This is a genomic window from Candidatus Schekmanbacteria bacterium, assembly GCA_016219965.1.
Taxonomy (GTDB): Bacteria; Schekmanbacteria; GWA2-38-11; order GWA2-38-11; family J061; genus JACRJM01.
Map to the genome: position 1 here is coordinate 519043 of JACRJM010000015.1, position 57671 is coordinate 576713.

Annotated in this window: 51 protein-coding genes and 2 tRNA genes (2 of these 53 only partly in view); 22 read left to right on the forward strand and 31 right to left on the reverse strand. The window is 37.3% G+C overall.

Annotation, left to right across the window (positions count from 1 at the left end):
- The 12 genes from infB to surE form a co-directional block, all read left to right on the forward strand.
- On the forward strand, positions 1-107 hold the final stretch of the coding sequence (gene infB / locus HZA77_15610) for a translation initiation factor IF-2 (GenBank protein ID MBI5376860.1). 2131 nt of this gene lie to the left of the window's left edge; only the last 107 of its 2238 coding nucleotides appear in the window; its start codon lies off the left edge, out of view; its stop codon occupies positions 105-107.
- 19 nt (positions 108-126) lie between these two features.
- Entirely contained in the window at positions 127-408 is a 282-nt protein-coding gene (locus HZA77_15615) for a DUF503 domain-containing protein (GenBank protein MBI5376861.1), read from the forward strand.
- A 69-nt stretch (positions 409-477) separates the two neighbouring features.
- Complete coding sequence (gene rbfA / locus HZA77_15620) at positions 478-834, forward strand: 30S ribosome-binding factor RbfA (GenBank protein ID MBI5376862.1); 357 nt, start codon at positions 478-480, stop codon at positions 832-834.
- The gene (locus tag HZA77_15625; GenBank protein ID MBI5376863.1) at positions 824-1777 is read left to right on the forward strand and encodes a bifunctional oligoribonuclease/PAP phosphatase NrnA; all 954 of its coding nucleotides are present in this window, start codon (positions 824-826) and stop codon (positions 1775-1777) included. The genes rbfA and HZA77_15625 overlap by 11 nt, the downstream gene beginning before the upstream one ends.
- 7 nt (positions 1778-1784) lie before the next feature.
- Complete coding sequence (gene uvrB / locus HZA77_15630; GenBank protein ID MBI5376864.1) at positions 1785-3767, forward strand: excinuclease ABC subunit UvrB; 1983 nt, start codon at positions 1785-1787, stop codon at positions 3765-3767.
- Positions 3768-3859: 92 nt separating this feature from the next.
- The gene (locus HZA77_15635) at positions 3860-5173 is read left to right on the forward strand and encodes an HlyC/CorC family transporter (GenBank protein MBI5376865.1); all 1314 of its coding nucleotides are present in this window, start codon (positions 3860-3862) and stop codon (positions 5171-5173) included.
- A 76-nt stretch (positions 5174-5249) separates the two neighbouring features.
- Positions 5250-5729, forward strand: a complete 480-nt coding sequence (locus tag HZA77_15640; protein MBI5376866.1) for a bifunctional nuclease family protein — start codon at positions 5250-5252, stop codon at positions 5727-5729.
- An 86-nt stretch (positions 5730-5815) separates the two neighbouring features.
- Entirely contained in the window at positions 5816-7663 is a 1848-nt protein-coding gene (uvrC, locus tag HZA77_15645; protein ID MBI5376867.1) for an excinuclease ABC subunit UvrC, read from the forward strand.
- A 210-nt stretch (positions 7664-7873) separates the two neighbouring features.
- Positions 7874-9964 (forward strand): elongation factor G, encoded by a 2091-nt coding sequence (fusA, locus tag HZA77_15650; GenBank protein MBI5376868.1) that lies wholly within the window; start codon positions 7874-7876, stop codon positions 9962-9964.
- Between the two features lie 46 nt (positions 9965-10010).
- Positions 10011-10400, forward strand: coding sequence for a MerR family transcriptional regulator (locus tag HZA77_15655; protein ID MBI5376869.1), 390 nt, complete (start codon positions 10011-10013; stop codon positions 10398-10400).
- 1 nt (position 10401) lies between these two features.
- Positions 10402-10475, forward strand: a tRNA-Pro gene (locus HZA77_15660).
- Between the two features lie 62 nt (positions 10476-10537).
- A complete protein-coding gene (gene surE / locus HZA77_15665; GenBank protein ID MBI5376870.1) occupies positions 10538-11287 on the forward strand; it encodes a 5'/3'-nucleotidase SurE in 750 nt (249 codons plus the stop codon).
- Here the strand turns inward: surE and HZA77_15670 are convergent.
- From HZA77_15670 to HZA77_15685, 4 genes are all read right to left on the reverse strand, one after another.
- A complete protein-coding gene (locus HZA77_15670; protein ID MBI5376871.1) occupies positions 11284-12513 on the reverse strand; it encodes a hypothetical protein in 1230 nt (409 codons plus the stop codon). The genes surE and HZA77_15670 overlap by 4 nt on opposite strands.
- A 30-nt stretch (positions 12514-12543) precedes the next feature.
- A complete protein-coding gene (locus HZA77_15675; GenBank protein MBI5376872.1) occupies positions 12544-13359 on the reverse strand; it encodes a prepilin-type N-terminal cleavage/methylation domain-containing protein in 816 nt (271 codons plus the stop codon).
- Positions 13359-13790, reverse strand: a complete 432-nt coding sequence (locus HZA77_15680) for a prepilin-type N-terminal cleavage/methylation domain-containing protein (protein ID MBI5376873.1) — start codon at positions 13788-13790, stop codon at positions 13359-13361. Before HZA77_15680 ends, HZA77_15675 begins: the two co-directional genes overlap by 1 nt.
- 95 nt (positions 13791-13885) lie before the next feature.
- Entirely contained in the window at positions 13886-15124 is a 1239-nt protein-coding gene (locus tag HZA77_15685; protein MBI5376874.1) for a hypothetical protein, read from the reverse strand.
- A 230-nt stretch (positions 15125-15354) separates the two neighbouring features.
- On the opposite strand from HZA77_15685, the gene HZA77_15690 reads away from it, so the two are divergent.
- The 4 genes from HZA77_15690 (at position 15355) to rlmD (ending at position 17917) form a co-directional block, all read left to right on the forward strand.
- Complete coding sequence (locus HZA77_15690) at positions 15355-16008, forward strand: protein-L-isoaspartate(D-aspartate) O-methyltransferase (protein MBI5376875.1); 654 nt, start codon at positions 15355-15357, stop codon at positions 16006-16008.
- Positions 16009-16033: 25 nt separating this feature from the next.
- Positions 16034-16107 (forward strand) — tRNA-Pro (locus HZA77_15695).
- Between the two features lie 18 nt (positions 16108-16125).
- Positions 16126-16596, forward strand: a complete 471-nt coding sequence (locus HZA77_15700; GenBank protein MBI5376876.1) for a TIGR00725 family protein — start codon at positions 16126-16128, stop codon at positions 16594-16596.
- Between the two features lie 103 nt (positions 16597-16699).
- A complete protein-coding gene (gene rlmD / locus HZA77_15705; GenBank protein MBI5376877.1) occupies positions 16700-17917 on the forward strand; it encodes a 23S rRNA (uracil(1939)-C(5))-methyltransferase RlmD in 1218 nt (405 codons plus the stop codon).
- Positions 17918-18071: 154 nt separating this feature from the next.
- Here rlmD and HZA77_15710 read toward each other — a convergent pair whose 3' ends face one another.
- From HZA77_15710 to HZA77_15735, 6 genes are all read right to left on the reverse strand, one after another.
- Entirely contained in the window at positions 18072-18548 is a 477-nt protein-coding gene (locus HZA77_15710; GenBank protein ID MBI5376878.1) for a hypothetical protein, read from the reverse strand.
- A gap of 106 nt (positions 18549-18654) precedes the next feature.
- The gene (locus HZA77_15715; protein ID MBI5376879.1) at positions 18655-19221 is read right to left on the reverse strand and encodes a hypothetical protein; all 567 of its coding nucleotides are present in this window, start codon (positions 19219-19221) and stop codon (positions 18655-18657) included.
- Positions 19222-19242: 21 nt separating this feature from the next.
- Entirely contained in the window at positions 19243-19632 is a 390-nt protein-coding gene (locus HZA77_15720) for a hypothetical protein (GenBank protein ID MBI5376880.1), read from the reverse strand.
- A gap of 16 nt (positions 19633-19648) precedes the next feature.
- On the reverse strand, positions 19649-22930 hold the full coding sequence (locus HZA77_15725) for an efflux RND transporter permease subunit (protein ID MBI5376881.1): 3282 nt from the start codon (positions 22928-22930) through the stop codon (positions 19649-19651).
- Between the two features lie 52 nt (positions 22931-22982).
- Positions 22983-24455 carry an efflux RND transporter periplasmic adaptor subunit gene (locus HZA77_15730; protein MBI5376882.1) on the reverse strand — a complete coding sequence of 491 codons (1473 nt, stop codon included), beginning with the start codon at positions 24453-24455 and terminating at the stop codon, positions 22983-22985.
- Between the two features lie 17 nt (positions 24456-24472).
- The gene (locus HZA77_15735; protein MBI5376883.1) at positions 24473-25669 is read right to left on the reverse strand and encodes a TolC family protein; all 1197 of its coding nucleotides are present in this window, start codon (positions 25667-25669) and stop codon (positions 24473-24475) included.
- A gap of 432 nt (positions 25670-26101) precedes the next feature.
- On the opposite strand from HZA77_15735, the gene HZA77_15740 reads away from it, so the two are divergent.
- The gene (locus tag HZA77_15740; GenBank protein MBI5376884.1) at positions 26102-27127 is read left to right on the forward strand and encodes an N-acetyl-gamma-glutamyl-phosphate reductase; all 1026 of its coding nucleotides are present in this window, start codon (positions 26102-26104) and stop codon (positions 27125-27127) included.
- A 53-nt stretch (positions 27128-27180) separates the two neighbouring features.
- Here HZA77_15740 and HZA77_15745 read toward each other — a convergent pair whose 3' ends face one another.
- Positions 27181-27360, reverse strand: a complete 180-nt coding sequence (locus HZA77_15745; GenBank protein MBI5376885.1) for a hypothetical protein — start codon at positions 27358-27360, stop codon at positions 27181-27183.
- A 114-nt stretch (positions 27361-27474) separates the two neighbouring features.
- On the opposite strand from HZA77_15745, the gene HZA77_15750 reads away from it, so the two are divergent.
- Positions 27475-28050, forward strand: a complete 576-nt coding sequence (locus HZA77_15750; GenBank protein MBI5376886.1) for a flavodoxin family protein — start codon at positions 27475-27477, stop codon at positions 28048-28050.
- Position 28051: 1 nt separating this feature from the next.
- Here the strand turns inward: HZA77_15750 and HZA77_15755 are convergent, their stop codons facing one another.
- Entirely contained in the window at positions 28052-28813 is a 762-nt protein-coding gene (locus tag HZA77_15755; GenBank protein MBI5376887.1) for a DNA-binding protein, read from the reverse strand.
- A gap of 319 nt (positions 28814-29132) precedes the next feature.
- On the opposite strand from HZA77_15755, the gene HZA77_15760 reads away from it, so the two are divergent.
- Entirely contained in the window at positions 29133-30110 is a 978-nt protein-coding gene (locus HZA77_15760; protein MBI5376888.1) for a hypothetical protein, read from the forward strand.
- A gap of 49 nt (positions 30111-30159) precedes the next feature.
- On the opposite strand, the gene HZA77_15765 is transcribed toward HZA77_15760, so the two are convergent.
- The 14 genes from HZA77_15765 to HZA77_15830 form a co-directional block, all read right to left on the reverse strand.
- Positions 30160-30987, reverse strand: a complete 828-nt coding sequence (locus HZA77_15765; GenBank protein MBI5376889.1) for a response regulator — start codon at positions 30985-30987, stop codon at positions 30160-30162.
- Between the two features lie 141 nt (positions 30988-31128).
- On the reverse strand, positions 31129-32172 hold the full coding sequence (locus HZA77_15770; GenBank protein MBI5376890.1) for a PD40 domain-containing protein: 1044 nt from the start codon (positions 32170-32172) through the stop codon (positions 31129-31131).
- A 171-nt stretch (positions 32173-32343) separates the two neighbouring features.
- Positions 32344-33258, reverse strand: coding sequence for a Ppx/GppA family phosphatase (locus tag HZA77_15775; GenBank protein MBI5376891.1), 915 nt, complete (start codon positions 33256-33258; stop codon positions 32344-32346).
- Between the two features lie 28 nt (positions 33259-33286).
- Entirely contained in the window at positions 33287-34471 is a 1185-nt protein-coding gene (locus tag HZA77_15780; protein ID MBI5376892.1) for an HD domain-containing protein, read from the reverse strand.
- Between the two features lie 269 nt (positions 34472-34740).
- Positions 34741-36729 carry an ATP-dependent helicase gene (locus HZA77_15785; GenBank protein ID MBI5376893.1) on the reverse strand — a complete coding sequence of 663 codons (1989 nt, stop codon included), beginning with the start codon at positions 36727-36729 and terminating at the stop codon, positions 34741-34743.
- Between the two features lie 55 nt (positions 36730-36784).
- Positions 36785-37231 (reverse strand): hypothetical protein, encoded by a 447-nt coding sequence (locus HZA77_15790; protein MBI5376894.1) that lies wholly within the window; start codon positions 37229-37231, stop codon positions 36785-36787.
- Positions 37232-37324: 93 nt separating this feature from the next.
- Entirely contained in the window at positions 37325-37636 is a 312-nt protein-coding gene (locus HZA77_15795; GenBank protein ID MBI5376895.1) for a hypothetical protein, read from the reverse strand.
- Between the two features lie 170 nt (positions 37637-37806).
- Entirely contained in the window at positions 37807-38775 is a 969-nt protein-coding gene (locus tag HZA77_15800; GenBank protein MBI5376896.1) for a hypothetical protein, read from the reverse strand.
- Positions 38756-40012 carry a glutamate--cysteine ligase gene (gshA, locus tag HZA77_15805; protein ID MBI5376897.1) on the reverse strand — a complete coding sequence of 419 codons (1257 nt, stop codon included), beginning with the start codon at positions 40010-40012 and terminating at the stop codon, positions 38756-38758. Before gshA ends, HZA77_15800 begins: the two co-directional genes overlap by 20 nt.
- Positions 40013-40208: 196 nt before the next feature.
- Positions 40209-40433 carry a flagellar biosynthesis anti-sigma factor FlgM gene (locus HZA77_15810; GenBank protein ID MBI5376898.1) on the reverse strand — a complete coding sequence of 75 codons (225 nt, stop codon included), beginning with the start codon at positions 40431-40433 and terminating at the stop codon, positions 40209-40211.
- A gap of 302 nt (positions 40434-40735) precedes the next feature.
- Positions 40736-41446: a HAMP domain-containing histidine kinase gene (locus HZA77_15815; protein ID MBI5376899.1), complete on the reverse strand. Its 711-nt coding sequence runs from the start codon at positions 41444-41446 to the stop codon at positions 40736-40738.
- An 82-nt stretch (positions 41447-41528) separates the two neighbouring features.
- On the reverse strand, positions 41529-42290 hold the full coding sequence (locus HZA77_15820) for a FliA/WhiG family RNA polymerase sigma factor (GenBank protein MBI5376900.1): 762 nt from the start codon (positions 42288-42290) through the stop codon (positions 41529-41531).
- Positions 42291-42301: 11 nt separating this feature from the next.
- Positions 42302-43141 (reverse strand): P-loop NTPase, encoded by an 840-nt coding sequence (locus HZA77_15825; protein ID MBI5376901.1) that lies wholly within the window; start codon positions 43139-43141, stop codon positions 42302-42304.
- A gap of 304 nt (positions 43142-43445) precedes the next feature.
- Positions 43446-44834: a sigma-54-dependent Fis family transcriptional regulator gene (locus HZA77_15830; protein MBI5376902.1), complete on the reverse strand. Its 1389-nt coding sequence runs from the start codon at positions 44832-44834 to the stop codon at positions 43446-43448.
- 127 nt (positions 44835-44961) lie between these two features.
- Here HZA77_15830 and HZA77_15835 point away from each other — a divergent pair, with 127 nt between their 5' ends.
- Positions 44962-47277, forward strand: coding sequence for a PAS domain S-box protein (locus HZA77_15835; protein ID MBI5376903.1), 2316 nt, complete (start codon positions 44962-44964; stop codon positions 47275-47277).
- A gap of 13 nt (positions 47278-47290) precedes the next feature.
- Here the strand turns inward: HZA77_15835 and mfd are convergent, their stop codons facing one another.
- The 4 genes from mfd to pheA are packed head-to-tail and all read right to left on the reverse strand — an operon-like array spanning position 47291 to position 53552.
- Positions 47291-50791, reverse strand: coding sequence for a transcription-repair coupling factor (gene mfd / locus HZA77_15840; protein MBI5376904.1), 3501 nt, complete (start codon positions 50789-50791; stop codon positions 47291-47293).
- An 8-nt stretch (positions 50792-50799) separates the two neighbouring features.
- Complete coding sequence (gene trpS / locus HZA77_15845; protein MBI5376905.1) at positions 50800-51795, reverse strand: tryptophan--tRNA ligase; 996 nt, start codon at positions 51793-51795, stop codon at positions 50800-50802.
- Positions 51796-51818: 23 nt separating this feature from the next.
- The gene (locus HZA77_15850; GenBank protein ID MBI5376906.1) at positions 51819-52469 is read right to left on the reverse strand and encodes a site-2 protease family protein; all 651 of its coding nucleotides are present in this window, start codon (positions 52467-52469) and stop codon (positions 51819-51821) included.
- 3 nt (positions 52470-52472) lie between these two features.
- Positions 52473-53552: a prephenate dehydratase gene (gene pheA, locus HZA77_15855; protein ID MBI5376907.1), complete on the reverse strand. Its 1080-nt coding sequence runs from the start codon at positions 53550-53552 to the stop codon at positions 52473-52475.
- A gap of 126 nt (positions 53553-53678) precedes the next feature.
- On the opposite strand from pheA, the gene HZA77_15860 reads away from it, so the two are divergent.
- Complete coding sequence (locus HZA77_15860) at positions 53679-54914, forward strand: hypothetical protein (protein MBI5376908.1); 1236 nt, start codon at positions 53679-53681, stop codon at positions 54912-54914.
- 95 nt (positions 54915-55009) lie between these two features.
- Complete coding sequence (locus HZA77_15865) at positions 55010-55882, forward strand: PilZ domain-containing protein (protein MBI5376909.1); 873 nt, start codon at positions 55010-55012, stop codon at positions 55880-55882.
- 10 nt (positions 55883-55892) lie between these two features.
- Here the strand turns inward: HZA77_15865 and HZA77_15870 are convergent, their stop codons facing one another.
- Positions 55893-57671, reverse strand: partial view of a lytic transglycosylase domain-containing protein gene (locus HZA77_15870; protein ID MBI5376910.1) — the 3' portion only. The gene runs 333 nt beyond the window's last position; the window shows 1779 of its 2112 coding nt (coding positions 334-2112); the start codon falls outside the window, past its right edge; the stop codon is at positions 55893-55895.

The following is a 57671-nucleotide window of genomic DNA, read 5'->3' on the forward strand; positions in this document are numbered from 1 at the left end:
TTCTTGCTGGTTATGAATGCGGAACAGGGATTGAGAATTTCAATGATATAAAGGCATCAGATATAATAGAAGCATTCATAGAAGAAAAGGTTGAGAGAAAACTTTAAAATTACAATTAGATTATAAATGACAGTCGGTGTCTTAAAGATTGTTTTAGTAATACCAGGCAGCCGCTCATTAAAAGATAAGAGACAGGTTGTAAAAAGTATCAAGGACAGAGTAAGGAATAAATTCAATGTTTCGGTAGCAGAGGTTGGAGGCCAGGATTTATGGCAGAGATGCGAACTTGGATTTGCCGCAGTGAGCAGTGATAAACAGCTTATAGAGAGCATGCTTCAGCAGATCATAAACCTTATTGAATTATCTGGATCAGCCCTCATATCAGACAGCTCGATTGAGTTTTTTTAAATATTTATTTTAACACGGCATTCAAATTATTCCATCTCAAGCGGTAGAAAGGGCTGGGTTTCACTAAAAATGAGCTCAAGAAGAACAGGCAGATTAAACGTTCTATTCCGGGAAGAAATCTCAACCATTATCCTGAGAGAGGTAAAGGATCCCAGGATAGGTTTCGTGACTATCACTTCAGTAGATGTAAGCGCTGATCTTTCTCTGGCAAAAATATATTTTAGCGCGATCACAGAGGAATCCAACCGTGAGAAAATTGTCAAAGGGCTGCAAAGTGCGGCTCCATTCATTAGATCAAGCCTTAAGAAGAAGCTAAGCCTCAAGAGGATTCCTATGCTTGAGTTCATATATGATATGTCCCTTGAATATGGCGACAGGATTGATAAAATTTTAAAAAACCTGAAAGATGAAGACAGTGAAGGATAACATTTCTGCAGCTGCAGCTCTCATTAAAAAGAACAGTACATTCATATTCAGCACCCACAGGAACCCTGATGCCGATGCCCTTGGTTCGGAGCTTGCGCTTGGCATAGCGCTTAGAAGGATCGGGAAAGAAGTGACAATCTTCAACATGTCAGAGACACCGGAGAACCTGAGGTTCCTGCCTGATTCTGAAAGGATAAAAACCGGGAAAAGGATTAACAGCCGGTTTAATATAGCTGTGTTGCTTGACTGTGAGAGTTTTGAAAGATGCGGTTACATTATAAAAGAGAAGAATTATTCAAACGGCCTTCTTTTTGTAGACCATCATAAGTCGAACACCAATTTAAATGACAACAACATCATTGTCCACTCTGCCTCTTCTACATCTGAACTTGTATACTATCTGATAAAAAAGCTCGGGGTTCCAATTGACCATGATATTGCTACATGCATTTACACGGGAATTTTTTATGATACCGGAGGGCTCAGGTATTCGAACGTGACTCCTGAAGTATTTAAGATTTGCGCTGAGCTAGTTGCCGCAGGAGTCGAGGCAAGGGAAATATCAAGACAGCTTTATGAAACCAAGTCATACAATTCCCAGCGGCTTTTGGGACTTGCTCTTTCAAGACTCAACAGAAGTGATGACGGCAAGGTTTGCTGGACATATCTGAAAAAAGACGATTTTATTAAAACTGCTACACAGCAGAATGATACCGAGGGATTTGTAAATCAGTTAAGCGAGATTGCAGGCGTATCGGTAGGAATTTTTTTCAGGGAAATTGACAGGAACTGCACAAAAATCAGCTTCCGTTCAAAAGATGGAATTGATGTTGCAAAAGTTGCTTCATCTTTTGGCGGAGGAGGACATGTAAGCGCCTCCGGATGCATGATAAAAAAGCGCCTTGATAAGACAATAGACATGGTATTAAAGGAATTTGCATGACCTTTAGATGAATACATTTGTCATAAAATCCCCTTTCTCTCCAACAGGAGATCAGCCTCAAGCTATAAAAAAACTTGCGGAAGGGATAAAGGGAGGAGATAAATACCAGGTTCTGCTCGGTGTCACCGGCTCGGGGAAAACATACACAATCGCCAAAGTTATCGAAGAAGTACAGAAACCTACTCTTGTAATCGCTCACAACAAAACCCTTGCAGCACAGCTTTACAGCGAGTTTAAATCATTCTTTCCTGATAATTCAGTTGAGTATTTCGTAAGCTATTATGATTTTTACCAGCCCGAGGCTTACATACCGCAGACCGATACTTACATCGAAAAAGAAACCTCGATCAACGATGATATTGACAGAATGCGCCACAGGGCAACAAAGGCACTTCTTGAGAGGCGTGATGTAATTGTTGTTGCGAGCGTGTCGTGCATTTACGGCCTGGGCTCTCCTGAAACGTACGATGCAATGCACCTTAACTTGTCTTCCGGTCAAAAGATAAAGCGCGATGATATCATACGCAAGCTTGTAGATATCCAGTATTCCAGGAATGATATTGATCTCAAGCGAGGCACGTTCAGGGTCAGGGGAGATGTGATTGATATATATCCTGCCTATGAAGACAATGCAGTAAGAATTGAAATGTTCGGAGATGAGGTTGAGAGAATATCAATTATTGACCTGGTTCGCGGAAAGCGGATTTCTCAAACTGATTCTATTGCCATTCATCCCAATAGCCATTATGTGACATTTCCTGACAAACTTGAACTGGCATTAAAGCTTATTTCCGACGAACTTGAAGAACGTCTGGAATGGCTGGAGGGAAACGGCAAACTTCTTGAAGCCCAGAGACTGAAGCAGCGAACGCTTTACGATATGGAGATGATAAGAGAGATTGGCTTTTGTCAAGGGATAGAAAACTATTCAAGGCATCTTGACGGCAGGAATAAAGGTGAGCCCCCAAGTACTCTGCTCGAATATTTCCCTGAGGATTATCTCCTTGTCATTGATGAAAGCCATGTGACAATTCCGCAGATCGGAGGGATGTATAAGGGGGATTTTTCAAGAAAAACAACACTTGTTGATTTCGGATTCAGGCTTCCATCTGCCCTTGATAACAGACCTTTGAAATTTGAAGAGTTCAAAGAAAGGATAAAACAGCTGATATTTGTTTCTGCTACGCCTGCTGCCTATGAAATGGATATTGCGGACGGGAATATTGCAGAGCAGATTGTAAGGCCGACCGGATTGATGGATCCGGAGATTTATATAAGACCGGTCAAAGGCCAGATAGACGATCTTCTTAACGAAATAAGAATGCACGTTGATAGAAAAGAGAGTGTTCTAGTCACCACACTTACAAAGAGAATGGCGGAGGATTTAACCGAGTATTACAAAGAGGTTGGCGTTAGGGTTGAATATCTTCACTCTGATATAGAGACGCTGGAACGCATCAGGATAATAAGGGATTTGAGGCTCGGGAAATTCAATGTGCTTATAGGCATAAACCTGCTTAGAGAGGGTCTTGATATACCTGAAGTATCGCTTGTTGCAATCCTTGATGCAGACAAGGAAGGATTCCTCCGCTCAGAGACTTCTTTAATCCAGACTTCAGGAAGGGCGGCGCGTAACGTAAATGGAAAAGTAATTATGTATGCTGATTCCATTACCGGCTCGATGACAAGGGCAATAGAAGAAATGAGCAGAAGGCGAAATATACAGAAGGCATATAACGAACTGCATGGTATAACACCGAAGTCAATCAACAAGGATATTTCGGATGATATAAAAAAGATGTGTGATTTGGATTATTCCGAAGTAGAGCTGGAAGATATGAGCGAACACAAAGAACTTATGGAAACAGACATAGCCTATCTTGAAGAAATGATGAAGTCCGCAGCGGTAAGGCTTGATTTCGAAAAAGCCGCATTTTATCGTGATATAATAAGGGAAAGAACTAAAAGCCTTAAAAATAAGTCAGGATAAGCTTGACTGCAATTTCATTATACCATAAATTTTTAATAGATATTTAATATGCCATTTAGCAAAGACTTTGCCGGCAGAAAGGTAATACAGAATTGGAAGAATTTTTAAGTGTTATACCAATTGAATTAATCGGGGTTTTGATCTGCTTGCTTTTGTCAGCTTTTTTTTCAGCATCTGAAACCGCACTTACCTCGTTGAGCCGTCTTAAAACCAACCAGATAATTGATTCAGAAAGGACCGGAGCAAATTATTTGAAAATGTGGAGGGATAAACCTAATCATGTTCTTGCAACAATACTTTTTGGTAATACCGTTGCTGAGTTGCTTGCGTCTTTTCTAACTGCTCTTTATGCCACTCAGAATTTCGGGAAAAGCGGAAATATTGGAGAAATGATTGCTTTCATATTGGTAACAACAACAATACTGATATTTGGCGAGTTAGCTCCAAAGGTTTTTGCAAGGCATAATGCTGAGAAATCAGCAATACCTGTAATAATAGGACTTCGGATATTTTATTATCTATTTTATCCGGTCACAGAGCTTTTAATGTTCATTTCGAAGACATTTATTGTGGGTTTGGGAGGAACGCATAGTGCAACCGGTCCATTTGTCACTGAAGAGGACATTGAATACATTATAAATGTAAGCGATTCAGAAGGAACTATAGAACCATCCAAGAAGGAAATGCTCGAAAAGGTAATGGACCTCGAGGACAAAGTTGTAAGAGAGATAATGGTTCCAAGGATGGATATGATTACTATTGAGCTTAATTCATCATATGATCAAGTTCGTGATATAGTTATTAATTCACGTCTTACAAGACTTCCTGTGTATGATATCAACGCTGATAATATAGTGGGAATATTACACTCAAAGGATCTTATCAGGTCTGAAAAATCAGATGATATAAAGACTGACATCGCTGATATAATGAGGGAGCCCTATTTTGTCCCTGAGACCAAGCGCATAGATGAACTCCTGAAAGAGTTTCAAAAAACAAAAAACCACATGGCAATTGTCGTTGATGAATACGGGGGAACATCCGGTCTTGTAACTATTGAGGATATCCTTGAGGAGATTGTAGGAGAAATAAGGGATGAGCATGACGAAGATGAAGAATTGATTATTTCTAACCAGGAAGGAGTTCTTGTAATAAATGCTAAGATAGACCTTAACTCATTGGAAAAGATTCTTGAAACTGAGTTTCCTGAAGACAACTATGACACTCTTGGAGGATTTGTCGTAGATCTTATGGGAAAAATTCCGAAAACAGGAGACAGAGTACGCTACAAGAATTTCAATATAACCGTACTGGAGGCAAGCAAGAGAAAGATCATTAAGCTTAAGATTGAAAAAGATAAAATTCACAAAGAAACTGAGACACTACCAAAAAAGGAAGTAACTTGATTTAAATTAAAAGATTACTATAATGTACCGAAAGGCCTGGATGCAATAAAATGCCTTTAAAAGGTGAGGAGAAGTTATGAAGGAAATGAAAGTAAACAATTTAATGCTTGATCCTGTATCCAAGACACCAATTGTGATACTGAAAGACTTGGATAAGAAATCAATGCTTCCAATATGGGTTGGTTATTTCGAGGCAACCGCTATAGCTCTTGAGCTTGAAAAAACTGTTCCGCCAAGACCGATGACACATGACCTGATTAGAAATATCATCGAAAACATGGGGGCAGTAGTAAAAAGTATAACTATAAACGATCTTCGCAATAATACATTCTATGCAATCATAGGAATTGAAAAGAACGGAGAGCTTACAGAAGTCGATTCACGTCCAAGTGATGCAATTGCCCTGGCTTTACGTACGGGAGCTCCAATATTTGTCGAAGATGTTGTTCTGGAAAAGGCAAAATCAATAGAAATCCAGGAAGAGGGTAAAGATGATAAATGGAAAGAGCTTCTTGAAAGCCTGAAGCCAGAAGACTTTGGCAAATATAAGATGTAGATTGGACACAAGTACCGCTTCACTTTCCTTCCTTATTTTTAAACTATATAATCATTTGCAAATATATTTTTTTAAAGGCTAATTCTGTGGAAAAACCTCATTTGGATGACATCCCTGAAGGTCCGGGAGTATATATTTTCAGGGATGCATCTGGAAATTATCTCTACGTCGGGAAAGCAAAATCCCTGAGAAGCAGGGTGGTAAGCTATTTCAGGGAAGGAAGCTCTGCTAATCCCCGCATTCCCATGATGATGTCTCGGGCAAATAGTGTTGATTATATTTTAACTGCAAATGAAATTGAGGCGCTTCTCCTTGAGAACAACCTGATAAAGCAGTTCAAACCAAAATACAATATAAGTTTACGCGATGACAAACAATATCCTTTTATCAAATTAACGGTCAACGAAGAGATACCCAGGATTCTTATGGCAAGAAGAATCTCAGAAGACAATGCTCTATATTACGGGCCATATACCTCGTCAGCATCTGTAAGAGAAATAATCAGAGTAGTAATGAAGGCATTCCGGTTGTGTACGTGCAGAAGCAGTGTGGCTGTAAGATCCAAAAAACCCTGCCTGAATTACCAGATGAAACTCTGCAGCGCTCCCTGTGCAGAATTAATACGCAGGGAAGACTATTTGTCGTCTGTAAGTGATGCAGTGATGTTTCTTGAAGGTAAAAATGAGGAACTTTTAAAAATCCTCAGAAAAAAAATGGAGGAGGCAGCAGAGAGATATGAATATGAAAGAGCTGCTTCATTTCGCGATTCTATAAATGCAATTAATGTAATAGCTCAAAGGCAGAAAATAAACATGATATCTGGAAAGGATCAGGATATCGTTGCGTTTAGGGCGACTGATTCCGGAGCAGTTTTCTGTGTATTAATAGGAAGAAGCGGGAAGCTCATATGCCAGAAGGAATTCTTTGTTGATAACCTTTTTTATAACGACCCATCAGAGGTATTAGAATCATTTATTAAACAATACTACCAGGGAAACAATTTTATTCCCTTCGAGATAATAACTGAGACTGAAGTCAACGACCGCCGGAATATTGAAAAATGGCTTTCGCAAATAAAGGGAAGGAGAGTCAATATAATCTCACCAACAAAGGGAAGAAAATACTCCCTTGTTAGGATGGCGTCAGAAAATGCAGAACTGCTTTTAAAATCATATCTTAAAAAAGAAGAAAAACTCACTGATACTCTCAAGGCTTTAAAGAACAGGCTTTCACTTGCTTCTGAACCAAAACGCATAGAAGCAGTTGACATATCAAATACTATGGGGACAAACAATGTTGGAGCTATTATTGTATGGGAGAAGGGTCTTTTTAAAAAGAATCAATACAGAAAGTTTCTTATAAAGAAAAAACAGGGTATAGATGATTTTGCTATGATTAAAGAAGTGGTTGCAAGACGTATAAACAGGTTGTTGAAAGAAAAGAAAACTCTTCCTGATCTTTTTCTCATTGATGGTGGGATAGGGCAGGTTAACAAGGCTATGGATGCATTAAAGGAAGCCGGAGCTGAAAGGATGGTTGATGTAGTGGGCCTGGCAAAAGGAAGAAAATATGAGAGAAACTGGGATCTTCTGGTCAATGATGATTATTCACGTGAAGAAATAATTTTACCGGGGAGACCAAATCCAGTAAGGATGAAAAAAGATTCTTCGGCACTTATTCTTCTTCAGTCAGTTCGTGACGAAGTTCACAGATTTGCAATCAGTTACCACAAGAAGCTCAGAAATAATTCATTTAAGTCTTCAGTTCTTGATTCTATTAAAGGCATCGGAGAGAGAAAAAAAAGCCAGATGCTCAAAATCTTTGGAAGTGTCAGTGGAATATCTAAATATACGCCTGAAGAAATATCAGAAAAAACAGGAATTAATTTATCGCTTGCCAAGATGGTAATCGAAAAAATAAAAGCAGATAAGTGATAAAAATAATGAGGTTTTCACTCGTTAAACCTTTTTTTTAAAGCTCTTGAGGCATGTGTTTGATTTTTTTATCAATCTTTATTCTTTTAATGTTCCCATTTACTCTTGAAATTTCTTGACACCGCAATTCCCTTGTGTCATTTAATTTTTCGATACTTGAAGAAGAATTTATAACTGGCATGATAACCCAAAATTCTTATGGAGGTATGAATGGCTCAATATAGCTTATCAAACCTGAGGAATATCTGCGTTATTGGACATGGCGGTGACGGTAAGACGACTTTAAGTGATGCGATGTTGTTTTGCGCAGGTGCTTCTGACAGGCTTGGAAAAATAATCAACGGTACTTCTAAGTTTGACTATGACCCCGACGAAATCAAAAAGAAAGGGTCTATAAGCGCTACATTGGGATTCTGCGAATGGAAAAAAAACAAGGTAAATATAATAGATACTCCGGGAGATGCCAATTTCATTGGTGATATCAAATCCTCCCTCAGGGTTGCTGATGGAGCAGTCCTTCTCGTTGATGCGCATTCAGGTGTTAAGGTCCAAACCGAAAGGACATGGAATTTCTGCGATGAATTGGAACTGCCGCGCATTGTATTTGTGAATATGATGGATAAGGAACGCGCGAATTATGAAAAAACTGTTGAAGCATTAAAGGAGGTATTCAAAGTATCCTTTGTACCTCTTCAGTATCCTATCGGTTCAGAGCAGAACTTTAAGGGTGTTGTTGACCTGCTTGATAACAAAGCTCATATTTATAAAAACGATGAAAGCGGCAAATATGATGTCGTCGATGTGCCTCAAGACATTGCAGCAGATACAGCATCTTTAAAAGATAGAATGGTTGAATCTCTTGTAGAGATAGATGAAGCTACCATGGAAAAGTATCTTGAAGGAACAGAGATATCAACTGACGAACTTAGAGACCTATTGAAAAGGGGAGTAACAGAAGGGAAGGTTGTTCCTATTTTGTGCGGCTCTGCGGAAAAAAATATCGGTGTCCATGATTTACTTGACGCTGTTGTAAATTATACTCCGTCTCCTGATTCAAAAACTACAGTAAAGGGAAAGACTAAGGATGGAACCGAAAAAGAGATAAAGATCGGAGATGATAGTCCATTCAATGCTCTCGTTTTCAAAACAATAGCAGATCCTTTTGCGGGAAAACTCTCATGTTTCCGTGTTTATTCAGGGAAGTTAGAGTCAGATTCGCAGTTTTATAATGCATCAAAGAAAATAATAGAAAAGGTTGGTCAGATATTTTTCCTTCATGGGAAAGAACATGTGCCTGCAAAGATAGTAAAGACAGGCGACATTGCGGCTTTTGCGAAGCTTAAGGAAACTACAACCGGAAATACTATTTGTGCCAGTGAGGATAATTCTGTTACATTCGATTTCATCTCATTCCCATCTCCGATGATAGCCTATGCGGTTTTGCCAAAGACCAAGGGAGACGAAGAGAAGGTCTCTACATGTCTTGCAAGGCTTTGCGAAGAGGATCCAACTTTGCGTGTTAATCGAAATACTGAAACCAGAGAGACGCTTCTCGCAGGTATGGGAGATTCACATGTTGAGCTTGCAGTTGAAAGGCTTAAGAGAAAATTCAATGTCGAAGTTGAATTGCATAAGCCGACAATCCCATACAGGGAAACTATAAAAGCAAAAATAAAAACTCAGGGAAAATACAAAAGACAATCCGGCGGAAGAGGGCAGTATGGTGATGCATGGATTGAGATTGAACCTCTTCCGAGGAGCAAAGGTTTCGAGTTTGTAGATAAAATAGTCGGGGGTGCAATACCGAGGAATTACATTCCCTCGGTAGAGAAAGGGATAGTTGAGGCTATGGTTCACGGAGAGCTTGCAGGATTTCCTGTTGTAGATCTCCGTGTAACCCTTTATGACGGATCCTACCATGAAGTCGATTCTTCGGATATGGCTTTCAAGATCGCGGCGTCAATGGGATTCAAAAAAGCATTTATGGATGCAAGACCTATTCTTCTTGAACCAGTAATGGACGTTGAAATTACAGTTCCTGAAGACTGCATGGGTGATATTATTGGTGATGTCAATGCTCGGAGAGGGAGGATGAAAGGTGTTGATGCCAAGGGAAAGATACAGGTAATAAAGGCACAGGTACCTATGGCTGAGATGCTTGAATATGTGCCAAGTCTTAAATCAATCTCAGGTGGAAGGGGATTTTTCACAATGGGATTTTCTCATTACGAGGAAGTCCCGGCCCATCTAAGCGAGAAGATAATTGCAGAGCACAAAAAAGAAAAAGAAGAAAAAGAGTGATTCCTCCTCAGAGTCAAGTGCAGCGCAACTGACGCTTCCGGATCTTATAGAGCCGGAGCAAGCTGATACTTACGAGAATTCTGAGATACCAAACAAGCTGTTCTTCAAGATTGGTGAAGCGAGTAAACTGGCCGGAATCGATGCACATGTACTACGTTTCTGGGAATCTGAATTTAAACAGTTAAAACCTGTGAAGAACAGAAATGGCCAGAGAGTATATACAAAAAAAGATGTAGCAATGGTGCTTAAAGTAAAAAAACTCCTATATGATGAGAAATTCACTATTGCCGGAGCAAAGAAAAAACTTTCAGAGGAGTTTGGCAGACAGAAGAAAAAAGGAAACGGCAAAATAAGTCTTAAGTCTGATAGTCATACAGCCTTACTTCGGATTCGGAGTAATTTGAAAAGTCTTCTTACAAGACTTAACAAGCATTAATCGGGGCGTAGCGCAGCCTGGTAGCGCACTTGCATGGGGTGCAAGGGGTCGCTGGTTCAAATCCAGTCGCCCCGATTTTTTTATTTTAAACAGATGATTACCTTCTACCTTTTAATAAAGGATCTGAATTATTAGGAATGAATGTTCTTGTTACTAATGATGATGGAATTGATGCAACCGGGTTGCACACACTTGCTTCAACCATCGCTAAATATTACGATGTGACAGTAGTGGCTCCTGACAGGGAGCAGAGTGCCACTTCGCATTCTCTTACCATGCACAGGCCTCTGAGAATAAAAAAAATCAAAAAAAATTATCATAGCATTGATGGTACGCCTACTGACTGTGTAAACCTCGCTGTAAACAGCATAATGGATGATATGCCAGAGTTGATCATATCCGGGATAAACCATGGTTCAAATCTCGGTGAAGATATAATGTATTCAGGGACTGTTTCCGCTGCAATGGAGGGAGCACTTCTTTCAATACCTTCCATCGCAATTTCATTAACAGAAAGAAAAGGTACATATTTTCAGGTTGCAGCGGATTTTGCACTTTTACTTATGGAAGAAGTAATAAAAAGAAAATTGCCATCTAATACTTTACTTAATGTCAATGTGCCGAATCTGCCTAAAGAGTTAATAACAGGTGTTGCAATAACAAAGCAGGGGAAAAGGACTTATACAGATATAGTACATGAGAAGGTTGATCCAAGAGGCGAAAATTATTACTGGATAGGAGGTGGAAGCCATACATGGCATGAAAAGCCTGGATCAGATTTTGAAGCTGTTTCGCAGAACATGATTTCAATTACGCCGCTCCATCTTGATCTTACTAATTATAATGCAATTGATAATATAAGAGGGTGGGAACTAAAATTTACTTAGATATCCTTCCAGCTGTTTATTACAAATTTCTGCACCGATCCGTTTCCGCTTGACATCTTTGTGTCGAAATGCAATTTTCCCTGACCTGCAAAGTCTATTGTACTTCCCACAATTGAACCAAATATATCTCCATTCCCGGTTACTGTTGCCGGAACATCAGGGGCATAGACTCCGCCATAGAAACCACCATTGCCAGCTAATTTAACTATATTATCCGCAATACCATCACCATTTTCATCATGTTTCTGAACATATATTGTAAGCTTTGAAGTATCTGCTGTTGAATTTACAATTCCGTTTCCTTCAGCCTTAAGGTCCTCAAGGACATAAATTTCCACATTCCCGGTTGTAGTTATTTGAGAGCTTCCTGTTAATTCAATTGACTTAAAATAAAACTTTCCGGGATTGCTTGAACCAGCATTGAGCGTCACAGTCTTAGTTCCTGAAAGGTCAAGTTCTCCAAAGTTGCCAGGACTTAGCGTGGTACTTGAACTTATATTTGACCCGGAGAAAGCTGGTATTGTAACAGTAGGAAGACTGACAGGAGAAGGAAGTACTCCTTTTATACCTGTAAGAACAGCTCCAGCCTGAGTCTTGATTACTGTTGACACATTTCCGGTTGGTCCGATAAATGCATCACCGTAAACATCCCCGTTGCCTATATCCAGAGCTTCTGCTGCTATTGAATTGATCCCGATATCCCCATCTGTTCCAATATTTGCGCCTCCATATGCTCCTTTTGACGAGTCATAGCTGTCAACGGCAGTGAAATTTCCTGAAAATGAAATTTTATTTTTTGCAAATGCTGCAAATTTAAATTTTGAGTCATATTGAGGTTTAACAAGCATCAATACAGTTTTGTTTGTACTTGATACTGTCCCTATTGATTTTAAAAGAAGATATGGTTTTCCAAAACTATCTGTCCCAGTTGCTTGTATTCCAGCAGTGCATTGCCCCGTACCTACGTTGTCGTTAGTAAAAATTGTAGATGTGGCACCTGCAGTAAGTGCTCCATAAGTGCTGGTCGATGCATTTATAACAGTAAGTGCCTTGTAAGCACCTGCTTCTGCTATATATGAACAAGTGGATATGTCTTTGACATTCTTTCCCATTAATATGTCTGTATTTGTGAGAATCATAAGACCAGCTATAAGCAACCCCATTATTATTGAGATTATCAGGGTGAAAAACAATGCAAAACCTCTGAGATCTCTTTTTATTTTCATAAAAATTTTACACTTTATTTTAAGTTATAATTATTTAAACAAGTTATTTCTAACCAGCACAGAATTGTTTTGAGATATTCTCAAGTATCCGTCATTATAAACCCCATCATTGTAGCCTTTTTCAGGATATTTGGATTTTAGTCTTGCCGAAAAAGAAACCATATTTCCAGAAATGGAAAACTGCAAGTCCTCTACGTTTTCAGTTATAATTTCTTCTGTCCCGTCATCATCAATAGATGTAAGGTTTCCATTATTAATATGGTATGTAACAGTCTTAACTATTTCTATAGGTGCTCCGGAAACATAAGATATTTGTATTCCCTGGTTTCCAGTTATTGAAAGATTGGTGTCAATTGTCAGAGTGTTACCTGATATACTTTTAATTACAGCATTTTCATATCCGCCTATAAAAATAAGGCTCTTGGTTGTAGTATTAAATAATGATCCATCATTTACCTGAATAGTTGTGGCTCCTGCACTTGCAGTCGTGCTTAGTCTTGGAGCGCTTGAATCATAAGGGTAGGGTTTGCCGAATGCACTTACTATAATAACACTATCAGGAGCAGATCCTCCATCCGTAATCAGAACCGGAGAAGTTATACTTGCTTTCCATGTTATCCAACTGCTAAGTGATGCCTTTGGTGCACCGTAACCTGCAACTTTTATATTTCCTCCAATTGTATTTACCAACCATCTATAGTCTTCTACCATATCAATTAATTGTTCCTGATGTTTTTGGGATTTTTGCTGAAAATTAAGTATGGAAAAAAGAAGAAGTACAATGAAACCTGTGATGGCTAAAGACAGCATTAGCTCGATTAATGTAAATCCTTTATTTTTTTTCATTAGAATGCCATTGTCGCTGAATATAAACTAACAGAGTGCGAAATCCTGTTTGAGTCCTTCCAGCTAACAGTTACAGTTATCGATTTAAGTCCTGCAGATGGTGAGTCAACAAGTATCGATGTTGTTCTTGTAAAAGCAGATTTTACACCAATTATTTCAGGATGCGCTGTCGCAATCTGGCTGTTTGTTTCATTAGTTGTGCTTGTAACCAATGAAGTGAAAGGAAGATTCATTGTTTGATCTATTTTCTCTTGCGCAAGATAGAGCGCGACACTCTGCATGTAGCTGCTGCTCTGTGATTTTATAAGAACACTGCTTAACATCAGAAAACTTAATATTCCGACAGTCATTAGTGAAACAGCAACCATAACTTCTATAAGGGTAAAACCTCTATCATCTGGCTGTGTGTTATACAATTTTTTCTTTTCCACTAATCCAACTCTCTCTTTAATTTACTTCTTGATATCATGTAATTATAAACAACAAAAAATAATATAGTAATCAATATATATATAATATTGATTTGTTAAATATCTTTCCAACTTTTAATTATATATTTTGTGATTGATGAACCTCCAGAACCTCCACCGGTAGCCATACGTGTATCATAATGAACTTTCCCCTGTCCATCAAGGGCTATTGATTCTCCTACAAGAGCACCATACATATCCCCGTTACCAGTTATCTTTACTGGTACATCAGGTGCATATACACCGCCATAGAATAAGCCATTTCCTTTTAACTCAATTTTATTATCTGCTATACCATCACTATTTTCATCATATTTTTGTACATATATGTTAAGAGTAGAAGTGTCATTTGATGGGTTTGCTATTCCATTTCCTGCAGCTACAAGATCACGGAGAACATAAATTTCAACATTACCGGTTATGCTTATTTTGCCACCGCCTGATAAGGTAATGGATTTAAAATAAAACTTTCCGGGATTGCTTGAACCTGCATTGAGAACTACTGTGTTACTTCCCTCTAAATTAATATCTCCAAAGTTCCCCGGACTCAAAGTTGTGCCGGAAGATACATTAGAACCGGAAAAAGCCGGTATAGTGACAGGTGGAAGATCAACTGCTGAAGGAAGTACTCCTTTTATCCCAGTAAGAAGTGCACCCGACGTTGTATGAATCACTGTTGATAAATTGCCACTTGGACCAATATATGCATCACCGTATACATCACCGTTTCCTATATCCATAGCTTCAGCTGCTGTTGAATTTATCCCGATATCTCCATCAGAACTAACATTTGTTCCTCCATATGCTCCTTTTGATGAATCATAACTGTCAACTGTGGTAAAGTTTCCTGAAAATGAAATTTTATTTTTTGCAAATGCTGCATATTTGAACTTAGAATTATACTCTGGAGCAATGATAACGGATATACTTTTATTGGATGTTCCAGAGTGGCCCGTAGAGCTAAGTCTTAAAACTGCTTTTCCATTTGAATCAGTAGCAATTTTTTCAACAGTTACAGTGCCAGTGCCAGTGCCAATACTGTCAGAAGATAATATAGTTGTTAGCCGACTTAAGGACGCATAGTTACTAGTAGATGCATTAACAATATTTAATGCCTTGTAAGCCTCGGCTTCTGCAACATAAAGAGATGCGGTCAAGTCCTTGGTGTTCTTTCCAATGAACACATTTGTTGAAACAATGATCATTGCAGAAATAGAAATCAATGTTAATGCCATCCCTGCAAGAAGGGAAATAAGAAGTGCCATTCCTTTATTGTTTATATTTTTCATCTTCATTATAATCCTCCTTAAAATGTGGAGATTTCTACATCCTGAAGTGATTATAATATCGGTATTTTTTCAGAACAAAGGTATGCACTAAAGTTACAATCAGCAATTATTCCAATGAGTTGATTTTACCTTTTTCTTGCTTTACAAAAAAGCCTTCGCTATAACAACATCTATGATATTAACAAAAGCTTCATAGGTAAATCGTATAGTGAAATAAGGATGATAAAAAGAAAAGAATGAAAAACTTTAATTCAGTCCGGGAAAAGATGGTTGTTGAACAGCTTGAGGGAAGAGATATCCATGACTTCCGGGTTCTCTATGCCATGCGTAAGGTTCCCCGGCATTTGTTTGTTCCTGAAGACGTAAGGCATAAAGCGTATAGTGATTCACCTCTCCCCATCGGTGAAAATCAGACAATATCACAGCCATATATGGTTGCCCTTATGACACAACTTCTTTGTCTAAAAGGTGGAGAAAAAATACTTGAGATAGGTACTGGCTCAGGCTATCAGACAGCAGTCCTTGCTGAAATAGTAGGAGAGGTCTATTCAATAGAAAGAATCAGTTCTTTGCTTCTGCATGCACGGGAAGCTCTTGATGCTCTTGGCTATACAAATATAACAACACGAATATTTGACGGAACCTACGGCTGGAAAGAGAAAGCTCCCTACGATGATATAATTATAACTGCTGCATCTCCTGATGTACCATTAGGGCTAGTTGAGCAACTCAAGACTTATGGGAAGATGATTGTTCCTGTCGGGAATGGGGAAAGCCAGATACTTAAGCGGGTTACAAAAAATGAAAATGGTGTAGAAATTGAAGATATTTGCGGTTGCGTTTTTGTGAAATTGATAGGAAGATACGGCTGGTCAAATAATTCTTTATAGCAGTGCGGAATATTATTGCAATGAGCGGGGCGTGGCTCAGCCTGGTAGAGCACACGGTTCGGGACCGTGGAGTCGCTGGTTCAAATCCAGTCGCCCCGATTTACACTACCTTTTTAAATGATAGAAAACTCATATAAACGACAAGTTGCTGTAATCGGAGCAGGAGATTGCACAACCAAAGAATATGAGACGGCAATTGAGCTTGGTAGATCTCTTGCATTATTAGGAATTATCGTAATATGTGGAGGGCTCGGTGGAGTTATGGAGGCTGTCTGTAAAGGAGCTAAGGATGCAGGTGGCACTACAGTTGGAATACTTCCGGGTGAGCAGATAGAAGCTAATTCCTATGTTGATATTCCGATTGTGACAGCAATGAGTCACGCGAGAAATAATATTGTTGTTAGAAGCGGAGAATGTGTGATTGCAATTGGCGGAGGCTATGGTACACTCTCTGAAATAGCCATAGCCATTAAACTTGGCAAGCCAGTGATAGGGATAAATACCTGGACTGTATCCGATGAAATAATAGCTGCAGATTCCCATGAAGAAGCAATCTTATTGATAAAAAAAACACTCGAAATAGAATAAATAATATTTCTAAGGAGTATTAGTCATAGAAGAAATAGTCACAAAAATTGAGAAGCCTCTTTATGGAGGTTCTGGTTTTGGTTGGGTACTTGATAAACCTGTAATGATTCCATTTGGAATAACTGAAGAAACCGTAAAAGCAGAAATAGTTGAGACTAAGAAAGACTACCTGATTGCGAAAATCACTGGGTTCGTAAAGGCCTCTCCGGAAAGAATAACCCCGCCCTGTACTTATTTCCCTGATTGCGGTGGGTGTGATTATCAGCATGTAACTTATCGTGGTCAGCTAATGATGAAAATGGCCATTATTAAAGATATGCTTAAAAGGGTAGGTAAGATAGAAAAACCATTTGTTAATCCAATTATTCCTTCTCCTGACCCTTTCAACTATAGAACGCGTGTTGAACTTAAAGTATCTAAAAAAAGACAAAAAAATGATGCCTTCCTTGGTTTTTATAAAAAAAACAGCCACAATATAGTTCAGATAGAAAAATGCCTGATATGCCATCCAAAGATAAATGAAGTTATAGAAGCTATAAACTATTTCTGCGGAAACGACATAAATAAACATACAGAAAAAATCAAGATTGCTCTTTGTGCTGTCTCTTCAAAAATGATTTTAACTCTCAAAGGAGAAAAGTTTCCCAAAAATATGATTGATCGATTAGGTGCAGACCTTAAGAAATATGTTAAGGGGGTTGAGGGGATAGTCATTGAAGAGCCCAGAAGAGTCGCGATAAACGGAAAAGATTATTTTAATGAAAGTATTGGCGAACTAAAATATCGTGTAAATTCAAACTCATTCTTTCAGATAAATCATCTATTACGCGAAGACCTTGTGAGGTTAATATTAAGGCTTTGTAGTCCAAAAAAAACAGATTTTTTTGCTGATATTTACTCAGGTGTTGGGACTTTTTCCATACCTCTGGCACAAAAAGTAAATGAAGTAATATGTATAGAGGATAATGAAAATGCTGTTAAAGATGCGCAGGCTAATATTCGAGCACATAAACTAAAAAATATTTCATATGTAAAGGGAGACGCAGGTAATGCTTTAAAAGCAGTTTTTGAAGATAATGATAAAATTAGTGGTGTTTTATTGAATCCGCCAAGATCTGGGTGTACCAACGACGTAAAATCAAGGATTGCAAAAGCAATGGTAAATAAAATAATTTATCTTTCATGTGATCCTGCAACTCTTTCACGAGATATTTCTTTTTTTGTAAATAATGGCTACCAAATAGATGAGATACAGCCAATAGATCTTTTTCCTCAATCATATCATATAGAAACTGCAATAAAACTTAGCAGGGCACAGTAAAAAAATAAGAAAAGCAAAGAATAGAACCCACAAAGACATATATCTATAACGTCTGATAATATATATTATGTTAACTTTAATATGTTTAACAAAACTCACTGTTATACATTGTTGTATTGTTGGTTGGAGTCAGATCTTCCTATATTGAAAATACTTAGTCGCTACTTCTAAGATCTTGTATCGTTTCTAATGTTCCGCCATGCTCTGTCATGAATTTCGTGGCGTTGTCTTTATTTTTAAAAGCTATTATGCTTGGCAGACACCTATCATACTTCAACATAAGTGCGTTTCCATTAGGTATCCGAAGAATTTCTTTATTACAACAGGGTGAAATATTGCTTTTAACAACAAAGAATGCTTTTTGCGAATCAACAGTTTCATGTGAATAATAATCTGTCACTGTAATATATTCTGCGTTTTTACCGGTTTGTTTTTCGTAAGTAATTGCGCATTGGAGGCAACAGGCTGCCTCAGATTCGCCATTCTTAAAGGTAAGATTAGCAACCATATCATGGTGTACTTCCCTTCCGCAAAGAGCACATTTTTGATCAGAAACAAGAGGCAATTTACCCATACCAATAAGAAATGCCATCTGCGTTAAAAACAAAATAAAAGCTATATTGCGTCTCAAATCTCTCTTACCTCCTTAATACATACCTTCTTTTTAATTAAAATTTCTAATTCGTCAACCTCTATATCTCAACATTGATATTAGGTTATATTATCTAAACCCTCCTTTACATTCCATTATCCATATGTGAGCCCATATTTTCATTCATACCTGGCATACCTGAGTTCATTGTAGTTGAATTTGTATTTGTTGATCTGAGTGAAAGTAAATTAATTTGTTCATCAGTTAAAACTTTTTTGGCCTTTTCAACTGTTTCAATATATTCCCACTTCAAATCTTTTTGTAATCTCTCCAATTCATCAACCTTTTTTTTGACTTCGCTCATATTTACATCTTTTCTGGTCTCCATATCATTCAGAGATTCATCAATCTTATATATATCAGACTCCTTGGAACTTTTTTCTTTTTCATATTCAGCTCGTATCTCGTTAAGAGCTTTCATTTGCTTTTCACTCAGATTCAACTCATATTGTAAATCTGTAAAAAAACTTTCTGTGTTGCTTTGACTTTTTCTACTTTGGGAGTAATTTTGCATATTTCTCATATTATCATTATAACTCTCTCCTCTTCCACTCCCCATTCCCGAACCAGACCAGCAGCTCATGGCATTTGCTTGAAAGGATAATAAAACTATTGTTAAAGTGAATAATATATTTTTTATATTGCTGTTCATTTTAATTCTCTCCTAAAAGTTTTATTGTCCCATTCCCATATTTCCCTGATTATCACCCATTCCGCTGTTCATCATATTGCTGCCGTCTCCCATATGCTGATCACTGCCATTGTGATGTGTATCCATGTTGTTATTGTCGCCGTTATGCATGCTGTCCATATTCCCCATGTGGGTTGTATCGGTTATGGGAGTATCACTGGTGTCCAGATTATTTTTGTTCCCTTTTTTACCCTTTGAACTATGATTTGCTCCATTGTTTTTCTTGGTTCCCATGTTGGTTTTACCTTTATTTCCGCCATTACCGCCCATCATTCCTGATTTTCCTCCTCCCATTCCTGCAAAGCTAAAACCCGATAATGCGAAAACAACACAGATGCTGGTAAAAAAAACAGCCACTTTTTTCAATCTCATTTCTAATCCTCCTTTTTTAAATTTGTTGTACTTTTTGAACTTCCTGTTTAACTTCAGAATGCCATTTCCAGATCATAAATATTACGGGATAGATGAAAAGCTCAAGAAGGAAAGATGTGAATATTCCTCCTACCATCGGAGCTGCAATACGCTTCATCACATCAGACCCACTTCCGGTTGACCACATAATTGGTACAAGACCCATGAACATAACGGCAACTGTCATGAATTTCGGTCTCAGCCTTTTGACAGCTCCATTTACTATAGCTTCCCGGAGATTATCTCTTGAACTCATTCGTCCCTTATCCTTCATCTCATTGTATGCAATATCAAGGTAGAGAAGCATGAAAACCCCGGTTTCTGCATCAACGCCCATGAGGGCTATAAGACCTACCCAGACTGCTATGCTCATATTATAGCCAAGCAAATAAAGAAACCAGATTGCGCCTACTGCTGAAAATGGCACAGCAAGGAATATAATAAGGGTTTTCGCAACAGACTTTGTATTAAAGTAAAGCAGCAGAAAAATTAGCATAATAGTAATTGGTATTACAACTAAAAGTCTTTCTTCAACACGCTGCATAGATTCATATTGCCCGCTCCATACAAGAGTATATCCTGCCGGAAGCTTTACATTATTCTTTACGGTCTTCTTTGCGTCTGCTACATAGCTTCCAATATCGCGGCCGGAGACATCAACATAGACATAACCGCTAAGACGTCCATTTTCATCCCTTATCATTCCCGGTCCATAAAGCATCTTGATGTCGGCTATCTGTGCCATTGGAACCTGAGCCCCATTTGGGGTTGCCACAAGTATGCGGTTAAGTTTGTCAACTGAACTCCTGAAATCCCGCATATACCTTACATTGACCTGATAACGTTCCCTTCCTTCAACTGTAGTTGTTATATTTTCTCCTCCAACTGCTGAGACTATGGACATTTGAGCCTGACCGATTGTTAGTCCATAGCGGGCGAGTTCCTCGCGCTTCAGGTCGAAATCAAGAAAGTACCCTCCTGCAGTCCGCTCTGCAAATACGCTTGTTGTCCCATTCACATCTTTAAGAGCTAATTCAATATGCTGACCAATTTCCTGAATTTTCTTCAGATCGGGGCCGAGGATTTTTATACCTACAGGTGTTCTTACACCTGTAGTAAGCATGTCAACTCGTGCTTTTATTGGCATAGTCCATGCATTTACTACTCCGGGAAACTGCATTGCTTCGTTTAATCCACCGGGCCCGTAAATAAGTTCCTGCGTGCTCTTATGATCAGGCCATGCACGGCGAAATAAGCCTTGCAGCCAGTCAGGTGCCCAACTTGAGTACCATTGAGGAACCTTAGACCACTCAGACTGAGGTTTAAGTATTACTACTGTTTCCATCATGGAAAAAGGGGCGGGGTCTGTTGCGGTTTCAGCCCTACCCGCTTTACCGAATACTCTTTCTACCTCCGGGAATGATTTTAAAATCCTATCCTGTGTCTGAAGGAGTTTCTGTGTTTCTGTTACAGATATTCCGGGGAGCGTAGAAGGCATGTAAAGCAGGGCACCTTCATCAAGAGGAGGCATGAACTCCGAACCAAGCTCATTAAATACCGGGACAGTAACAGCAATGATTAAAAGAGCTGCCGTAATCATAATCCGTTGATGACGCAAAGCAAATTCAACGACAGGGTGGTAAATTTTCATCAGTGGACGACTTATAGGGTGGTTTTCTTCGCTGTGAATTTTTCCGACAAGTATCGCATTGGCTATCCTGCTCAGAAATTTTGGCCTGAAACTGAAATCCTTCATATGTGTAAACAGGAGACGTATTGCAGGGTCAAGAGTTATTGCAAGAACTGCTGCGACTATCATGGCAAAGTTTTTTGTGAAGGCAAGAGGTTTAAAAAGCCTTCCCTCCTGAGCTTCAAGGGTAAAAACAGGCATAAATGAAACTGCGATTACAAGGAGTGCAAAAAAACTTGGAGCTCCGACTTCTTTTACTGCGCCTATTACCACATCTTTAAAATTTCCCGGTCTGCCATCGGCATCCCAGTGTTCAAGCTTCTTGTGTGTCTGTTCAACTACGACAATAGCAGCATCAACCATAGCGCCAATTGCTATGGCAATGCCTCCAAGTGACATGATGTTTGCGGTTATCTTCATCCCATACATGGGAATAAAAGATATTATGATGGCAATCGGGATAGTGATAATAGGAATAATCGCGCTTGGTATGTGCCATAGGAATATTAGTATGACTATACTTACAATAGTCAATTCCTCGATAAGTGTTCCTTTAAGCGTTTCTATTGAACGGTTTATAAGTTCAGACCTGTCATAGGTAGTTACGATTTTTACCCCTTCAGGTAAACCCGGTGATATATCTGCTATTTTAGCCTTCACCTTTTCTATGACCTTCAGGGCATTTTCCCCGAACCGCATAATCACTATGGCACCGACAGTCTCCCCTTCCCCGTCAAGGTCTGCAATTCCACGCCTTATGTCAGGGCCAAGTACTACCTTGCCGAGATGTTTTACTAAAACAGGAGTTCCTGATTCAGGACTTACTGAAACTACGATATTTTCAATGTCTGCAGGTGCACGGATATAACCCCGACCCCTTACCATATACTCGCGACCAGAAAATTCAACCAATCTTCCCCCTACATCGTTATTCCCATCCTTTATGGCATCTATTACAGTGTTTATTGGGATTTTATATGCAAGAAGAGCATTCGGATCGAGGTTGACCTGATATTGCTTCACGAACCCACCTATCGGAGCGACCTCGGCAACGCCGGGGACAGATTGGATCTCGTATCTTAAAAACCAATCCTGAATTGAGCGAAGTTCTGCCAGATTGCGCTTACCAGTTGAATCTACAAGTGCATACTGGAATACCCACCCAACTGCTGTTTCATCTCTTGCAAGTTCAACGTTTACACCTTGGGGAAGCTTGGGAAGTATGTTACTTAAATATTCAAGTGTCCGTGACCTTGCCCAGTAGATGTCAGTTCCTTCTTCAAAGATTATATAGACGTAAGAGAACCCGAAATCTGAAAATCCCCTGATGTCTTTTACTTTTGGAGCCCCAAGCATTGAGGTTATTATGGGATATGTGACCTGGTCTTCCATGATATCCGGGCTTCTGTCCCAGCGGGAATAGATTATAACCTGCGTATCCGAAAGGTCAGGTATGGCATCAAGGGTTATGCTGTTCATCGAGTAGATTCCGCCAAGTACAGCCATAAAGATTAAAAGAAAAACAATGAACTTGTTGTTGGCGCAAAAATCGATAATCCTGTTAATCATCTGAAATTTCTCCGTTAGCTCGCATTACATCTATCATCATCTCTTATATCCCTTACATACCTGGCATGTCTGCCATTCCACTTCCTTTTGAAGGTTCTTTTTTCTCAGATTCTTTAGATTTCTTTCCTTCATTCCCCTCTTCCATCCCAGCCATACCCGGCATATCCGCCATTCCGCCTGCTGCTGATTTGAGGCGACTTTCAGAGTCAATGAGAAAGTTCCCTGATGTTACTATCGTTTCCTCAGGCTTAAGCCCGTCTATTATAATGTAACGGTTATCGACCTTAGCACCGAGCTTTACCTTCCTTGGCTCCAGACGTCCTCTTTCTTGCGCGATAAAAACTATCTGCTCAGTGCCTGAATCAAGTACTGCTTCCTCCGGAACCGATAATTGACTGCCGTAGTCTATCTGTAGATCTATGTTTGCATACATGTCTGGTTTGAGCTTTAGTCCTGGATTGGGAAATTCAAGCCGGACTTTTAAAGTCCGTGTAGCTGGGTCAATCTGTGGATATATATATGTTACAACCCCTGTAAATGTTTCGCCCTGGCTATATGGAAGCCTCATTGTCGCTTTCTGGCCAAGCCTGATTTCCGGTGCTTCAAATTCATAAACTTCAGCCTGGACCCATATCCGCGAAAGATCTGCTATTTCATAAAGTTCGGTTTCAGGGGTTATTCTCTGCCTGTTAAAAACGTTCTTTACAAGGATAAATCCACTTTCCGGTGAATACATTGTCAATGTCTTTAAAGGCTCTCCTGTTTGCTCTATTTTCTTTATCTCCTCATCAGATATGTCCCAAAGCTGCAATCTTTTGAGGCTTGCCTCAACCAGAGAATTTCCTCCTGACGTAACTTCATTAAATGGGCTTTTGCTCAGAGCATCTTTTGTTTTAATCGCCAGTAAATATTCCTGCTGTGTTGATACAAGTTCAGGGCTGTAAATACTGATCAGAGGCTCACCTTTTTTTACGAACTGTCCGGTATAATCTGCAAATACTTTTTCCACCCATCCTTCGATCTTGGGGCTTATTTTTACTATTTTTGTTTCATCGTATGTAACTTTTCCGACAGCACGTATAGTATGAATAAGATGCTCAACTTTTACTTTTCCATACGTAACCCCTATGAGCTGTTGTTTTGCCTGGCTTATTATTACTCCGCCTGGTGCCAGCATTGTCTCGCCTAATCCCCCCTCCCCTTCATAGACAGGTACAAGATCCATACCGCAATCAGGAGCTTTTCCAGGTTTGTCAGATTTATATGCCGGATGCATAGGGTCAACATAATAGAGGATTTTTCTTTCAGATGTTCCGGAAGCTGTCATCTTATTCATGTCCATGTTACTCATGTCCATGTCGTCTTGCTTAGATTTAACAGCATCATCTTTATTTTGTGTAACGGCATTCTCTTTGTTCAGAAGCTTTGAAATCCTCCCAGCTCCTAAATATAGAATGGCTCCGGCAAGAATAACAACAAGGCATACAATTATTGTATTTCGAAATGTTCTTTTTTCTTGAGTCATGATCTATCTCCCGGGTATCAGAACAGCGGACCTCCTACTAAAGTTTCAAGCTCAGCAATCTTCTTCTCATAATCCGTTAATATCCCATAATATTCTGTCTCATATTTGAAAAGTGTAATTTGATTGTCTAAGAGAGTAAGGAAATCTACTTTATTAACCTGATAGTTGGAAATAGATGATTCAAGTGTCTGCTTTGTCTGCGGGATAATTCCGGTGATGTATAAGCTTAACAGCTTATTTCCCTTTTCGATTTCAGCAACCCTGTCTTTTATACTGAAAAAAATATCATTCTTTGCCGCATTGTATGTTTCTCTTGCAGTGTCTATGTTAGCAAGTGTCTCTGCCACTTTCTTGTTCTGTTTACTTGCATAATAAACAGGGAGATTCAGTGATACGCTCATACTTACCATGTCAGGACGGCTTACCTTTTTACCTTCAGCATTAAGACCTCCGTCCCTTTGCCCATAGCCTATTTCCACATCGAAGTCAGGATAATAATCACGACGGGCAAGCTTATAAGAAGATTCTTCTCTTTCAACTGAAACTAAAAGCGATTTAAGAAAAGGTCTTCGGGAAACAGCAAGCGACATCAGGTCATCTGCAGATAAATTAAAATCTGTTTTCATTATTTCAGGTATTTTTCCTACAGGAGTACCCTGGGAACGGTTTAATAGCGAATTCAGCCTTGATTCAGAAGTTGTTCTTTTCTGTTTAAGCGTTATCAGCTCTTCAAGTGCTTTTGAAATTTGGACCTGTGCTTTCAATACGTCCTGCTGGATACCTGAGCCTACCGAGTATTTTGTCTCTGCTATGTGTACAAACTCTTCAAGGAGTTTTTTATTATTTTCAGCTATCTCAGTTGATTTATCTATGAAGAAAATATCAAAATAGATTTTCTTTACTTCTTCTGTAATTTCATTTTTTTTCTCGTCGTATTCCCTTTCTGCAAGGACAACATCTTTTTCGGCCATCTCTTTTTTCAATGCCAATTTACCGGGAAAAGGAAATTTTTGTCCTAATGCTATTTCCTTCTGAGTCATGTCTTCATCGCCAAATGAGAATGTATCCAATGGAAGATTTGTTATCCCAAGTTTTAAAGTCGGGTCTTCAAGAGCTCCTTCTTGTGAAGGTTTTGTCATAAAGGCTTCTACTTTGCTCTTTATTGCCTTTATCTGGGGATTATTATCAAGCGCTTCTTTGATAATTTCGTTCAATATAACATTTTGTTCTTGGCCATATACATGTGGGACAAATAGAAAAAAAATAATATAAACCCAAGGAATAAGTTTATGAATACGCCCATTTAACATTGTTTTATCTCCTTCTCTTTTTTACTTTAGACTCTTTTTTTAATTGTGAGGTTCCATTTTAAGCTTAGCAATTAAAGTGCCAATTATAGCAACGTGAATTCCATTCAGCTAATGTTTTGTTTTAATGGAGCTATTTTACTCTTAGATTATGGCTAAATTATAATACAATGTTCTCTGTGCATTAAATAATTTTATTGTATCATCATATGCTACATAAAAATAACCTTTAATCTTGACGTAAATTGGATTATCCATATTATCAAGAAAATTGTGTTTCATGTTATAATGAAATATAACAATACATAATGAAAATTTAAACGGAGAAGAACAATCAAGATGATTAGAGTAGGAATAGCAGGTGCATCGAGTCTTACAGCTGAAGTTCTGATAAAGATAATTCTTAAGCACCCAATGGCAGAACTGATTTACGCTGAATCAGAGCACTATGAGGGAAAAGCACTTAACGAGGTCCATTCGTCGCTTATGGGGGAAACAGACCTTGTTTTTTCAAAATTTAATATTAATGAAATTTGCAAAAACTGTGATGTACTTTTTCTTACTAAGGACAATGGTTATGCACACTTAATTGCTGAAAAACTGAAAAAATCCAGTATCAAAGTAATAGACCTTAGTGCAGACTTCAGGATAAAAAATGCGGCAACCCATAAAAAATGGTATGGTTTTGAACATAAGAGCAAGAAGTTGCTTTCTGAAGCAGTTTATGGACTGCCAGAGCTATATGAAGATCAAATAAAGAAAGCATGGCTTGTGGCCAATCCCGGATGCTACCCAACAAGTATAATCCTTGCTTCTGCGCCATTGTTGAAATTAAATATTGTGGAAACTCAAAACATATGCATTTCCTCCAGTTCTGGTGTTTCCGGTGCAGGAAGAAATCCAAAACCCGGAATGAATATGTTTATGGACAGTTACAGGAACCTTTTTCCATATAAAGTTGGGGAGCACAGACATACTCCTGAAATAGAACAGGAACTAAAGGAAGTTGCTCATGAACCTGTTTCTGTAACATTCATACCGCACCTGCTTCCGGTTGACAGGGGGATACTGTCTACCATATTTTTCAAAATAAAGAACAGTATCTCTGAAAAAGCGCTTATTGATGTGTTCAAAGAGTTCTATGTTAATTCACAATTTATAAAGATATGCCCAACTGGAAAGTTCCCTGCTCTTTCAAATGTAATAAACACTAACTTCTGCTGTATCGGAGCAAGAGTAGATAGAACACGGGGACAACTGGTAGTTTTTTCTGCTATTGATAATTTAATCAAAGGGGCATCAGGACAGGCTGTTCAAAATATGAATATAATGTTTGGACTTGAAGAAGATTCAGGTCTTAATTGATTTATTTGGCCATTTTTCAGTTAAATAATTTATCCCTTTTATTGCTCCGATAATTAATTAGCAGACACCAATTTCTTTAACAATCCGGATATTAAACCCTCTTTCTCCTTCAAGCCTTCCTTGAATGTCTGACTGTCAGTATTGCTAATTTCCATTCGAAGGTCTGAAAGATCTGATTCAAGAACATCATGAAGCAATTTGGCTTCTTTTTCATTAAGTTCCATTGTAGTCATAACCTCACCCCTTTCATTTTAAAAAATATTATGTTTAACTTTACCTATAATAAATTTAAGTTTATTGATAAATATTTCAAGCACTCTGTTATAGTAGAGTAAGGAGGAAAGACAATGAAGGTAATAGCATTTAATGGAAGTGCACGGAAAGATGGCAATACTTCAATAATATTGAACATTGTTCTCGATGAAATAAAATCTGAGGGGATTGAAACAGAAATTAAAAACCTCGCAGGCGAAAGAATTCAGGGTTGTATTGCATGCTACAAATGCTTTGAAAACAAAAACATGAAATGTGCTATAGATGACGATGTTGTAAACGATTACTTCAACCTGATGTATCTATCACAAGGAATACTGCTTGGATCTCCAACATATTTTGCAGATATTTCTACCAACCTGAAAGCTCTAATAGAAAGATGTGGAATGGTGTCACGCGCTAATAACGACTTGCTAAAACGCAAAGTTGGAGCAGCAGTAATTGCCGTTAGACGAGCCGGAGCCATACATGCTTTTACTTCTATAAACTATTTCTTCCTTATTGGGCAGATGATTGTTCCAGGTTCAAGTTACTGGAACATAGCAATAGGAAGAGAGCCAGGGGATGTTAAAAGTGACACAGAAGGTATTCAGACAATGCGTACCCTCGGTATAAACATGTCTTGGCTCTTAAAAAAAATCAACGCCTAACCTACTTTGATATTTTAGCATTTTCAACTATCACGCTATATTTATAACCTGAACCAAAATCTTTATCTTTGTATAATATGCCGCTAGCAACTACTACATCGCCAACTGAAGGCATATCCTGTGTAGTTACAACTATGTCATTATTCTTTTTATCATCACTTCCTGTACCGTCTTGCAGATGTACCCAGTTTTTTTTCATTATTCCAGGAGATACCTTGACAACTTTTCCTTTAACGACAACATTTTTATTGTCTAGCTGCTTACTTTTTTCATACAGCTCGCTGACTGTGTAAGCATTTGGACCACTCGCTTTACTAACTTTTATTTTTTCTACAGATTTTGCTGTTTGTGTATGGCTCTCGGTGGTGCTTAACTTTGATGGTTGTGATGTTACACCTTTTTTACCTACAACTCCTGGCGAAAAAATTATATTTTCAAATGTTCTATTTAGTGTCTTGCTTGTAAAACTTGGCATTAAATTACCTGCCTGAAAAACTACTTCCTCTCCTACTTTCACGTCTGCGACAGGTGCAGCAACCCAAGTTTTTTTCCCGTTTTTTTCCAGTAATACATATGTATAGCCGCCGCTGTTAAATGTTTCCACCACTTTCCCGACAATAGTAGGGACTTCAGTTGTAGCCTTATTCATATCACTTATAGTTATACTATCCGATGCTCCTTGGGCAGCCATTAAAAGCGTTCCGTAGTTAAGTGTTAAAAGACATAGAAATAAAGATAATTGTAGCTTCATTGCAAACTTCATAAAAGTTCTCCTTAAGTTTTATTGATTGTCATCTCAATTCAATATTCATCTCACCTAAACGAAAAAATATATTATTTCTTCTAGATGAAATTAACAAGCATTTGTTATGATAACATTGCCTTTTTAAATAAAATATATTAAATTCACATTACTTTAATGGAGGTTGATCCATTGATATTATTGGAAAAATTCAATTAATATTAATATTTAAAAAAACAACTTCGAATTAATCTTTATTAATAACATCTTTATTAAATTATACCCCGAATCGAACGGAATTCTAAAACTGAGTTATTAAATAATAAAATGGAGGGAAGTAATGCAATTCGAACAGACATTCATGAATTTCCTGCTCCAGCACCAGGAAACACACAACCGTACTCATCATTTCCTTATACTTATGGATGCATTAATAAGTGCAGCTAAACATATTCAATACTATTATCTAACTGGAGCATTAAGGGGAAATCTTGGTTCAGCTTCAACCGTTAATATTCAAGGTGAGGATGTAATGAGGATGGATCAAATTGCACATGAGATTACCATTCATTATCTCAAAACTTCTGGCCGCGTCATACATGCTATAAGCGAAGAATCTGATGATATTATTCCTTTAAACATTGATGGAGGGCGCTATTTCGTTTATTTTGATCCACTTGATGGATCATCGAATGTCGCTCATGTTCTTCCTGTAGGATTCCTTTTTGGAATTGCCAAAAGGAACCTTAATGGAGATGAAGATTTTCATTTAAGAAAAGGAAGGGAGTTTATAGCTGCAGGGATGTTTGTTATACCTACCGGAACTTTTACCCTTGCATTAAGGGAGGCCGGAACATGGAGATTTCACATCGATGAAACTATGAATTATGTTAAACCAGTAAGAATGAACCTACCAGAGAATAATAAAAACTGGGAGCTCTCATTCAACTCAACAAATCGCTTCACCTATAATAATAAAATTCAAAAATGGATAGCTGATAATGAAAGAAAATTTGCATTCAGATATATAGGTGCACTGGCGGGAGATTTTCACAGACTCCTCTCAAACGGAGGGATGTTTATGTATCCTGCGATTGTCAATCATCCCGATTCAAAGAAAAACCGGCCTGATGGTAAGCTCAGGCTTATGTATGAGGCTGCTGTTGTAGCGTTTATGTGTCGTGAAGCAGGAGGACATGCAATTGATGAAAAAGGCAATTCTATTTTAGAAGTACAGCCCAATAAGCCTCATCAGCGAACAGCCCTTTATGTTGGATCAAAAACAATTGTTGAAGATATCTTGAGCTTGTTGAGTTGAGAGAAACAATAATAATTATGTAGAATTATTTTATAAATCAAGTGTTCTTCTAGTTTTCTAGTTCATCAAACACTATTAGAGCACCGCACCAACCGTCATTTCTTTTAATAAAAGAACCATTCGTTTTAAATTTAAAGCCGTCTATTTCAATATGTTCTTCAAGCTTTCCCTTCTCTATAAGTCTATCAATGAACAGGTTAATATTCTCAGGAAGAATATCCTCTCTATTCATTCCTACAATATTTTCTCCAACAAAATTTATTAAATTCATGCCTTTTTTATTACACAGAACTAAACTTCCCTCCGAATCTACGCCTACTACTGCAACTGGTAAATAATTAAGAATTTCCTGTGAGTGGTTAATAACTTTCCTTTGAACCATAAGCATGGAGTTTCTTTCCTTTGCCAGTTTTTCTAAGTATTTATTTAATTTTTGGATCTCTTCGTTTGTTTTTTTGAGTTTGTCAGTTAACTGCGTATTCTTTTTATAAAGAAAATATCTTTCAACTGCATTTAAAATTTCAATTTTAAATGTGTCATCATTCCATGGCTTTGCTATAACCTTATAAATTTTGCCGCTATTTACTGCCTGAACTACAGCATTTGTATCAGTGTGTTCTGACAGAGCTATTCTAATAGTATCAGGAAATATTTCTGATACTTTCTGTAGAAATTCCACACCATTCATCTCGGGCATTTTATAATCAGCAATAACAATTTGAGCTGGAATTGAAACGTTGTTATTCAGAATATCAAGTCCTTCTTTCCCAGATTGCGCTGTAATTATTTCGTAATCAGAGTCTATAAACACTTTTATTATTGAATTAAGAATAGCTATATCATTTGCAACGCACAAAATTCCTATCGGTTCATCCATTCTACTTTATCTCCCATTTTATTTAACTATCGGCATACTAATATCTATCTTATGAATGAATTACGATGTTAAAAAATTTATAAAAAAAAAGGCTGTAAATTTTTTTCAAAATTTACAGCCCTTACTTTTAAAAAGTAATTGTTAGTCTTTAAAAGAACTTATATCCATGATGAACAAAGACAGTGTGCGTTCACCTGGAGGAGCGTTACGGCTTGATGAAAACATCATCATTTTTCCATCAGGAGAAATAGAAGGGAATCCATCAAAAGCATCAGTGTATGTAAGACGAGTTTGTTTTCCAGTTTCCATATTCATCATATATATTTCAAAGTTTGGACCTGGATGTGTCTTAGCAGGTAATATTTTAACAAAAGCAAAGTGCTTTCCGTCAGGATGCGGAAAAGGAGCCCAGTTAAAGCCTTCCTTGGTAATCTGTGTCAAGGTGCCAGTGCCGTCGTCTTTAATTGTAAAAATCTGCATTTCTTTGGAAGGTTTGCCTTCATCCTCTTTTTTCCATGCACGGGTGAGTATTGTTTTTGAGTCAGACATATAGTTAGCACCACCTTCCTGCCAGTCAGGAGTATGGGTAATCTGTGTCTCGCCTGTACCGTCAAAGTTCATTTTCCAAAGGTCCATCATGCCGTTAATCTGGCGGCCAAAAAGAATCCATTTGCCGTCAGGAGAAACTGTTACTTCAGCATCGTAGTAGTTGTTGTTGGTAAGTCGCTTTTCATTTTTGCCGTCAAGGTCAGACATATAAAGCTCAGCTCCCTGCGGATAATCTTTCGGGTCAGACCAGTTGCCTTTTGGCATGTCAAGGTGATCTTTTGTTGAAGTCCAAACTATGTGTTTGCCATCAGGGCAGAAATAATTGCAGGCATCCTCCCCCTTATTATTGAGGCAGAAAATATTTGTGCCGTCAATATTTGCTGTATAAGCATGATATGCATTGGGATCTTTTTTTGCGTCTTCCGGAAACTGTGCTTGACAGATAAGGCTCTTGCTGTCAGGAGAAAAATATGACTCGGCAGCTTTTGGGATGTTAGGAATGTGCTTTACCGGGAGTTCCTGGCTAACTTCTTGAGGTTTTACATCTTCTGCTACTGCAGTTTGTAAATTAAAAAATAGGGTAAACATAGTCATAACGAAAAAAAACATACAAACAGCAAAAACTCTTTTTTTCATGCATTTCTCCTTTTATATTGTTTGTTCAAAAGCATTCTGCAAATCCTTAAATGGGAGTATATACTTTGTGAGGTTAATTCAAGTCAAGGTTAATTGTATTTGCTTTTTGTAAATGTTTTTAATTATTTGTGAAAATATGATTGACTGAACTTGTATAGACTTTGCAATTTATTAGTTCATCAAGAGACCGTACCTCAATCCCATTGTGCTTGTAATAACAAAAGAATAATTAAAATGGTTCATTATTTCCTGCAGTATAACAGCTCCTGCAAGAATCACATCTGCCCGATCCGGATGAAGACCAGTTATTTTCTTACGCTCTTCAATTTTTAACATAGAGAGCTTATCAATAAGCTCTTCTAATCTTTGTATTTCAATTTTGTATCCCTCAATTAAACTCCTTTTGTAATGCATAATACCAAGCATTATCTGTGCGACAGTAGTAACTGTTCCAGCAACGCCTATACAGCACTCTGCTTCCCATTCAGAAGGGATTATTTCAGATAATTTTCTTTGTACAATTTTCCTCAGTAATTTCATTTCGAAAGGTGTTGGCGGGTCATCTCTCAAGCATTCTTCTGTCATTCTAACTGAACCACATTGCAAGCTTCTTACTTTTTCAATTTTACTTTCTTTTCCAACTATAAATTCTGTGCTACCCCCTCCGATATCAACAACAAGCATCCGATTGATGTGAAATGACTTCGCTGATGTTATTGCAGATTCATATACCAACTCTGCTTCTCTATCACCAGATATTATCTCTACATCTATGTTGACACTTTGTTTTGCCAAGGCAATAAATTCACTTGAATTCTTTGCATCTCTTACTGCACTTGTTGCAACTACTTTGACAACTGATGCCCCAAGTTCAGTAGCTATTTTTTTATATTCTTGCAGAACATTGATTGTTCTTTTCATTGCATCATACTTTAAAAACGAACTGTCACTAACTCCCTCCCCTATTCTTGTAATTCTTGCATCTTCCGCAAGAATTTCAAAATTATTCCCTTCCTCTTTTGAGCTAATTACAAGAAGGAGCACAGAATTTGTTCCAATATCTATAGATGCTTTTATAGAATCCATTTTATAAGATAAAATAGTAGCTCGTAGCTCAAATATTTGTTTTTAACCTATCAAATGTGCTGCCGGTGAGAGCACTCATAGCAATGTCTCCTACAATCTTGTCATATTGGTGCTTAAGTGTAAAAACCCTATAATGAAAAACTTTCGATGGTATAAATTCAAATAATTCTTTCAGGGCTTCTTTAGATATTTTGTCAGAGTTCGGATTATAAATATAGATTTGTTCATTTCCCATTGATAGAGGATTTTCAGGTCGAGGATCTTGTTCCTGAACATCCACTGCAAAATTTAAATCTTTCAATTCTTCTGGAAGCCGTTCCCTGATTCTTTGAGTCCATTCTTTTTCGCTTATTACTGGATTTGCCACATTTAATTGTTCCATGCTCCTCGTATAATCAAATGCGAGTTTCCACTTTGGTTTTCTCAAAAGTATCATCTCCCACTCTTTTGAAAGTTCTTTTTTAACTTTCACATTTGAAGTCTTCCAGTTAGTAACTTCTTCAGAAAGTGACCAGTCTGTAAGCTTAAGATACTTGTCTAGGTTATCTATTGGATTGTCCTGAAATATAAGAGATGTTGTCTTCCTGAATATTTCCCTTAAATGAAGATCAATGGCCCTTGTAGTTCTATGATAATACACATTAGAATAAAGGTAAAAACGGGCATTTAAAAACATTGTCAGAGCAGAAGTACCTGCCTTATGGAGAGTTAATCCTTTGTCAGAATAAAATGTGTAATATATTAGTCTGTCTATATCGACTGGTCCAACCTTAACTCCGCACATATATGAATCCCTGAGAACATAATCCATATTATCCGCAGTATAAATCCCGTTAAAAATTGGAAGTAACATTCTAAGCCATTGAGGATATCCTTCAGTTTTTTTTATTTTTTCTTTTTTTATAAGAAGAGCTACATATTCAGGTTTAAGAATTTCACCTGATTTAAATTCTCCAGAAGGACTTCTTCTTATTTTCTTTATCAACCCTGCAAGTTTTTCATTTATTATCCTTTGCCCCAAATCCTCATGAGTGATCCCGTAGTAGTCAAGAAAGTTATCATCAAAAAAATGGCCAAATGGCCCGTGTCCAACATCATGAAGAAGCCCTGTAACTCTTAAAAGCTCTTCAATATAGTTGGCTGAGGGACAGTCTTTGCATTTTTTTTTCAGGAATGGATAAAGATGCTTTCCCAAACGTCCTGCAATATGCATTGCACCTAAAGAATGCTGGAACCTGCTATGTTCAGCAGACGGGAAAACCCATCTTAGGCTCTGAAGTTGATATATGCGCCTTAATCTTTGCAACCATGGAGTATCAATAAGTTCTTTTTCAGAAGACTCTTTGTTGTTCCGCGGTAAAGTGAAAATAATGTATGAATGAACAGGATCTGCAATTAGCGCAGATCCTTCATAAAATTGCTCAAACTCTTCTTTATCCATTTTTTCACTTTTACATAGTAATAGTTATGGTAATGTGTTTTTCAATCATCATCTACCAGTGCCCAATGCTCAAGCAAGCTTCCAGGTATACCTGTTAGAAATTGTGATGGTTTAGTAAGCAGAATACCACTTCCACGCTCATAAATATTAACCGGATAAGAAATGAAAAGATTCTCTTTTGCTCTAGTGGCTGCAACATACATCAGTCTTCTTTCTTCTTCAAGCTCATCTTCGCGCCAAAGTGAATAGCTGGATGGGAATATCCCTTCCAATGTCCATATTATGAAAACAGTGTGCCATTCAAGGCCTTTTGCTGAGTGGATTGTTGAGAGTACAAGCAAATCATCATATTTATCTTCCGCTGTTACGTCAGAAATACTTTTCCGTTCAGATGGTGGTTCTAACACCATATCGCTTGCTAACGTTTCCATATTCTTGAACCTTTCAGAAATAGCAATGAAGTGATCAATGTCTTTAACTCTTTTAGGATAGTCATCATATTTTTCTTTTAATATTGGCAAATAGTATTCAATTATAAATCTAATCTGTTCTGCTACTGATAACGTTTTATCATTAAGTTTGAATAAAAGATCGAGCAGCTTTTTGATTCCTTCTTTGTTTCGTTTATTTGCATATGAAAGTATCTTATCTTTATCAGTAATAATTGATGTATTCTTCATTACTTCAGCAAGCAGCATAGCTGTTTTTTCTCCAAGACCATCTATGAGCTGAAGCATCCTACTCCAGCTAATTATGTCATTTCGATTGATCATAACACGTATGAAAGAAAGAATATCTTTGATATGAGATGTTTCTATAAATTTAAAACCACCATATTTTACATAAGGAATATTCCTGCGGTTTAATTCTATTTCAAGATCATATGATAAATGTCCAAACCTGAAAAGTACTGCAATATCTCTTAAATCTACACCTTCCTCATTAAGTTCCATGATTTTTTGGACTACAAATCTTGACTGATAAAATTCGTCAGGAGCTTTTATAAGTGCTGGTGCATTTCCTGTATTTTTAGATGAAAATAATTTTTTAGGGTATTTTTCTTTAGCTGAACTGATAATTTTGTTTGTTAAATCAAGGACACTCTGCGTGCTTCTGTAATTTTCCTCGAGAGTAATCAGTTTAGTGCCCGGAAATTCTTTTGGGAAATCCATAATATTCCTAAATGTTGCTCCCCTAAAAGAATAAATGCTTTGAGAATCATCCCCTACAGCAACAACGTTATCATGAGTATAAGCTAATAATCTGACCATTTGTGCCTGAATCCGGTTAGTATCCTGATATTCATCAACCATTATATACTGGTAAAATTGAGACAATTTATGCCTAACATCTTCTTTCTGTTCGAGGATATGATTAGTCAAGATAAGCAGATCATCATAATCTACAAGGTTATTTTCTTTTTTGTATGATATATAGTTATCTTTAAGTTTTACAATTTCATCTGTCCATTCCTCAAAATGCGGACAGTCTTTTTTTATAGCTTCATTTATTGATATGCATTGGTTTACACTGAGGCTTATAATATTTTGGATGGTATTTTTTTTGGGAAATCTTTTTTCCTTATCTGACAGACCTAATTTGTTTCTTATAATACCTATAACATCTTCATTATCTCCTCTGTCCAGAATTGTAAAATTATTATTCATCCCAATTAAATGGACATATTTTCTAAGTAAGCTATTTGCAAATGAATGAAAAGTTCCCCCTGAGACTTTTTCGCATCTGTTATCAATAAGTATGGACGAACGCCTAAGCATCTCCTGAGCAGCTTTTTTTGTAAAGGTAAGAAGTAAGATTGATTCAGGGAATATATTGTCATTAATTAGTCTTGCGACTCTGTATATGAGAGTTCTTGTTTTACCACTTCCAGCACCTGCAATGACAAGCATAGGGCCGTTGCGGTGCATAACTGCCTCATATTGGGTACTATTGAGATCCTCTTTATAATCTATTGGTTTATTTAAGTGAATTTCTTCATTTGTATGTTTAACTAATATATATTTTTCCATTTTATTCCGGCATAATTATTAACGTAGGCCCGTAAAGATCTAAGTAATGAAGAAATCAACCAATGATAAAGGTAGCGACTAGAATTATCATTGCAAGCAGTACAAAAAAAAGAAGGCCAGCAAATAAGTACTTGGAACTTTTTTTAATAGTTTCTTCAGTTATCTCAAGTTCAGTCTTGTTCTGTGAACTGTGTTTAGATTTTATTCTATGTTTTTTTTCTTCATATTCTTCTTTAGTCAACCAGTATAAGTTGCCAGCTCTGTCCTTTACAGGGATATACCCCTTTTCTTTATAGAATTTTCTTTTTTCTTCCTCAGCAATTTCAATTCTTCTGAGTTCATCCCTTTTCTCTGCATCAACTTCACTTTGATTAAAACTATTATCATTTTGCTGAACTTGTTTTAAATGAGCGATAGCTTCCAGACGCTCTTTTTCTTTTCTTTCAAGTTCTTCTCTCATGCGAATTCTTATTTCATCTTCTTCTTTATCGCTTATTGCCATTTACCTGATCCTCATCAAAGATAATATAAAGTACAATTATTATAATATGATTTTATATGATATATAAACATTTTTCAATTTATCTCATTGTTTCTATTTTTTAAAAAGAGAATCAGCTTTTTTCTTAAGCTCTTCCTTCAATTTCTCCCCTGGAAAACCTTCATAACTCTCTAATCTGTATTCAAAAAAACTGCAATAATTTCTTCTCTCTCTATTACTAATCCACTCACTTTCCGGTTCAGAACATTTATTTGGTTTAGATTCGTCAAAATATTTACAATTCAAACAGCAATGAAGGTCATTACCACACCAATGGCATGTTCCATTAATGCTTACTTTAGAACTTTCAGAAGCAACTTCCTTTTTGCAAAAATAACAAATTCTATTGTCATTTTCTATCTTCATATTTAGCCTATCAATGACCTGTTTCCCAGAGTTTGTAGGAAAACCCTGTGGATAATTTGTTAAAAAGGTAATTTAACTTCATGCCATCATTTGCAATTTACCATTTTGCACTATAATTGTGCAAAGATTTAAAATAATTTTTATCCCCCATGGATTAAAGAAATTTTTTTTTAGTGCTTCTTCTCTTTCATCAAAACAACCTTTTTCTCTACAAAATCAACAAAATCTTTCTCAAGCTTTTTATTGTATAACTTGTTTATTGGAATTATCCCAGCAGGACATGTTACATTTATCTCTGTAAGCTTTCCTCCAATAGAATCTATTCCTCCAAAATATATACCATGAGCTAAAACATCTTTCGCTAATTTACAATAAATAACATCTTCCTTCTTTGATAATATTGCTGGCATGTTTTCACCACCATAATCAGGGTCGCTTCTAAAATCATTTTTCTTAGGAACCCTCTTATAAGCTCCAATAATCTTGCCATCCAAAAAAAGTATCCTTTTATCTCCTTCCACATGAATATCATCCAGGTATTTTTGAGCCATCACATATTTTTCACCATTGTTTGTAGCAAATTTAAGTGGTTCATGAAGCTCTTTTGAAGAGCTATCAATTATTACAAGTTGTTTACTGGCAAACATATTTAGTTGTTTTACAATCACTTTTCTGTACGAAAGAATAAATTGTTTTAATAATCTGATGTCTTTAGAAACAATTGTGGGAGGTATAAGTTCCGGGTATTTTAAAATAAATAGTTTTTCAGAAACTTCTCTCAATCCCTTAGGGTAGTTTACCAGGAAAACATTTTTTTTTATTAGATTAAGGAGGTGTGTAATATAGAAGTAATTAAGATCATATGGTGGTTCAAGCCTTACCATAAGGCAATCTAAAGTGTCAGCAGTTACAACCTTTATCCGTATCGAAATAGGGTCAAAATTTTTATTGTATTCTCCATAACAAAGTCTTGCCATTAATTTTCCGTTTTGAACAAAAATATCGGATGAATGAATATAAAATGGCTCATGCCCTCTTGATTTAAACTCGTTGAACAATAGAAGAGAAGTGTCATCTGAAACATCAAGCTTTTCAACAGGGTCGAGTAAAAATCCGACTTTAAGTTTTTTTATTTTCATGGCTAATTATTTGTTGTGATTCGTATGCTTGGGCTATAGTGGACAGTATTCCTATTAGTTTATAAATTTGAATGTTTTCTTGACCGACATTCGACTGCTTAGCGGTTGAAAACATGCCTGAATCCATAGGGCAAAGATTGTCATAATCAAAAAGCATCCCTCTTACATTCAAATTTTCTTTTTTATTTCTTTGAGTGTGAAAACGAAAAAAACCTCCGACTGGATGTTTGCCTATAAAATAAAGAAGAGGTTCTGCGACTTTACCGTTAAGCATATCAATTGTAGGTATCCCTTCCTGGATAATTACACTACTAACCAACGCTTTATTTTTACCATATGACATTTTGTTTTTTGTCGCACGATTCATTAAAATAAAATCCTTACCTGATTCAGCTGTCATAACTGCCATTCCATATGTACCTGAGTTGTTTTTTATGAATACAAAAGGCTTATCAGGGATTGAATATTCATTATACTTCATCTGAATCTTTTTGAGAACGCTATCAATTTTTTCACCTGTTTCTTCAAACATTTTTTCTGATTTAAAATCAATTCCTTCTACCCAATCATAATAACCAGAAATAAGCCATGGATCAAATGAATACTTCATTGCGATTTCTTCAGCCAATTTGCAATATAATCTGAAATGCTCACTTTTTCTTCTTCTATACCACCCCATTTCAGGCAAAGGAATTACAGGTTGATCAATTGAAAATAATTGTTCTGGTTTTCCTGAAGAAAAATCATTATTACTTAAGACAATGTCAGGTATGAAACCTGCTACTGCGATTTTTCTTTGATTATACTCTACGGGGTATAAAATAATTTCTTTTCTGGATACAGTATTCAGATTATACTTCGAAGTTCCAAGAATACCACATACAACATCGTAACCAGCATTTTTTATTATTTCACTAAGAATAAAAACATTTTCTAGATAAAAAAGATTCCTTGTGTGTTCTTCAACAAGTAAAAGAATGTTTCTTACAAAAGGAAAATTTGAAACCATATATTCTCTTAAATATTCTGAGCTAATTTTCAGACTGTTATCACATAGGTTGTTGAACCCGGCAGGAAATGCATTTGCATCAACTGTTGAAACTTTAAATCCGCTATTTCTAATATCGTGCGAAGAGTAAACAGGTAGCAAGAGACCTTCGGTGGATTTATCTATCCATGTTTGTATACCTTCATTATCTGTAGAAATTATATCAAAGAGGCTTCTTATTGCGTTCATTATATATGGTATTTAATTATTTCTTTAAGATTATTGTTCCCTATATATATTTTAGAGAACAGTCAAATCAAGGGTTTTTCTTAAAAGAAATAATTAATACATAAATAATATTTTCGCAGGAACTATATACATAGCGCTAATAACGGAATTTACATGGAAAATTTATCTTTATTCGGAGATAAAAAAGGACAGACTGTTAACGGTTAGTTTTTTGTTTGACGTACAAAAAAATGGGGTAGAATAAAAGATATTCATTAATTAATGCATCAGATACAATTTTTTCAGCAATTTTGTCTGCATCAATTATATAATTTCCTTTCTTAACAAGGCGTTTAATTCTCTTAACTTTTGCTTGTCTATTGACATTATCTTCAATCAACGCTATCAATTCCCTGGTTTTCTCTTTCTTATATTTGTCCATAGACCTTGTCAGTTTATACAAGAGACTTGTATCAAATTAATTAATTCAACAATCGACTTCTAATATTTATTACTTTAGACAGCGTATATCAATTGTCAAATATAATTTTCTTAAAGATATCCACAGCAGTAGTTGATCGATTCTTCATAATAGAAGGTTGGGGCATTTTATTATGTCCGGTCACTTACCTAATATAGGATTATGAGGCTTAATTTTCGCGCTCATATTCTAAGGACAGACAATGATCTGATTAAAAAAAGTGATAAATAAGGAACTTCAAAAAATAGAATTTTACCAGAAATCTATAAATTATATTTCTTTTCATCGAGTAGAACAGTTATTGAATCTGGCGATCCAATAATAGTTCCACCTAATTTATTCTTTAACACATATAATGCTACATATCCGTCATAATATCTAGTAACTGCATCATCCTTATATAAATCTTCAAAGCTATTTTCTTCTTCTGTTGCATGTATTATTGTATCGATATGAGTTGAACTGATATTTTCATACAAAAATGATATTTTTATTTTTTCGCTACCTGCCTTTTCTACATTTACAGATACGGTACCACCGTTCTCAAGATTCTCAAAAAGAAACGATATCATACTTAATACAGCATGTCTCAACAATCCGGTGTCTGTTGAAAATGATATAATCCCATTATTATTAAACGATATTTGTGCTCCTTTTTTTGTAAAGCTTTTCTTTACTAGTTGAATGCACTCTGAAATCAGCAACGAGACGTCATTAATCCCAGCAGACCCATTATAATCTGATAAATAATTTTGTGCAGATCTGCTTATTTCTTTAACTCTTCCGGTAGAGCGAAGCACTACTTCTATCATTTTTTTAATATCATCTTCTTTCATACTAATTTGCGCAAGCTGGGCAAATCCTATAGATGCACCTACTATATTATTGACTTCATGGAAAATATCACCTGTAAATTTACCTAAAAGGTATTTATGATGAATACTGATAAGTACATCTTTAAGATTTTTGTTCATTGATTTCCTCTGTAATTACACTAACTAACAAAATGTCTTTTTTGTTTATTTCAAGTTTCATAAAAAAATGATAGTAAATATTTTAAAGATTTGCTGCTTTTTTAAATCTATTTTTAAGGATTATAGTTGCCTTAGTATGAATCTGTGAAATCCGTGATTCAGTTACATCCATAATTTGTCCAATCTCTTTCATAGTCAATTCTTCGTAATAGTATAGTGATATTACTAGTCGTTCTTTTTCAGGCAGCGCTTCAATTGCCTTAGCAACTATTTCTTTTGTTTCTTTTGCCCTGGTTTTTTCTAGTGGATCTTTTGTATCCGGACTTGCAATACATTCGAGCAATGTCTTCCCTTTGACTTCACCATCTATTGGCTCGTCAAGACTGATAAGTGACTTTCCCCTAACGCTTTTTAACATATCATAAAGCTCACTTACATCTATATTTAAGAAATCCGCTACCTCTTTATCTGTTGCTGGTCTGCCAAAATCCTGCTCAAGCTTGGAGTAAGCATCTTCTAACTGAGAAGTCTTACGTCGCAAGGAACGCGGCAACCAGTCCATAGCGCGCAATTCATCCAATATTGCTCCACGAATTCTGAATTCAGCATATGTCTTAAACTTGATCTGTTTTGAAGGATCAAATTTTTCGACTGCATCCATTAGGCCAATTATGCCTGCTGCTACAAGTTCATCTACCTCAACATTCTTTGGCAGCCTTAGAGATATCCTTTCAGCTATAGACTTTGTAAAGGGTAGAAACTTAATAATAAGTTCTTCTCTATTAACAACCCTGCAATTACCAGTTTTGCTCCGAATCCTCTTTTTTAAGACTAATCGTTTCATGTTATTTACCTTTATATTTTAGTGAACCTTTGTTTAGACTGCTCGAGAGAGTTTCTGAGTAGCAGCTGCAAATTTCCTTTAGGAAAAGGTTTGTTAGGAAGGTCCATCAAAACTTTAGACATTTGCTTGAACTCCTTAGATGAAGCTGTATCGGGAAATATTTCACAAACTGCCTTTTGCTTCTGAACAGCTTCAATTAATTTAGCATCAAATGCCACTGTTCCAAGATAATGGAGGCTTACATTGCATTTCTTATCCACCATGTTTGCAAAATCGATGAATAATTGTTTTCCTTCTTTTTCATTTCGCGCGCAGTTTGCAATAACATTGAAGGATTTTTCTCCATATTTATTTGAAAGGATATTTATAAGTGCGAGCGCATCATGGAGAGATGCCGGGTCGGGTGTTATTACAACAGATATTTCCTGCGATATCGTTGCAAAGTAAATTACGTTTGAAGATATTCCTGCATCTGTATCTATTAAAAGTATGTCAAAACAGTTTTTGAAGTTATCAAATTCAGATATGAGATTTATTTTTTGCTCTTCATTTAAAAAAATCATATCCTGATCACCAGAAGATGTAGGGATGATCTTTATCCCATTACCTGCGTCTATAACTATTTCATCAAGTTTTTTCTGGCCGTTAATTACATCCCGTAAAGTAAATAGAGGTCTTATTCCTGCAAAAAGATCGATATTCCCTAGAGCAAGGTCTGCATCAAGAATTAATACCTTTATACCCATCTCATTAAGGGCAGAGGCAAGGTTATAAACTATAGTAGTTTTGCCTACTCCACCTTTTCCACTTGTTATGCTGACTACTCTTTTTATATTTTGATTATGAGTCATAATTTCCATCCTAATTTTACAGCTTGTTATGTTTACTTCTGTTTCGCTTAAGGTAAAAAGCAAGAAATATGCCATTAGAAGTTCTGCAAACGTGATTTCAAGTTTAGTTCCTATTATTCAATTAGTTACAGGGGTAGATAATATTTTATTGCGGTATTTTAAGATAAAATAGTATTTTAAGGTTTTCAAATATAGGCAATTATTTGCCACATAAATGAATGACATCGTTATTTATTTAACGATATGAAGAGGAATCTAGAGGAATCTAATTGTATAGAGAATAGATGAACGTTCAGAAAAAACTTTATAAAAGCTTACCCATTGCTGACTTTTTTTTAATTTTCTGAACAAGTGTAGTTCTATTTAAACCTAATAGTTTTGCTGCTTTTTCTTTGATACCATGTGTTTTATCAAGTGCCTGCCTTATCAGATCGTTTTCAATGTCATCAAGGAGATGATTTAGGTCAAGCCCTTCGCTTGGAAGTGCTACTTTGTGAGCAGAAGTGGATACATTGCTTTTTCTAAATTTTTCCGGCAGATCTTCACTGCTAAGCCTTTCTTTTTTACCGCTGAAGATCACCATCCTTTCCATGAGGTTTTCAAGCTCTCTTACATTTCCGGGCCATTCATATTCTAAAAACGTGGACATTACTTCATCTGAAACTGACTGTGCAACAGTTCCTTTTTCTTTTTTCATCTTTTCAAGAAAATGGTTAACAAGTAAAGGGATGTCACTTTTCCTTTCTCTGAGCGTTGGAAGATGTATTGGTATTACATTTAATCTATAATATAAATCTTCCCTGAACTTCTTCTCAGCAACTGCTTTTTCAAGATCCTGGTTTGTTGCTGCAATGACCCTGACATCTATTTTTATTGGATTTGTCCCGCCAACAGGTGTAATTTCCTTTTCCTGAAGCACTCTTAGTAACTTTACCTGTAGATTCAACGACATATCACCTATTTCATCAAGGAATATTGTTCCCCCGTGGGCATACTCGAATCTTCCAATCCTTGTATTTATTGCCCCGGTAAATGAACCTTTAATATGACCGAAAAGTTCACTTTCAAGTAAGTCTTCTGGTATTGCCCCGCAATTAACCGGAACCAGATATTTGTCTTTTCTGTTTGAATTGTAATGAATGGCTTTGGCAACAAGTTCTTTTCCTGTGCCACTGTCACCAAAAATAAGAACTGTACTGCTAGTGTTTGCTATTGTTTCAATAGTTTTAAAAACCTTCAGCATCAAGTCGCTTGAACCAATAAAATTCTCAAATTTATACTTTGTTCTGAGTTGCTCCTTCAGGTAAACATTTTCTCCCTTTAGATCCTGATATTCTAATGCCTTATTAATTGTTATAAGCATTTCCTCAAGATTGAATGGCTTTGGAAGGTAATCAAAAGCACCCGCCTTCATTGCTTCAACAGCTGAATTTATAGTTGCAAACCCGGTCACAATTATTCCAATTATGTTGCTGTTTATCTTATGTATTTTTTTCAATATATCTATTCCGTTGGTATCAGGCATGATCAAATCTATAATGGCAAGGCTTATAAGATTTTTTTGAACAGCTTCTAAAGCTTCGCTGCAAGTGCTGGCTTCAACTACTGAGAAATGTTTATCATTCAAAAATCGCGCAAGCATTGACCTAATGTCAGCTTCATCATCAACTAATAAAATCTTTTTTTCTGTCATAGATAACCGATTTAACAAATCACTTTTTTTTAACTTTCTTTTGAATATAGTAAGATATTATGATATATCTTATCAAGACAAAAAAAATGAATCATAAAGAGGGCTGATATTGTTAAGAAAAATTCAGATGACAGCTAAACAAGACAGCTTTGTCATGGAAATTGATTCATCTGGAAAGGTAACTGATTGGTCCGACCTTGCCTGTCAACTATTTGGATATGATAAATCTGATGTCTTAAATTCATACCTTCCTCTCATCCCTGAAAGGATTTTTCATGAATTTCTTGATGCCAAGAACAAAGTATTGAAGGGTGAACAACATGCTTTAATTTCCACAAAAAGGATGCTTGAAGACGGAGCAATGGTAGAACTTAATTTCCTATGTAATCTTCTATCCTTAAACCATGACAGAAAAAATTCAATCAGGTTTAATCTGCATAGTATTAAAAAACTCAAATCCATCTCCGCTGACACCCAGCGGCAAAATGAAAGTATTGTTGAACAGGAAACTAATGAGCCGTTAAATAATGGATTTAAGAACTTATTACATAATCAAGAAAACGATATTCTTATAAACCTTCCAGAAGCAGTTGTTATAATTGACACCTCAGGAGTAATTAAGTTCGTAAACAAGTGTGCTGAATCGTTTACTGGCTACAAGCATGATGAGCTGTCGGGAAAGAATATAACATTTATTACTGAGCATACCGGATTCGGAGGTAACGGCTCATTTAGCTTTATAACAAAGAAAACCTGCCCACAGTCTTTCCGGGCAACGATTCTCACGAGGAATGGCGATTCAGAAGTTCCGGTAGAAATTCTCCCAGTTATGAATCATTCTTCATCAGGGGCAATAGAAGGCTATACGCTTATTTTAAAAGATATTAGTGAGCTGCTTAGCAAAGATGAACTAATAAGTTATCTTCGTGATTACACAGATTATACTATCGAGAGCCTTGATGATGCATTAATAACATCAAGGGAGGATAACACAATAATGTATTGGAACCGGGGAGCGGAGGAGATGTTCGGTTATTCATCTGCCGAAGCAACAGGAAAGAATATCCTGACGATTCTTTTAGGAAATAAATACAAAGATGCTGAAAGTCCTTCCGAAAAAGAGGGGTCTAAAAATCCCCTGATTGCCTATCTGGCAAACAGCAGCAATGAAACAGCAAAACTTAGTTTTGAAAAGAAGCTGGTAAGGAGAAATGGTGAATTGTTCCCTGCCCTGCTATCGGTTTCGGTCCCCAGAAATAACAAAGGAGAGTCTGTAGTAGGCAATGTAATTCTTATTAAAGATATAACGGAACGGAAAAAGCTTGAGCAGCAGTTATTGCATTCTGAGAAGCTAGCCTCTTTAGGTTCTATGATATCAGGTATTACCCATGAGCTTAACAATAAACTTGCACCAATACTCGGCTATGCCCAACTAATTAAATTAATGGATATAGACGGTGAACTCAGCGATATGATTTCTAAAATTGAAATAAGTGCAAAGAGTGCAAAGAATATAATCCATTCACTTCTTGGATTTGCCCGTCATAATAAACCGGATTTCAAACCAGTAGATTTGAATGAAATACTCATCAGGGTAGTTAATCTATTTAAATATAAACTTGATGCAAGCAATATAATTTTGAAAACAGATTTGGGCAAAAATATTCCAAAGACTATGGCAGACGAGAATCAGATTGAACAGGTTTTTGTAAATATCATAAATAATTCTCTTCAGGCTCTTGAAACTACGGATGGGGTAGTAGATGTAACATCGAGGTATATAAACAACTCAATTTTCATCAACATATCTGACACCGGACCGGGCATTCATGAAGAAAATCTCAAAAGAATATTTGATCCTTTCTTCACTACAAAGGAACCGTCAATAGGGACAGGTTTGGGACTGAGTGTTTGCTATGGTATTATAAATAATCATAATGGCCGTATTACAGTTGAAAGCGAACCTTTAAAGAAAACAATTTTTGTTATTGAACTTCCTGTAAAAGAAATCATACAAAAAAATGATGATTTTTCCATCGAGCTAGCTAAAGACAAATTCAAAGGCAGTAAAAAAAATATACTGGTGATTGATGACGATCCAATGATAAGGGACCTGATGGAATCTGTTCTTAAAAGAAACCACCATGTTGATTTAGCCAATGCTGGAGGCGAAGCAATGGAAATGCTCGAGCATAAGAAATATGATCTCATAATTTCTGATCTACGGATGCCCGGCATTGATGGTTTTAAACTTTTTCAGCTTCTAAAAGATAAATCTACAGGAATGGAGAAAAAAATTATATTTACTACCGGAGATACTTACGATCACAAAACCAAACAGTTCATAGAAAAAACCGGGTCTAAATGCCTTGCAAAGCCTTTCAATGTTGAAGATCTTATGGAATACATCAATAGTTTCTTTTCTTCCAACCTATCTGTCTAAATACAACAATCTTTTATACCTTTTCTATTCCAGCTTTTTTGAGAAATTCAAGTATGTTTAATGCAAGGTTCAGACCTTCTCTGTTATTTAATGGTGTTTTTACAAGCATACTTCTGTCATCAAGGAACCTGAGCGGATATTTTTTTGAAGTCGCAATATGAGTTACCAATCCTGCGGATGGAACAAAGGCTTCGGAAAAATATAATACAAATCCATCTTTTGAATCTGATATTCTTTCAATACAATTCTCGGCTGCAAGGATTCTAAGTCTTGAAAGAAGAAAGACATTTTCAAAAGGCAATGGGATTTCTCCGTACCTGTCTACAATCTCCTTTTTAAATTCATCTAGCTCCTGAAAATCACTTATTTCTGATATCTTCTTATAAATAGATACTCTTTCCATTGAATCACGGATAAATTCCTCGGGGATAAAAGCGTTTACTTTCACTTCAATCTTACAATCAGTTAATTTTTCTTTATGGCCGCGCAATTTTGCAACCGTTTCTTCTACAAGCTGACAGTAAAGGTCGTAACCTATTGACGCAATATTTCCAGATTGAGCCTCTCCAAGTATGTTACCCGCACCCCTTATTTCAAGGTCATGGGCGGCTATTTTAAAACCTGAACCAAAATCTGTGAGTTCCTCAATAACCATGAGTCTTTTCCTGGCCTCATCCGTTATATCCTTATCTGCCGGAACAAGAAGATATGCAAAAGCCTCTATATTGCTTCTCCCTACTCTTCCGCGAAGCTGGTAAAGCTGCGCTAATCCAAGTCTGTCGGCCCTATTGATAACAATAGTGTTAACTGCCGGTATATCCAGTCCCGACTCAATTATTGTAGTACAAAGCAAAAGATCGAACTGCCTTTCCACAAAATCCACCATTATCTTTTCAAGTTCAGAAGGTTTCATCTGCCCATGGGCAACTCCTATCCTGACTTCAGGTATGTTATTTTTAAGAAACATTTCCATTGCAGGCAGGCTCTTTACATTGTTATGGACAAAATAAACCTGGCCTCCGCGTTCAAGTTCATTTTTTATTGCTCTTACTATCATCTCACGGTTAAATTTTATAACTACAGTCTTTATTGGAAGCCTTTCTTCAGGAGGAGTGTCTATTATACTTATATCCCTTATGCCTGTAAGAGACAGTTGCAGAGTCCTTGGTATCGGGGTAGCCGTAAGTGTGAGCACATCAATATTTCTCGCAATATCCTTTATCTTTTCCTTGTGTCTCACTCCAAACCGGTGCTCCTCATCAACAATTAAAAGTCCAAGGTCGTTGAATTCTATGTTTCCCATGAGGAGCTTGTGTGTTCCAATCACGATGTCGACCTTCTTCTCTCTTATCCCATTCAGTATCTCTTTCTGCTTTGAAAGATTGCAGAACCTTGAAAGCATCTCTACCTTCACAGGAAAGTGAGAAAATCTTTCAGAGAATGTCTGGAAATGCTGATGCGCAAGAATCGTGGTCGGAACGAGTACAGAAACCTGTTTTCCGTCCAGCACAGCTTTGAACGCAGCTCTCATTGCCACCTCAGTTTTCCCGAATCCAACATCCCCGCATATAAGCCTGTCCATGGGCTTTACAGATTCCATATCTTTTTTCACATCTTTTATTGCTCTAATCTGATGGGGAGTCTCATCGTACTCAAACCTGTTCTCAAATTCACGCATCCAGTTGTCATCCTGAGAAAAAGATATACCCGATGAAAACTGTCTATCTGCGTAAAGCTCAAGAAGTCCTTTTGCCATCGTTTCAATTGCTTTTTTCGCTTTCTGCTTTACTCTAGCCCAGTTCTGACTCCCTAACTTTTCAATGACAGGTTTAGATCCCTTTACGCCAATATACTTCTGTACAAGATTTAAGTTCTCAGAAGGAACATAAAGTTTCTCATTGTCCTGATATTCAATCATGAGGAAGTCCTTGGTCCTGCCCGCTGTAATCATCTGGGCAATACCAAGAAACCTCCCAACGCCATAATTGACATGCACGATGTAATCCCCCTCCTTGAGGCTTTGAAACGATGAAGATAATTTCAGAGGGGTTGATATTTTTCTCCTGTATGGGGAATGCTTTTTCCCGAATATGTCTTCTTCTGTTATAAAAGCTATCCCTAACTCTTCAATAAAAAAACCTTCAGTAAGATTCCCAACAATTATGAGTGGGGGGAATGGCTCTTTGTTCTCTGTATATGAAAGCACTATTTCACCGCGCCCCTCCATTCCCATTGACAGATGATAATCCATGAATATTGCTATCATCCTTTCTGCGCTGTTTTCAGACCTTACTGTAATATAAATCCTGTATCCTTCATCCCGTTTTTTCTTTATTTCTTCCGCCACAGAAGAAAATCTGTCTGATTTCAAATCCTCCTGGACATGCATATAGCTTGTTCTTTTGACCGTGAATTTCAGCGAATCATCTCCGGATGAGATCGATGAGATAGCGACTCTTTTAAATCCGCAAAGTTTCTTTTTGACTTCCTCGCAACCTGAATAGATATACTGGGGTTCGATGACAGGTTCGCCCTTCTCTACTGCACTATAGTATTTCTTTGTTGCTTCTCTGTATTGCGTTTCGATTTCATCAAATATCTTTTCTTTCTCTTCAAAAATAACAATGGAATCTTCAGAATTATAATCAAATGTGGTTTCAAGGGTTTTATGAAAAAGAGGGAGGTAGTTTTCAACTCCCGGAAAATACTCACGACGCTCAAATCTTTCCCTTAACTGCATCAGCCGATTTCTGTCCGAATAATCTTCGAAGAAAAGGTCAAAAACTTCGAGCAGTTCAGAATTATTTTCCGGATAAGCAACTTCCCTTACCGGGAAAAGCGCTGTACTCAAAACTTTTTTTACGGAGCGCTGGGAATGAGGGTCAAATTCCCTGATTGAAGAAATCTCATCTCCAAAGAATTCAATCCTTATAGGGAAGTCGTGGAGCCCTGAAAAAATATCAGCAATCCCTCCTCTGATGCTGAAATCCCCCTTCTCTTCTACAAAATCTTTTCTCTTGTAACCGCTTAAAAGAAGGTAATTAAGAAGCGAATCCCTTAAAATTACACTGCCAGTATCAAGAGAGAGTTTCTTCCCTGAAATAGAAGTGCGCGGTATGAGCTTTTGGACAAGTGATTCAGCAGGAATTATAAAAATACCTTCTTTGTCCATCATCTCACAGAGAAATTCCACACGGCGTGATGAAATCTCATGGAAAGGAGATATATCCTCGTAGGGAAGTGTATCCCATGGAATAAGAATATCCGTCCTTGAATCTGAATATTTGGACTTTAATTTCCTGTCCGCATTCCGGAAAAAAAGAACATCATTTAACACCTCTTCTGCACGTTTTACAGATGGAGCAAGATATACTATTTGTTTTCCGGTATGTTTAAAAGCTTCGTAGAGAATGAGTGACGCAGAAGAGGATGATACTCCGCTTATTTCAAACTCTCTTTCTTCCTCTAAGCATTTAAAAAGTCTGTTGAGGCTTTGACTGCTGTTCTCCATCATTCTTAATGCTACTTCAATTTCATTGTGCGTCTGACCCGTTCCATCATTTTTCGTGCTTCAGCCGACGCCTTTCCTTTTCCTTCATTTATTATATCATTAACAAAGGAGCGGTTTTTTTCAAGTTCTGTCCGCCTGGCACGGAATCCGGAAAATGCTGAAAGCAGATTTTGGATTAAAATCTTTTTGCACTGGACGCATCCGATTGATGCTGTCCTGCACCCCTCTGCTATCTCAGCAACTTTTTCTCCGGGAGTAAATATCTTATGATAAGCATAAACTGTAGAAAGTTCAGGGTCGCCGCAGTCCGATTTTTTTATGCGATGAGGATCCGTGACCATCTGCATAACCTTTTTTTCAACAGTTTCCGGGTTGTCGCTTATAAAGATGCAGTTGTCAAAACTCTTGCTCATCTTTCTGCCGTCTATTCCTGGAAGTTTTGGTGTAGCTGTAAGCATTGACTGCGGTTCAACCAGAGTATTCTCTCCGTAGAGGAAATTAAACCTCCTTGCCACCTCTCTTGTAAGCTCTATATGCGGGACCTGGTCAATCCCGACAGGAACTGTGTCAGCACCATAAATCAGTATGTCTGCCGACTGAAGAAGAGGATATCCAAGAAAACCATATGTTGTGAGATCTCGCTCTGAAAGGCTTTCCTGTGTTTCCTTGTAAGATGGCACCCTTTCCAGCCAGGGGATTGGAATGATCATGGAAAGAAGGAGATGCAGCTCTGCATGTTCGAGAATATCAGACTGTACGAACATCGTACATTTTTCCGGGTCTATACCAGAAGCAAGCCAGTCAATAACCATGTCTTCAGTATATTCCCTGATCTTTGAAGGATCATTGTAATCTGTAGTGAGAGCATGCCAGTCAGCGACAAAAAAGAAGCACTCATTGTCCTGCTGAAGTTTTTTCCAGTTTTCAAGAACACCAATATAATGACCAAGATGCAGTTTACCCGTAGGTCTCATTCCGCTTAAAACACGTTTTTTTACATTGTTCATTTGCTTTGCCTGCCTTATTTATATTAATCCACACCCAGGAGACTGAAAACTATATTACTTACAGGAACTATTATAAAATTTAAAACATTGGAATAGACGAGAAGAAGCAATATCATAAATCCATATGGTCTCAGCTTTTCGTAGGAAATAGCCTGTCTTACCGGAAGAAGACCTTCAAGTACTCCGCTGCCATCAAGAGGGAAAATGGGGATTAAATTAAAAATAGCAAGAAACACATTTATCTTGATGCTGAAGTATATAAAAATTATCAATGGTCCTACTATAGATGGGTTTCCTGGCACTGCCATAGATGACGTTGTTCTTATAAGAGTGTGAAAGATAATAGCGAATATTCCTCCCATCAGCAGATTGCTCAAAGGGCCTGCAAAGGATATCCAAAGATTGTCATTTCTCGGGTTTTTAAGATTTGATGGGTTGACAGGAACCGGCTTTGCCCATCCTATTAGAAACCCGGTACCTGAGAATATCATCAGTGCAGGAAGAATTATCGTGCCTAGAAGATCAATATGGGGTATCGGGTTAAGGGTAACGCGCCCAAGCCTCTTTGCAGTACTGTCGCCAAAGCGGTCAGCTGTCCATGCATGGGAGCACTCGTGAACTGAAATAGAGAAAAGAAGTGCCACGTAGTTGATAATCATGTAACCAGTGTTCATCTGTCAGTCTAGTTTCCCGCGCGGATATGACCCGAGGATAGTAAGAAAAACACAGTCTTTTTCAAGGCGCATAATAGTTTTTTTGACCGGCAGGTCCTCCATGTGGCCACGGCAGTCAACGAAAAAAATATACTCCCATGGCTTCTTTTTCGATGGCCTTGACTCGATCTTGGACAAGCTTATCCTGTTTGCTGCAAAATGTTTCAGCACATCATTGAGAGCCCCTGCCCTGTCCTTTGTCGTAAACATAAGGGATGTCTTGTCATCTCCGGTCCTGCAAAAAGACTCCTTGCCTATGATTACAAACCGCGTAAAATTGTTGCAGTTGTCCTCTATATGAGAATGGACCATCTTGAGATCATATATCTTCATTGCCATTTCGCTTGCGATTGCTGCTTTGTATTTATCCTTAGATGCAATTACGGCAGCAGTTGCGGTACTTGAAACCTCTTCGACAGGTATTCCCGGCATATTCCTTGAAATCCATTCCCTGCACTGGGCTATCGGCTGAGGATGGGAAATAATTTTTTTAATGTCACTATTTTTCCCTGAGATGTTAAGGAGATTATGGTTTATACGCATCAATATCTCACCGCAAATCTTAAGCGGGTAGTCAAGGAAAAGATCTACTGTCTGGGTCACAGTCCCCTCATTAGAATTTTCGACAGGAACTACCCCATACTTAGCGACCCCCTTTTCAACATTTTCAAAAACATCCTTTATATAATCAACGGGTATTGCGACAGACATGCGGCCAAACTGTTTTAGTGATGCAATATGTGAAAAAGATGCCTGCGGTCCGAGGTAAGAGACCTTGATAGGCTCCTCAAGAGCAAGAGAGGCTGAGAGTATCTCCCTGAAAAGAGTTTTTATCGCCGCATTTGAAAATGGTCCTTTATTTTCACGGGTAATCTTATTCAGAATCTGCGCCTCGCGGGCAGGGACATGGATGTCCGCATTGTCTCTTTTTTTAACTTCGCCTATCTGGCTTGCAAGTTTACCTCTATAACTTAAAAGCTTCAGCAGCTTTGAATCTATAAGATCAATTTTCCGCCTGAGTTCCTGAAGGTTTTTTGCAGCCATAATTATTATGTTCCAATCACCTATTAGCTTGATAAAAACTGTTTTTTAATCAAAAATAAATTACTCTAAGTACAAAGTTAATTTTTTTTTATACAATAAATAAAAATATCTTAAAAGTCTTTTCTCATGGAATTGAAAAAAAGAATTTCCATATATGTTGATGAAGGGGCATCCCATTCTTTCATCTGGCTCATCGAACTTTTTGAAATCTACGGTCTGTTTGATATAAAATTTGTGAAGTCTGAGGATATACGGTCCGGCATATTGGGTAAGACCGATGTTCTTATAATATCAGGCGGGGATAGTTTTGCAGTTGCAGGAAGTCTTGAAGAAGCAGCCGCTCTGGCAATAAAGTCATTTATTGAAAATGGAGGGACTTATGTTGGGATATGCGCAGGCGCTTATCTTATGCTTAGATCATCCAAGAGCCCGCTCCATTACTTTAATATGACCTCAGGGAAAATCGCAAATCTCTCGAGCCGGCTTCCCGAGGCAAAGGCACTTGAATACAAATATTCAACGCCATATGGATGCAGTTATATCTTCCACCCTGTTCGCGGAGAAATATCAGTCACTCTTTGTGAGTTTGGGCTGTTTCAGAAGGAAGGGGTGATTAAAGCACCTGTTTACGGCGGGCCTTTCATAAAAAATGACGGCTCTATAATCCCTCTTTCTTTTTTTCGCGATTTTACGGAAAGCACCCTCTTCCTTGTTGACAATGAAATCGCCGCTTCGATATGCAGAGGTTCGATTGTCTCTGGTTATAAAACTCTCGGAAAAGGGATTCTCTTTTTTTTCAGCACTCACATGGAACATCCGGACTACCCAGAAGCCAATGAATTATTCATCAGATTGATAACCGGGGATCCCTTAATATCAAGGATGCTATTAAGGGGTAAAGACAAAACCTCTCTAAAAAATGAAACTCCTTATAGACCGAGCAATAACTCTTCATACAAAAAGTTCAGGAAAAACCTTAGCCTTATGCGCCTTGTAGCTGCTGGCCTTGAGAAGATCCCACATTTCTGGAAAATCGGCGAAAAAGTCTGGGAAACGGAAAAGATCAGGTTTTTTACCGAGTCCATTCTAAAGATGGAAAAAAAATATGGAAAAATGTTGTCGCTCTCTATTGCTGAAAAAAATGCTGAAGAACTCGATTCACTGTCTTCAATATGCCTGAGCTTGTTAAAAAATATTTACGATTCTCTGTCTCATGGAAAATCTTCCCAGCAGGAAGCAGCTTTTTTTATAAATAATATAAAAGATCTTTATACCATATATTGTTCCTGCTGTTTCAGGTATATCAATGAAAATGGGACTTTTACAACTAAGTATAACAACCATTTCAACCCTACTGCATAGCATTAAAATAATATTTATTCCGAATCTAACAAATTAAATTGACTGCAAGCTGTATGGTGCATTATCATTTAAGAAAATTCTTAATGAATGATGCCATGCAAGATAAATTAGAAACAAGAGGTTATCTCCCGGATATTGTCGAACTCAATCTGGCATCTGACAATATATCTGACCTGTTTCAGGAAGTAGCAGGTATAATCTGCAGTTCCAAAAAAATCGTCAATTCTCAGTCCGCTCTTCGCGAATTCCAGAACTTCTCAAGGGAATGGAACAGAAACAAAAAAAATATGGTAGATGAAGGAATAAATTTCTTCAGAAATGGGATATTCCCGTTTACCATCAATTACTGTCCCTTTCTTGAGATGTCAGAATCTCTGTTGTTCCTCGGAAAGACAAATAAAGGGCTCTCTACAGGGATCAATGACACGCCTCCCGTAAGAGTAATCTGTTCCATGCTGTTTCATTCAGTAGAGTCATTCGAACAAAAGAAACAGGAAGACCTCGAAAGACAGAAATTCAATCTGTACTGGAATAACCTCTTTACCAATAAAAAGTTTATAGAGGGTTTTCTGGAACTTACAAGCTCTGATGATTTGATAATGTTAATTGCTGAAACTCACAACTATCTTGAAAAACGCCGTTATCCCCGTTACAGCATCGATACAGTGGCATACTGCCGTACACTCCTCTTTGATGATGATGTTGCAGAAAACAAGGAAAAAGTAAGGGTCAGGAACATCAGCCATCAGGGGATCTTGTTAGAGCATTCAAACCCGTTCCCTGTGAACAATGCTGTAGAAATAAGCCTTCTTCTCGACGACCGTATTCTCTATATGGTAGGAAAAGTCTGCAGAGTCGATAAACTCAAAGAGATTGAATCTGACAAGTATTATTCAGGCGTAAACCTGACTCAGATCTCATCTGAAAATCAGCTTCTTATAAGCAGATATCTCCAAAGCTGCCAGTAAGAACAGTTTATTAATTGCAGTAAATACTTCTGTAAGTCAGATAGTTCGACAATATCCTCTTTACATAATCACAGGTTTCTCTGTATGTAATCCGCTCAATGAATTCCTCAGGCTCACATGAACCTGATTTTTTTATCCATTCATCGAGTTTAGACTCTCCTGCATTGTATGCTGAAAGTGCATAGTGTATATTCCCGTTGTTTTCCTTTATAAGTCCTGAAAGATAATTAACACCGATACGTACGTTTGTCTCCGGTGAGAACAAATCCTCTCTGCCAATCGGTTTTTTATTTACCTTCCTAGCAGTTGCAGGCATAACCTGCATAAGACCGACTGCACCGGCAGGTGACAGAGCATCAGAATTAAACATGCTTTCCTGCCTCATTACGGAAAGTACGAAGAAAGGGTCCAGCCCTTCACTTTCACAATATTTCTTAACATAAGGATAAAAAGCCAGCGGATAAAGTACTTGTGAGATCTCCCTGTCATTCATCGCCTTTTCTTTTTCTGCCTCCGAGAGACGCGCAAGGAGGGGAACGGCATCAATATAATCCCCTTCGAGAACAAAGAGATTTGCAAATATTTTTACCTTGTCACTGGTAAAGGTTTCTTCTGATTTTACTGCCTGCTTCAGCTCGAAAAAACAATCATTCTGAAACCCGAGCTCTTTTAATGTCTTTGCCCTTTTAAAAAACAACAAAACTTTTCCCGCTTTTATCTGTTTTTCCGCAATGTCCCATATCTCGTTATCATTTATATTTTCACGCAGAGCGTCGGGGCTTCCGCAGTATTCATCCCTGTTGAGCTTGAATGAAAGCACCTTATCATTCACTCTCAAATCACAAAGTTTTCCATAATAACTCGTTGATGAAACCCCTTTTTTAAAAAGTGCCGCTGCATCAGCTTCTCCGGACTTTTCTGCTGCCTTTCCTGCCCAAAAAAATGATTTGCAGTACTGAACACCCTTTTCTTCTGATGAATTGGCAGAAAGATTAAAGAGTCTCAATGCTTCCGGATAGTCAGATGCAAGATAATTAATGAATCCGGCTTCCCAGAGAAGTTCTGCATTATTAAAAGATGAAAGCTTTGCCGTGTTTGCTTTCAGCATCATTGATATATAATCAAGAGCATTCCGGACATCACCGGCATTTTTGTAGAATTTAAAAATAAGATAAGCTGTCTTTAAACCGTAAGGTGAGCTGCTTTCCTTCTCAACAGCTTTTTTGGAAACTAAAAGAAATTGTTCATCGTCAGAGCCCTGGAAATAAGCATTTGCAAGCCTGTACCCGGCAAGCTCTATACTCTCTCTCTTGCCTGTCTTTCCTAATCTTTTAAGCAGGCTCTCATAGAGAATTGATGCTTTTTTATATTGCTTCAGCTTTTCAAGCGCTTCGCCCTTGCCAAGATATACATCTGTGAGAGTCTCTAAGCTTAATTTCTTTGAATGTTCGAAAAGATAATCATATTCTTTTATCGATTCACTGAAATGAAATGTCTTTTTTAGTTCGTCACATCTTCGTAATAATGTCCCTGTCTTGACATGTCCTCTTATGTTCCCGCCGTTATAATATTCTTTCATGAGAATAGCTTCAGCTCTGTCGGCTTCCGGAGACTCCGGATGATCGTACCATAAACCGGTCAGAATATTTTTAGCCTCTGCTTTTTGTTTATCCCTGATTAGTTCTTCACAGAGAAGGAGCAAAACTTTTGTTATGTTTCTCCCTGAAGGAAAAGAGGAGGCATATTTCTTTAGAGTAGCGATAGACTTTTTATGAAACCCTGCATTGGC

Excerpts from the sequence above, each read along its gene's own strand:
- HZA77_15670 (MBI5376871.1), bottom strand. The coding sequence starts at position 12,513 with ATGAAAATAAAAAGAGATCTCAGAGGTTTTGCATTGTTTTTCACCCTG.
- HZA77_15755 (MBI5376887.1), bottom strand. The coding sequence starts at position 28,813 with ATGAAGTTTGCAATGAAGCTACAATTATCTTTATTTCTATGTCTTTTA.
- HZA77_15820 (MBI5376900.1), bottom strand. The coding sequence starts at position 42,290 with ATGAAACGATTAGTCTTAAAAAAGAGGATTCGGAGCAAAACTGGTAAT.
- HZA77_15760 (MBI5376888.1), top strand. The coding sequence starts at position 29,133 with ATGCAATTCGAACAGACATTCATGAATTTCCTGCTCCAGCACCAGGAA.
- HZA77_15690 (MBI5376875.1), top strand. The coding sequence starts at position 15,355 with ATGAAAAACTTTAATTCAGTCCGGGAAAAGATGGTTGTTGAACAGCTT.
- HZA77_15700 (MBI5376876.1), top strand. The coding sequence starts at position 16,126 with ATGATAGAAAACTCATATAAACGACAAGTTGCTGTAATCGGAGCAGGA.
- HZA77_15615 (MBI5376861.1), top strand. The coding sequence starts at position 127 with ATGACAGTCGGTGTCTTAAAGATTGTTTTAGTAATACCAGGCAGCCGC.
- HZA77_15765 (MBI5376889.1), bottom strand. The coding sequence starts at position 30,987 with ATGGATGAACCGATAGGAATTTTGTGCGTTGCAAATGATATAGCTATT.
- HZA77_15830 (MBI5376902.1), bottom strand. The coding sequence starts at position 44,834 with ATGACAGAAAAAAAGATTTTATTAGTTGATGATGAAGCTGACATTAGG.
- HZA77_15730 (MBI5376882.1), bottom strand. The coding sequence starts at position 24,455 with ATGACTCAAGAAAAAAGAACATTTCGAAATACAATAATTGTATGCCTT.
- HZA77_15795 (MBI5376895.1), bottom strand. The coding sequence starts at position 37,636 with ATGAAGATAGAAAATGACAATAGAATTTGTTATTTTTGCAAAAAGGAA.
- rlmD (MBI5376877.1), top strand. The coding sequence starts at position 16,700 with ATGATTCCATTTGGAATAACTGAAGAAACCGTAAAAGCAGAAATAGTT.
- HZA77_15815 (MBI5376899.1), bottom strand. The coding sequence starts at position 41,446 with ATGAACAAAAATCTTAAAGATGTACTTATCAGTATTCATCATAAATAC.
- HZA77_15790 (MBI5376894.1), bottom strand. The coding sequence starts at position 37,231 with ATGGCAATAAGCGATAAAGAAGAAGATGAAATAAGAATTCGCATGAGA.
- fusA (MBI5376868.1), top strand. The coding sequence starts at position 7,874 with ATGGCTCAATATAGCTTATCAAACCTGAGGAATATCTGCGTTATTGGA.
- HZA77_15675 (MBI5376872.1), bottom strand. The coding sequence starts at position 13,359 with ATGAAAAAAAATAAAGGATTTACATTAATCGAGCTAATGCTGTCTTTA.
- pheA (MBI5376907.1), bottom strand. The coding sequence starts at position 53,552 with ATGGCTGCAAAAAACCTTCAGGAACTCAGGCGGAAAATTGATCTTATA.
- gshA (MBI5376897.1), bottom strand. The coding sequence starts at position 40,012 with ATGAACGCAATAAGAAGCCTCTTTGATATAATTTCTACAGATAATGAA.
- HZA77_15750 (MBI5376886.1), top strand. The coding sequence starts at position 27,475 with ATGAAGGTAATAGCATTTAATGGAAGTGCACGGAAAGATGGCAATACT.
- mfd (MBI5376904.1), bottom strand. The coding sequence starts at position 50,791 with ATGATGGAGAACAGCAGTCAAAGCCTCAACAGACTTTTTAAATGCTTA.
- HZA77_15780 (MBI5376892.1), bottom strand. The coding sequence starts at position 34,471 with ATGCATATTGCAGGACGTTTGGGAAAGCATCTTTATCCATTCCTGAAA.
- surE (MBI5376870.1), top strand. The coding sequence starts at position 10,538 with ATGAATGTTCTTGTTACTAATGATGATGGAATTGATGCAACCGGGTTG.
- HZA77_15785 (MBI5376893.1), bottom strand. The coding sequence starts at position 36,729 with ATGGAAAAATATATATTAGTTAAACATACAAATGAAGAAATTCACTTA.
- HZA77_15850 (MBI5376906.1), bottom strand. The coding sequence starts at position 52,469 with ATGAACACTGGTTACATGATTATCAACTACGTGGCACTTCTTTTCTCT.
- HZA77_15745 (MBI5376885.1), bottom strand. The coding sequence starts at position 27,360 with ATGACTACAATGGAACTTAATGAAAAAGAAGCCAAATTGCTTCATGAT.
- HZA77_15640 (MBI5376866.1), top strand. The coding sequence starts at position 5,250 with ATGAAGGAAATGAAAGTAAACAATTTAATGCTTGATCCTGTATCCAAG.
- HZA77_15775 (MBI5376891.1), bottom strand. The coding sequence starts at position 33,258 with ATGGATTCTATAAAAGCATCTATAGATATTGGAACAAATTCTGTGCTC.
- HZA77_15720 (MBI5376880.1), bottom strand. The coding sequence starts at position 19,632 with ATGAGATTGAAAAAAGTGGCTGTTTTTTTTACCAGCATCTGTGTTGTT.
- HZA77_15825 (MBI5376901.1), bottom strand. The coding sequence starts at position 43,141 with ATGACTCATAATCAAAATATAAAAAGAGTAGTCAGCATAACAAGTGGA.
- HZA77_15740 (MBI5376884.1), top strand. The coding sequence starts at position 26,102 with ATGATTAGAGTAGGAATAGCAGGTGCATCGAGTCTTACAGCTGAAGTT.
- HZA77_15715 (MBI5376879.1), bottom strand. The coding sequence starts at position 19,221 with ATGAACAGCAATATAAAAAATATATTATTCACTTTAACAATAGTTTTA.
- HZA77_15865 (MBI5376909.1), top strand. The coding sequence starts at position 55,010 with ATGCAAGATAAATTAGAAACAAGAGGTTATCTCCCGGATATTGTCGAA.
- HZA77_15860 (MBI5376908.1), top strand. The coding sequence starts at position 53,679 with ATGGAATTGAAAAAAAGAATTTCCATATATGTTGATGAAGGGGCATCC.
- HZA77_15685 (MBI5376874.1), bottom strand. The coding sequence starts at position 15,124 with ATGAAGATGAAAAATATAAACAATAAAGGAATGGCACTTCTTATTTCC.
- HZA77_15835 (MBI5376903.1), top strand. The coding sequence starts at position 44,962 with ATGACAGCTAAACAAGACAGCTTTGTCATGGAAATTGATTCATCTGGA.
- uvrB (MBI5376864.1), top strand. The coding sequence starts at position 1,785 with ATGAATACATTTGTCATAAAATCCCCTTTCTCTCCAACAGGAGATCAG.
- HZA77_15725 (MBI5376881.1), bottom strand. The coding sequence starts at position 22,930 with ATGATTAACAGGATTATCGATTTTTGCGCCAACAACAAGTTCATTGTT.
- HZA77_15770 (MBI5376890.1), bottom strand. The coding sequence starts at position 32,172 with ATGAAAAAAAGAGTTTTTGCTGTTTGTATGTTTTTTTTCGTTATGACT.
- rbfA (MBI5376862.1), top strand. The coding sequence starts at position 478 with ATGAGCTCAAGAAGAACAGGCAGATTAAACGTTCTATTCCGGGAAGAA.
- trpS (MBI5376905.1), bottom strand. The coding sequence starts at position 51,795 with ATGAACAATGTAAAAAAACGTGTTTTAAGCGGAATGAGACCTACGGGT.
- HZA77_15810 (MBI5376898.1), bottom strand. The coding sequence starts at position 40,433 with ATGGACAAATATAAGAAAGAGAAAACCAGGGAATTGATAGCGTTGATT.
- HZA77_15800 (MBI5376896.1), bottom strand. The coding sequence starts at position 38,775 with ATGAAAATAAAAAAACTTAAAGTCGGATTTTTACTCGACCCTGTTGAA.